General features: G+C 57.1%; 52 protein-coding genes, 2 tRNA genes and 1 pseudogene (2 of these 55 only partly in view). 30 read left to right on the top strand and 25 right to left on the bottom strand.

The genetic code is table 11. The annotated features are described in order from the left end of the window. On the bottom strand, nt 1-324 hold the 5' portion of the coding sequence (locus ATK06_RS09695) for a hypothetical protein (protein WP_143341415.1). 720 nt of this gene lie to the left of the window's left edge; only the first 324 of its 1,044 coding nucleotides appear in the window; it begins with the start codon at nt 322-324; its stop codon lies off the left edge, out of view. A 162-nt stretch (nt 325-486) separates the two neighbouring features. On the opposite strand from ATK06_RS09695, the gene ATK06_RS09690 reads away from it, so the two are divergent. Further along, a tRNA-Glu gene (locus ATK06_RS09690) sits at nt 487-559 on the top strand. Between the two features lie 318 nt (nt 560-877). Here ATK06_RS09690 and ATK06_RS09685 read toward each other — a convergent pair. Both ATK06_RS09685 and ATK06_RS09680 read right to left on the bottom strand, forming a co-directional pair. After that, a complete protein-coding gene (locus ATK06_RS09685) occupies nt 878-2,773 on the bottom strand; it encodes a DNA/RNA helicase domain-containing protein (RefSeq protein ID WP_048379084.1) in 1,896 nt (631 codons plus the stop codon). A gap of 12 nt (nt 2,774-2,785) precedes the next feature. Then, nucleotides 2,786-3,106 carry a nucleotide pyrophosphohydrolase gene (locus tag ATK06_RS09680; RefSeq protein WP_098389261.1) on the bottom strand — a complete coding sequence of 107 codons (321 nt, stop codon included), beginning with the start codon at nt 3,104-3,106 and terminating at the stop codon, nt 2,786-2,788. A gap of 263 nt (nt 3,107-3,369) precedes the next feature. Here ATK06_RS09680 and ATK06_RS09670 point away from each other — a divergent pair, with 263 nt between their 5' ends. After that, nucleotides 3,370-3,819, top strand: a complete 450-nt coding sequence (locus ATK06_RS09670) for a hypothetical protein (RefSeq protein WP_098389259.1) — start codon at nt 3,370-3,372, stop codon at nt 3,817-3,819. A gap of 187 nt (nt 3,820-4,006) precedes the next feature. Here ATK06_RS09670 and ATK06_RS09665 read toward each other — a convergent pair whose 3' ends face one another. Continuing rightward, nucleotides 4,007-6,103: a LamG-like jellyroll fold domain-containing protein gene (locus tag ATK06_RS09665; RefSeq protein ID WP_231913498.1), complete on the bottom strand. Its 2,097-nt coding sequence runs from the start codon at nt 6,101-6,103 to the stop codon at nt 4,007-4,009. A 287-nt stretch (nt 6,104-6,390) separates the two neighbouring features. Between ATK06_RS09665 and relB the strand changes: the two genes are divergently transcribed. Next, a complete protein-coding gene (gene relB, locus ATK06_RS09660; RefSeq protein ID WP_048379088.1) occupies nt 6,391-6,615 on the top strand; it encodes a type II toxin-antitoxin system RelB family antitoxin in 225 nt (74 codons plus the stop codon). 500 nt (nt 6,616-7,115) lie between these two features. Beyond that, entirely contained in the window at nt 7,116-8,099 is a 984-nt protein-coding gene (locus ATK06_RS09655) for an Abi family protein (protein WP_048379089.1), read from the top strand. Between the two features lie 38 nt (nt 8,100-8,137). On the opposite strand, the gene ATK06_RS09650 is transcribed toward ATK06_RS09655, so the two are convergent. From ATK06_RS09650 to ATK06_RS09640, 3 genes are read right to left on the bottom strand one after another with little or no spacing between them, the layout of a single operon-like run. Continuing rightward, nucleotides 8,138-8,854 (bottom strand): aminotransferase class IV, encoded by a 717-nt coding sequence (locus tag ATK06_RS09650; RefSeq protein WP_053072596.1) that lies wholly within the window; start codon nt 8,852-8,854, stop codon nt 8,138-8,140. Nucleotides 8,855-8,856: 2 nt separating this feature from the next. Next, nucleotides 8,857-10,710, bottom strand: a complete 1,854-nt coding sequence (gene pabB / locus ATK06_RS09645) for an aminodeoxychorismate synthase component I (RefSeq protein WP_048379605.1) — start codon at nt 10,708-10,710, stop codon at nt 8,857-8,859. A 53-nt stretch (nt 10,711-10,763) separates the two neighbouring features. Continuing rightward, on the bottom strand, nt 10,764-11,117 hold the full coding sequence (locus ATK06_RS09640) for a winged helix-turn-helix transcriptional regulator (RefSeq protein WP_083985882.1): 354 nt from the start codon (nt 11,115-11,117) through the stop codon (nt 10,764-10,766). A gap of 118 nt (nt 11,118-11,235) precedes the next feature. Here ATK06_RS09640 and ATK06_RS09635 point away from each other — a divergent pair, with 118 nt between their 5' ends. The 7 genes from ATK06_RS09635 to ATK06_RS09605 all read left to right on the top strand — a co-directional run bounded on the left by ATK06_RS09635 (nt 11,236) and on the right by ATK06_RS09605 (nt 18,629). Next, nucleotides 11,236-12,081 (top strand): SDR family oxidoreductase, encoded by an 846-nt coding sequence (locus tag ATK06_RS09635; protein ID WP_098389258.1) that lies wholly within the window; start codon nt 11,236-11,238, stop codon nt 12,079-12,081. A 205-nt stretch (nt 12,082-12,286) separates the two neighbouring features. Continuing rightward, complete coding sequence (locus ATK06_RS09630) at nt 12,287-12,997, top strand: NUDIX hydrolase (RefSeq protein WP_231913499.1); 711 nt, start codon at nt 12,287-12,289, stop codon at nt 12,995-12,997. Next, nucleotides 12,994-14,259 carry a quinolinate synthase NadA gene (gene nadA, locus ATK06_RS09625; protein WP_098389257.1) on the top strand — a complete coding sequence of 422 codons (1,266 nt, stop codon included), beginning with the start codon at nt 12,994-12,996 and terminating at the stop codon, nt 14,257-14,259. The genes ATK06_RS09630 and nadA overlap by 4 nt, the downstream gene beginning before the upstream one ends. Then, nucleotides 14,256-15,752, top strand: coding sequence for an L-aspartate oxidase (locus ATK06_RS09620; RefSeq protein WP_098389256.1), 1,497 nt, complete (start codon nt 14,256-14,258; stop codon nt 15,750-15,752). The genes nadA and ATK06_RS09620 overlap by 4 nt, the downstream gene beginning before the upstream one ends. Further along, nucleotides 15,742-16,587 (top strand): carboxylating nicotinate-nucleotide diphosphorylase, encoded by an 846-nt coding sequence (nadC, locus tag ATK06_RS09615; RefSeq protein ID WP_098389255.1) that lies wholly within the window; start codon nt 15,742-15,744, stop codon nt 16,585-16,587. The genes ATK06_RS09620 and nadC overlap by 11 nt, the downstream gene beginning before the upstream one ends. Next, entirely contained in the window at nt 16,584-17,738 is a 1,155-nt protein-coding gene (locus tag ATK06_RS09610) for a cysteine desulfurase family protein (RefSeq protein WP_048379095.1), read from the top strand. Before nadC ends, ATK06_RS09610 begins: the two co-directional genes overlap by 4 nt. 72 nt (nt 17,739-17,810) lie before the next feature. Next, nucleotides 17,811-18,629, top strand: a complete 819-nt coding sequence (locus ATK06_RS09605) for a carbonic anhydrase (protein WP_048379097.1) — start codon at nt 17,811-17,813, stop codon at nt 18,627-18,629. A gap of 22 nt (nt 18,630-18,651) precedes the next feature. Here ATK06_RS09605 and ATK06_RS09600 read toward each other — a convergent pair whose 3' ends face one another. The 4 genes from ATK06_RS09600 to ATK06_RS09585 form a co-directional block, all read right to left on the bottom strand. Next, nucleotides 18,652-19,827: a type II toxin-antitoxin system HipA family toxin gene (locus ATK06_RS09600; protein WP_048379099.1), complete on the bottom strand. Its 1,176-nt coding sequence runs from the start codon at nt 19,825-19,827 to the stop codon at nt 18,652-18,654. A gap of 2 nt (nt 19,828-19,829) precedes the next feature. Next, the gene (locus ATK06_RS09595; RefSeq protein ID WP_048379608.1) at nt 19,830-20,048 is read right to left on the bottom strand and encodes a helix-turn-helix domain-containing protein; all 219 of its coding nucleotides are present in this window, start codon (nt 20,046-20,048) and stop codon (nt 19,830-19,832) included. Nucleotides 20,049-20,199: 151 nt separating this feature from the next. Beyond that, nucleotides 20,200-21,363, bottom strand: coding sequence for an amidase family protein (locus tag ATK06_RS09590; RefSeq protein WP_098389254.1), 1,164 nt, complete (start codon nt 21,361-21,363; stop codon nt 20,200-20,202). An 85-nt stretch (nt 21,364-21,448) separates the two neighbouring features. Beyond that, complete coding sequence (locus ATK06_RS09585; RefSeq protein WP_098389253.1) at nt 21,449-22,132, bottom strand: IclR family transcriptional regulator; 684 nt, start codon at nt 22,130-22,132, stop codon at nt 21,449-21,451. 74 nt (nt 22,133-22,206) lie between these two features. Between ATK06_RS09585 and leuC the strand changes: the two genes are divergently transcribed. Continuing rightward, complete coding sequence (gene leuC, locus ATK06_RS09580) at nt 22,207-23,625, top strand: 3-isopropylmalate dehydratase large subunit (RefSeq protein ID WP_098389252.1); 1,419 nt, start codon at nt 22,207-22,209, stop codon at nt 23,623-23,625. 37 nt (nt 23,626-23,662) lie between these two features. Next, nucleotides 23,663-24,250, top strand: coding sequence for a 3-isopropylmalate dehydratase small subunit (gene leuD, locus ATK06_RS09575; RefSeq protein ID WP_098389251.1), 588 nt, complete (start codon nt 23,663-23,665; stop codon nt 24,248-24,250). A gap of 78 nt (nt 24,251-24,328) precedes the next feature. Here leuD and ATK06_RS09570 read toward each other — a convergent pair whose 3' ends face one another. After that, entirely contained in the window at nt 24,329-25,312 is a 984-nt protein-coding gene (locus tag ATK06_RS09570; RefSeq protein ID WP_231913500.1) for an NUDIX hydrolase, read from the bottom strand. A gap of 150 nt (nt 25,313-25,462) precedes the next feature. On the opposite strand from ATK06_RS09570, the gene ATK06_RS11330 reads away from it, so the two are divergent. Beyond that, nucleotides 25,463-26,461 (top strand): NAD(P)H-dependent glycerol-3-phosphate dehydrogenase, encoded by a 999-nt coding sequence (locus ATK06_RS11330; RefSeq protein WP_048379104.1) that lies wholly within the window; start codon nt 25,463-25,465, stop codon nt 26,459-26,461. Beyond that, nucleotides 26,462-27,535, top strand: coding sequence for a D-alanine--D-alanine ligase family protein (locus ATK06_RS11325; RefSeq protein WP_098389250.1), 1,074 nt, complete (start codon nt 26,462-26,464; stop codon nt 27,533-27,535). It begins immediately after the preceding gene. Here ATK06_RS11325 and ATK06_RS09555 read toward each other — a convergent pair. Beyond that, nucleotides 27,495-28,361, bottom strand: coding sequence for a DUF3515 family protein (locus ATK06_RS09555; RefSeq protein WP_048379108.1), 867 nt, complete (start codon nt 28,359-28,361; stop codon nt 27,495-27,497). The genes ATK06_RS11325 and ATK06_RS09555 overlap by 41 nt on opposite strands. A gap of 32 nt (nt 28,362-28,393) precedes the next feature. Between ATK06_RS09555 and ATK06_RS09550 the strand changes: the two genes are divergently transcribed. Genes ATK06_RS09550 through ATK06_RS09520 form a run of 7 tightly spaced genes read left to right on the top strand, consistent with a single transcriptional unit; the run spans nt 28,394 to nt 35,467 of the window. Then, on the top strand, nt 28,394-29,329 hold the full coding sequence (locus ATK06_RS09550) for a thiamine-phosphate kinase (protein ID WP_098389249.1): 936 nt from the start codon (nt 28,394-28,396) through the stop codon (nt 29,327-29,329). After that, entirely contained in the window at nt 29,329-30,000 is a 672-nt protein-coding gene (locus ATK06_RS09545; RefSeq protein WP_408608286.1) for a uracil-DNA glycosylase, read from the top strand. The genes ATK06_RS09550 and ATK06_RS09545 overlap by 1 nt, the downstream gene beginning before the upstream one ends. A gap of 11 nt (nt 30,001-30,011) precedes the next feature. Further along, complete coding sequence (locus ATK06_RS09540) at nt 30,012-31,556, top strand: DAK2 domain-containing protein (RefSeq protein ID WP_098389248.1); 1,545 nt, start codon at nt 30,012-30,014, stop codon at nt 31,554-31,556. Between the two features lie 4 nt (nt 31,557-31,560). After that, nucleotides 31,561-33,645 carry an ATP-dependent DNA helicase RecG gene (locus ATK06_RS09535; RefSeq protein ID WP_098389247.1) on the top strand — a complete coding sequence of 695 codons (2,085 nt, stop codon included), beginning with the start codon at nt 31,561-31,563 and terminating at the stop codon, nt 33,643-33,645. A 14-nt stretch (nt 33,646-33,659) separates the two neighbouring features. Continuing rightward, nucleotides 33,660-34,229: a 16S rRNA (guanine(966)-N(2))-methyltransferase RsmD gene (gene rsmD, locus ATK06_RS09530; RefSeq protein ID WP_048379111.1), complete on the top strand. Its 570-nt coding sequence runs from the start codon at nt 33,660-33,662 to the stop codon at nt 34,227-34,229. 2 nt (nt 34,230-34,231) lie between these two features. Next, entirely contained in the window at nt 34,232-34,711 is a 480-nt protein-coding gene (coaD, locus tag ATK06_RS09525) for a pantetheine-phosphate adenylyltransferase (protein ID WP_048379113.1), read from the top strand. Nucleotides 34,712-34,717: 6 nt separating this feature from the next. Next, nucleotides 34,718-35,467, top strand: a complete 750-nt coding sequence (locus ATK06_RS09520; RefSeq protein WP_048379115.1) for a sulfite exporter TauE/SafE family protein — start codon at nt 34,718-34,720, stop codon at nt 35,465-35,467. An 81-nt stretch (nt 35,468-35,548) separates the two neighbouring features. On the opposite strand, the gene ATK06_RS09515 is transcribed toward ATK06_RS09520, so the two are convergent. The 8 genes and pseudogenes from ATK06_RS09515 to rpsA form a co-directional block, all read right to left on the bottom strand. Continuing rightward, nucleotides 35,549-36,316, bottom strand: a complete 768-nt coding sequence (locus ATK06_RS09515) for an amino acid ABC transporter ATP-binding protein (RefSeq protein WP_098389246.1) — start codon at nt 36,314-36,316, stop codon at nt 35,549-35,551. Beyond that, nucleotides 36,316-37,326 carry an amino acid ABC transporter permease gene (locus ATK06_RS09510; protein WP_083985885.1) on the bottom strand — a complete coding sequence of 337 codons (1,011 nt, stop codon included), beginning with the start codon at nt 37,324-37,326 and terminating at the stop codon, nt 36,316-36,318. The genes ATK06_RS09515 and ATK06_RS09510 overlap by 1 nt, the downstream gene beginning before the upstream one ends. A gap of 3 nt (nt 37,327-37,329) precedes the next feature. Then, nucleotides 37,330-38,250, bottom strand: coding sequence for an ABC transporter substrate-binding protein (locus ATK06_RS09505; RefSeq protein ID WP_098389245.1), 921 nt, complete (start codon nt 38,248-38,250; stop codon nt 37,330-37,332). Then, a complete protein-coding gene (locus ATK06_RS09500) occupies nt 38,247-39,170 on the bottom strand; it encodes a DUF368 domain-containing protein (protein ID WP_098389244.1) in 924 nt (307 codons plus the stop codon). Before ATK06_RS09500 ends, ATK06_RS09505 begins: the two co-directional genes overlap by 4 nt. Before the next feature lie 92 nt (nt 39,171-39,262). After that, a complete protein-coding gene (locus ATK06_RS09495; RefSeq protein ID WP_053072681.1) occupies nt 39,263-40,273 on the bottom strand; it encodes an SLAC1 family transporter in 1,011 nt (336 codons plus the stop codon). 140 nt (nt 40,274-40,413) lie between these two features. Further along, nucleotides 40,414-40,752: a hypothetical protein gene (locus ATK06_RS09490; RefSeq protein ID WP_048379120.1), complete on the bottom strand. Its 339-nt coding sequence runs from the start codon at nt 40,750-40,752 to the stop codon at nt 40,414-40,416. Nucleotides 40,753-40,862: 110 nt separating this feature from the next. After that, nucleotides 40,863-42,502 (bottom strand): annotated as a pseudogene (locus ATK06_RS09485) (IS30 family transposase). Nucleotides 42,503-42,618: 116 nt separating this feature from the next. After that, nucleotides 42,619-44,076, bottom strand: coding sequence for a 30S ribosomal protein S1 (gene rpsA, locus ATK06_RS09480; RefSeq protein WP_098389243.1), 1,458 nt, complete (start codon nt 44,074-44,076; stop codon nt 42,619-42,621). A 256-nt stretch (nt 44,077-44,332) separates the two neighbouring features. Here rpsA and ATK06_RS09475 point away from each other — a divergent pair, with 256 nt between their 5' ends. Beyond that, nucleotides 44,333-45,064, top strand: coding sequence for a class I SAM-dependent methyltransferase (locus ATK06_RS09475; RefSeq protein WP_048379844.1), 732 nt, complete (start codon nt 44,333-44,335; stop codon nt 45,062-45,064). A 4-nt stretch (nt 45,065-45,068) separates the two neighbouring features. On the opposite strand, the gene polA is transcribed toward ATK06_RS09475, so the two are convergent. After that, nucleotides 45,069-47,606: a DNA polymerase I gene (gene polA / locus ATK06_RS09470; protein ID WP_098389438.1), complete on the bottom strand. Its 2,538-nt coding sequence runs from the start codon at nt 47,604-47,606 to the stop codon at nt 45,069-45,071. A 127-nt stretch (nt 47,607-47,733) separates the two neighbouring features. On the opposite strand from polA, the gene ATK06_RS09465 reads away from it, so the two are divergent. The 4 genes from ATK06_RS09465 (at nt 47,734) to ATK06_RS09450 (ending at nt 50,610) form a co-directional block, all read left to right on the top strand. Then, nucleotides 47,734-47,810 (top strand) — tRNA-Leu (locus ATK06_RS09465). Between the two features lie 102 nt (nt 47,811-47,912). Continuing rightward, nucleotides 47,913-49,553 carry an IS30 family transposase gene (locus ATK06_RS09460; RefSeq protein ID WP_048379854.1) on the top strand — a complete coding sequence of 547 codons (1,641 nt, stop codon included), beginning with the start codon at nt 47,913-47,915 and terminating at the stop codon, nt 49,551-49,553. Nucleotides 49,554-49,627: 74 nt separating this feature from the next. Beyond that, nucleotides 49,628-50,221: a dephospho-CoA kinase gene (coaE, locus tag ATK06_RS09455; protein WP_048381325.1), complete on the top strand. Its 594-nt coding sequence runs from the start codon at nt 49,628-49,630 to the stop codon at nt 50,219-50,221. A gap of 17 nt (nt 50,222-50,238) precedes the next feature. Then, nucleotides 50,239-50,610, top strand: coding sequence for a DUF4259 domain-containing protein (locus tag ATK06_RS09450; protein WP_098389242.1), 372 nt, complete (start codon nt 50,239-50,241; stop codon nt 50,608-50,610). Here ATK06_RS09450 and ATK06_RS09445 read toward each other — a convergent pair. Then, nucleotides 50,607-51,329 carry a hypothetical protein gene (locus ATK06_RS09445; protein ID WP_098389241.1) on the bottom strand — a complete coding sequence of 241 codons (723 nt, stop codon included), beginning with the start codon at nt 51,327-51,329 and terminating at the stop codon, nt 50,607-50,609. The two genes, ATK06_RS09450 and ATK06_RS09445, sit on opposite strands and share 4 nt — an antisense overlap. Before the next feature lie 273 nt (nt 51,330-51,602). Here ATK06_RS09445 and uvrB point away from each other — a divergent pair, with 273 nt between their 5' ends. The 3 genes from uvrB (at nt 51,603) to ATK06_RS09430 (ending at nt 54,697) form a co-directional block, all read left to right on the top strand. Then, nucleotides 51,603-53,696, top strand: a complete 2,094-nt coding sequence (gene uvrB, locus ATK06_RS09440; RefSeq protein ID WP_048381327.1) for an excinuclease ABC subunit UvrB — start codon at nt 51,603-51,605, stop codon at nt 53,694-53,696. A 17-nt stretch (nt 53,697-53,713) separates the two neighbouring features. Beyond that, the gene (locus tag ATK06_RS09435) at nt 53,714-54,166 is read left to right on the top strand and encodes a universal stress protein (RefSeq protein ID WP_048381293.1); all 453 of its coding nucleotides are present in this window, start codon (nt 53,714-53,716) and stop codon (nt 54,164-54,166) included. Nucleotides 54,167-54,256: 90 nt separating this feature from the next. Beyond that, complete coding sequence (locus tag ATK06_RS09430; RefSeq protein ID WP_048381296.1) at nt 54,257-54,697, top strand: universal stress protein; 441 nt, start codon at nt 54,257-54,259, stop codon at nt 54,695-54,697. Here the strand turns inward: ATK06_RS09430 and ATK06_RS09425 are convergent. Together ATK06_RS09425 and ATK06_RS09420 are read right to left on the bottom strand one after the other, a co-directional pair. Further along, nucleotides 54,694-56,955, bottom strand: a complete 2,262-nt coding sequence (locus ATK06_RS09425) for a HelD family protein (RefSeq protein WP_408608287.1) — start codon at nt 56,953-56,955, stop codon at nt 54,694-54,696. The two genes, ATK06_RS09430 and ATK06_RS09425, sit on opposite strands and share 4 nt — an antisense overlap. Before the next feature lie 102 nt (nt 56,956-57,057). Next, nucleotides 57,058-57,671, bottom strand: partial view of a DoxX family protein gene (locus ATK06_RS09420; protein WP_098389240.1) — the 3' portion only. 301 nt of this gene lie beyond the right edge of the window; only the last 614 of its 915 coding nucleotides appear in the window; its start codon lies beyond the right edge, outside the window; it ends in the stop codon at nt 57,058-57,060.

Here is a 57,671-nt window from a genome sequence, read left to right as displayed (position 1 = left end):
CCCATTCGCCCGAAAGAAAAGCTCCGGCAGGCCGTCGCCGGTGGCATCGTGCAGGGCGTACGAGTACGTGCCGTCAGGGCGTAGCCCCATGTTGTTCTCATCGAGGTAGGGGAATGGGTCGTCCAGAATCTTGCCGTACGTTTCGGCCAAGATCTCCACATCACTTACTTCAGAAGAGGCTGCGGAAGTTGTCTCTTCCACGGTGACGGTCGAGGTCACAGTGCTACTCGACGACTCTGAAGACGCACCAGATTCATCACCCGAATTTGAGCATGCGGTAAGCCCTAGACAGAGGGCAAGGACTGCAGGAGCTAGTTTTTTCATACCAAAAGGCTAGCAGTTTTGTGGAAAACATCTGCAAGTTTGCGGCAGTAGTATGCGTGGTCGACTCTGAGGTAACGAGCCGGAAATGCCGGGTGAACTGCTGAGTTGCGCAATAAATATGGAACCGTTTATTGTTAACGAGTCGCATACAAACGCGAACGCGCCCCGTTCGTCTAGCGGCCTAGGACGCCGCCCTCTCACGGCGGTAACACGGGTTCAAATCCCGTACGGGGTACAAAATAGCCGGAAGCCACTCTGATGGAGTGGCTCCCAGTTTTGTTCTGGGATTATTCACCGTGCGTCGATGTTAGTAGTTTTGCCGCTGGGGTTCGAAGTTGTCGGGCCGATTCGAGTAACACTGCTACAGTGTGGAAACCGTTTGTTTCTTCGGCTTTCGTCATTGCATAGGTCATTCAAATTGGCATGCTGAAAACTATCGTCCCCAGATTGCCTGTTTTGATTGATGGATACCTATAGTAGGAGGCTACTTATAAAACTCTCGATAGATAGTTTTATAAGTGACGGCTGCTTTAGTCTTGCCCAGAGTGCGATTCTATTTGGCCGTCTGGGCTTCGAGTAGAGCTTCTCTGAGAGCATCATCGACCGCATAAATGCCGAGACCACGAACACCACGAGTCAAAAGCACGTTGAGCTGATTCTTAAGTAGTTGCTTACTTACGTCAATTTTTTCTTCTTTGCCATTGACGATGATTGTTCTTTTATTGATGACGTTCGGATTTGCGCTCTCTGAAGAGTCGAAAACTACTTTACCGTCACGGTATTTCACTGAGGGGCCGATGATGACGCCAGAATAGTTAAGGTCAAAACCCTGGATTGTGAAAATTGAGCCCACTTCATCAACGGTCTGATCTCGTTCTGCCCAAGCCTTATGTTTGTCCCTGCGATTGTATTTGCCCTGGTTATTCCAGGGTAGCCGGAAATCTGGACCAATCACCACGTCCCAAGTTTCACTGTCCTCAGGCCGTGTTTTGCCAGAAGAGAATTTCCAATCATATGTGGCAATTAACCGGGATAGTCCTTTCTCGACCTCGGATTCTTCATCATATCGGGACTTGTGGCGAATTACTTCGTGGAGTGCATGAGGCGAGTCGAAGATTTCGATCTTATAACGGTCATCTGTTGGAATCTGGAAAATTTCTCCTTCGTTAACAAATGCGGATATCCAGGCTTCTGCGGGACCGTCAGAGTGAATTCGCATCTGCTTATCCAACTGAATGATATTGCCTTCACCGGCTTGAGATTGTAGAACGTGAAGGTCTTCTTCAGACCAGAATTGGTTACCTGCCAGAATCTGCATAGGGTCGAATACTGCAACAACGATGCGGGCGCGCTTCATAATGTCTTTAAGCTGGTTCTTGCCCCTATAGGACTGTTTACCCTGAGTCCACAGCAGATGAGCCTCGTCGATGAGGACAATATCAGCTTTTTCACGATCCTCGGGGCGATCGTTGATAAACTTCGTAGGCTTCATGACCCGAGGATCTTTCTTATTGCCTAACCCCAGCTTTTCAGCGATTTGTTGATATACAATCACCTGCTCATCGTGATTCACCAGTAGGAACGCATTGAAGTCTGTCGGAGCGCCAGTTTGCTCATCGGTTCCATAGGTTTGAAAAAGATCAAAGAAAATACTGCTGAGAAGCACAGTTTTCCCAGTTCCAGCTCCTCCCTGGACAAGAATTAGCTGATTTGTGGGCGTATCGCGTGTGTCTTCCTGCGGCGTATTTGCCGCATCTACAGCATTTAGGATTTGAAGCTTTGCACCCACTTGTTGTTCATTAAGTTGGTGGAAGGGCGAGGCCTTGAACAACGCCGAATCGCGAATCAATCGCTCAAGAGGGAAGAGCTGCTGATCGTGCTTGCGTAAGCGACGCCAAATCTGTTGGAAAGTCTTGTTTACGTATTCGCGAGTAAAGTAGTCTGTCTGAATATTGCGTCGTCCATTATTTAAGTCAATTCCATTTCGCTCGGCTGAATCGACGTCTGTAGCGCTGGACAGATAGAGCATTAACCGATCTTCAATATCTAGAGTCATTGACTTATTAAAGAGCGAATGTCCGATGACTATAATGGTAGAGTTTTTGTCTCGGAACGCCCGCCATCGAGCAGATTGGCGTTGTGATGCTGTGAACTCGTTCTCCGACTTTAGTACGTTTTCTAAATCGATTTTAGACAGCTGCTTTTCTGCGATCCTTGGATCGTCCAGTAAGTGAGTTTTAGTGCGTTGTTCTATGCTATTCGTTTCGCCAACATATACGCGGTAGCTCCCGTTTTCCTGGTAATAAATCACATATACGGTTGGGTACTTGAGCAGGAGCTGACGAGTCTCCTCATCGGAAGCGCTAATCTCATCAACAAAGCGAGCCAGATCTTCGGTCGAATATGGAAAGGGCTTTACGATTGCTTTGGTTCTGCCTGTTAGTTTCATTTTCTATCCAATCTAAAGTTGGTCATACTTAGTTGAGATTCCGAAGGCCTTGTCTACTGGGTACTTTTTTGCTGTTATTTTGAGTTTTTCTCGGATTAGCGCGTTCGGAGATTCGTTCAATTTATTAGCTAAAAGGAAGCAGTAAGTAAGTACATCGGCGAGTTCTAGACGTACGTTCTGTGTCTGTCCGTTGTCACTCCACTGGAAACATTCGAGTAGCTCAGCAGCTTCGATGGAGATACTCTTGGCGAGGTTCTCGGGTGTATGAAATTTTCCCCAGTCCCGCTCCTTGCTGTGTTGTTGAAGTAGCTCCATTGTTGATCTTTCATCCATGCTTAGAAGGCTAACGTAAAATTTATCCAGGGGTGCTGGTCAGAGCGGACGAACAGGTTGTGCAGCCGGACATGATTAAATGCGTCTTGAGGAGTTTTCATTAGTGTGGCTGCCTTACAGCGGGCGCACTTTGCTGCTACGAACACGTGGCTTGGGTTCCGTAATAGGAGCAAGGTGATTGGCTGGTTTATGCTGAGCATAGAATTTCCAGGCAGGTATCTGTAACTAGGCTTGGTTTTGAAACTAGGAGCTGACCGGCCAAAATGTCTGAGGTACGTAATGCGCAGGGTTTAACGTTTGAAGAATATGTTAACGCTGGGGTAGGTGGTTTTGAATGTCTCACCGACGGATTTATCGACTATCTGGCTGCACCGTGGGCCGGTGAAGCAACGATTATTACTAACGACCATGGCCTATCGGCTGTTATTTTTACAGACCGGGATAAAGTTGGTGGGGCAATTCGCCTAGCCGGAGATGATGGGGCATTTGCTAGCCCTCTTGCTGGCTATTGGCAGGAATCGTTTGACGCTGGAAAGTCCACCGGGGATATTTTCGACCAGCTGTGTGTCCAGTATGGTGTGACCGAGGTCTGGGAAATTGACAACTTAACCACTCTCGTGGCATTAGACGATAATGCTCGAATCTTAGGGTATGGCCCTTACGAAAATAACACGGTAGAAGAACGGCCACGCCAGGAGTGTGCTAGAGAGTAGCCTACGGCGCTGCGAGCAGGGGCAAAGCGACGATCGGCAGTCGGGTGGAGATCCTTAGAGCTGGCCAAAAAAATGGTGGCAAGAGTGCGCCGCACCGCTATCAGAAGCGAATAGTTCCGAGGACGATGCGGCTTGCACCACGCTTTGGTGGTGCTTAAACAGTGCTACGTTTTACCGTCGTTCGCTCTTAAAATCCCAGATGCGACTTGATTCGGTCGAAGATCTCCTTCATCGGAGGCGCAGCCAAAGTCAGCGCGGTTAAAAGCCCGCCAATAATCATGCCTAAAATGCCCGAGGCGATAGCTGAACCTGCAGTTGCGCTGGAACCCTGATCGCTGCTATTTCCTGGTTGAGGATTTTGGGTTTCGGCACGTGCCGTCAGCCATTGATTGGAACTGATTGGGTGGTCTACGATGCGTACCTCGCCAATCGAGCCAAACCATGGGTCGGTAGGTGTGCCGTCAGTTGCAGACGTCCCCATGATCCACTTTCCGCCGTCGGCAAGCCCGACCGGGCCAGATCCGTCACGAAGGATAGGGGCGCCGTCGATGAACATTTCCACCATGTTCTTCTTTGGGTCATTGACTACTGCAACATGCAACCACTGACCTTTAGGGACCTCATGGGACCAGTTGGAATGGCCTTTGAAGTTTTCTCCATAGGACCACCAGCGAAGCTCACGTAGCGAGGAAACACCGAGCATCTGCGCAGGATCGCCATCAGAGTTGGTGGGGTCAGCATCTTTTACACGCTTTTCGCGGATTAGTGCATCTGCCCATCCATGTTCATCGCCGTCAAAGCGTTCATCAATCTTGACGAAGGCCTCCAACGTGTATCCATTAGGGAAATTCTGCTCATTGATGGGGGCGCCGGTGGCGGTTTCGAAGAAGTTGACATCGAAACGGTCAATTGGTTTGCTCCACACCAGGGCACCTTTATCAGACGACAACGGGTGCACGTCCGTAGTGTACGTGACATCCTCCATGACAGCAGCACCGCTTAAGCCTGCGCGGGTCATTGGAGATAGCCCGGTCGCGTCTGGGATGATGGCTCCCACGGGGACCACATCGCCGTCGTTAAGCGACTTACCGTTAGCTGTAGTAGAGCCTGGGCGCCAGTGCACAGCAGTGCCCTCCACAGCAGGGAAGTCTTGCATTGATTGTGGGCGGTCTGCCTCCGTGATTACATACGGGGAGTAATTGTCCTTCACCATGTCACGAGCTTTAGCTGCGTAATCAATATCGTCGGCAGTACCCGGCTCCCATGTCTCATTGAAACCAGCGAAACGTTCATCAAAGTTTAAGTCAATCCGGTAAGAATCACCCGTCCCCTCCGGTATGAGGTGATCGAACTGAGTGAGCTTGCCGTGCTCTTTCTGCGACACCCACGGGGAGAAGGCAGACATTTCCAGAACATTATTAGTGAGGTCGAACTGCAGCACGCCGAGTAAACCATTGCCACCCTGGTAGGCCATTTGGTAATCCTGCAGGATGTGGATTACGCGGTTGCCGGCATCGTTGGTGGTTTCTGTGTATCCGGCGCCGTGGTGGTGGCCAGCCATAGTTAGGAAGATTTGGTCATTCTTCTTAATAAACGTGTCCCATAGACGCTTGCCATAATCATCAGAAAGGTACACGGTGCCCGCGCCGTCGATGTTGGTGATCTCGTGGCTAGTCAGGATAACCGGCAAGGTGGGGTTGGCGTCCAAAACCGACTGCGCCCAGTCAAGAGTTTCCTGCGGTGCGCGCCAACCAAGTGCTAGGACCAGGTACTTCTGGCCTTCAGCTTCGAAGATATGGTACTCGGAATCAATGGGGTAGCCATTGTAGTTGTGGGTCACGCGCTCGCCGAAAGTGCTGTTCTGGGCTGCGCGCTCTACGGTGAAGGTTTCGCCGAATGGGTTTGCCCCCTGCAGCAGATCGTGGTTGCCCGGCAGGATGGAGTAGTTCAGGTCGTCGTTATCTAGGATCTGCATGGCAGAGTCCGCGACCTGCCACTCGTCTGCGTAGGAAGCGCGGTCCACGACGTCGCCAAGGTGCATAGCAAACGGCATGTTCAGATCTTGGTTGTGCTGCGCCAGCCACTGCGCCTGCACGTTGTACGGGTTCGACCCATAGCGTTCCACGTACAGGTTGCCGGTGGCCTCCGTGCCATAACGGGAGTAGAACTGGGTGTCTGGCATTACGCCGAGGGTGAAGCGGGAGGCGAGCTCCTGAGCTTGAGCATATGGAGTGAGGGAAAAGAGAAGAGAAGTGGCAACGCATGCCACGATAGGTTTACGCACGGAACTGGCATCCTTACTTATATCAGAAGAAACGAATATGTCCCTTGTGAATGTAAGGGGCGCATTTAAATTTCAGGTGAGTTCCAGGTGAACTTTCGGGGTAGTGGTGTTCAGGGGAGTGTCGTGTGGCTGTAGAGTGGAGCTGAACTCCGCGTGGGGAAAAGTCTTTGACTGGCGTCAACGGTTCTCATACAGACCTTTTGACGTGGGCAAACTGCATTACAACTAGGTCTTCTTTCCTGTACCGAAATGCACTACATTGCGTTACAAGGAAAGGGGCTTGAGCGATGAACTCGTCCACACTGTCTATTCGAATTATTGACGAAGATAAGAAACTGATCGCGGATTATGCCACCACGATGAACGTTTCGGTGGCCGAATTTGTTCGCCAAGCGACTCTAGAAACGATTGAGGACGAGCTCGACATTAAATCCTGGGATGACGCAAAACGCGAATACTATGCTGACCCAGAGACCTTCAGCCTGGAAGAAATCGAAGCTAAGTATCTATGAGTCTGTATAGTCTGCGCTTCACTAGGCGTGCTGATAAGCAGCTTTCCAAAATGGATCCTGGCGTGTGCATGGAGTGAGCTGGGTTTGTCGGGCCAGTTGACTTGAGTGTCTTTCATAGCAACCCCGCTATGGGGAGAAAGATGATGATGCCACACTGAGATTTACCAGTTCCTGCGCGATATGCAGATCATAAAGAAGGTCCGTAGTAGCTGTCGTGGAATATGTGGGTAAGCTTTGAAAGGTTCGGACAGGTCTCTGCCTTGCCGCTCATCCGGAAGGGGGGGGCAAGTCCTTGACGACCTGGAGTATTGAGCGGGTACAAACAATTTGGCACCTCACTGTGGTTGGATTTTGCACGGTTTCGTAATGAGTGGGAGGGAGATCACTAGAGGCGCTTGAATCGTGCAGTGTCTGACGATGTGCCTGAGTAACTTGAAGCCACACTAATCATGCTCTAATATCAGCGGTAATAGTTCAGCCCGCCCTAACGATAGTTAGGAGTGGGCTGGATCTCTATAAAAACCAATGGGGAGGGGACTGTGGTTGGGGCTCTTAAACCGGCTTTAACCCGAAGTCAGCATATTGACTTGCTGCGTTCGCGGGGTATGGATGTAGATGATGAAACTGCATGCCAATGGCTCAGTTATGTAAGCTATTACCGTTTGTCAGCCTACTGGTACCCCGCTCGAGAGTTCGACGCAAACGGACGGCGAAGTGACATATTTTTACCAGGCACGCGGTTTCGAGATGTAGTCGAGCTGTATGAGGCAGATCGAAAATTGCGCACATTAGTTCATGACGCAATGGAACGGATCGAAGTTGCTCTGCGAACACAGGTTGGAAGTATTTTGGCTGAAGAAGATCCTCTTCGATACACCGACCCAAGCCGTTTTCGTTCTTCGTTCCAGCACGCGGCCTGGATGGAGACTGCACAAAAGCGCATCCATCGCGCTGGCAAAAACAACGAAGCTATTAAGCATTACCGTCGGAAATATAAATCCCGGTATCCATTTTGGGTTTTAGCTGAAGTGCTCGATTTTGCGGATATCTCGCGCCTCTACGAGGGGCTGCCTTCTCGTGACCAACATCAAATTGCTAAAAATCTCGGTATTTCGATCAAACTAGATATGCTGAGCAAGAATCAGCAGCGAAAAACTAAAGCGCAATCGCCTTTGGTTCGGTGGATGGAACAAATGACCATTGTTCGTAATTTCTGTGCGCATCATGTTCGCCTCTGGAATAAATCTTTCATGCCGGTGTCGACGTCAGCGTTACGAACCCTCCCACAATTCGCGTCGCTGCCAGAAGGACAAAGCGAGCGTATCTTTGGCGTCATAGTCGTGATGGATAGGCTTCTCAGGGAGATTTCACCGGGAACTACGTGGTCAGAGAAAATATCTACTTTAATTTTCGAAGACTTTATGACTAACCCACTGGTAACTCCGGGCAGCATGGGCTTTCCAGAGAACTGGAGTATGCTCTAACGGATGTAGCTAAACCGCTAGTTCTCTAAATCCTCCAGCTATCCCCACCACGCCCGCCACTCGCTGGCGCCAGGGTAGACCGGCACGGGTATCACAGCCCCATCACTCTGGTTAACAGCACTGACCGGGCTAATCCCTTGCACCGCGTTGAGGAACCACAACGGCTGATTGGGGCGCAGCTTTCCTTCAATCACGCGGATTCCCAAGCTCTCAGCCCGGCGCGCCACCAGTTGTTGTGTCGTCGAAGGCAGGTGGCCGGCCTTCGGTAGGACAAGCATGTCGCCTTCCCAACCGACCAGCGCTCCCGTGGTGGTCTCGGCGAAGTCGCCGATAATCACGTCGTCGGTACCAGGAACAAGGTGGTGGGCGCGGAACTCGGCCAGCGCCGCCAGATCGGGTCCCTTCACCAAGGGTTGCGTGCGGGGATCCGGGACATCGCTGGTGTCTAACCACGTCAGCACAGTGTGCTCGCGCAGGAGTGGGGCGGGACGGATGTGCAGGTAAAAGTCGTTACCGAATTGGGCGATTCGCGGGAAGTTCGGGGTGCCTTCGTAGATGTGCGTGAGTAGCTCAATAGCCGCCGGCCACATCCCGTCCGGCACCTCACCAAAACGGGCCACGTGCAGCGGGTAAGCGCGTGGGGGCGCACCACGGTTCAGCCAACTTTCGGCGCGCTGAAGCGGGCCGTCAGTTTCTTGCCCTGGGGGTAGGGGGTTCCAGGTGGACGTCGAGAAGCTCCAGTAAAAAGCGTCCATGGTTAGTCCTGCAGGCCTTTCAGCACGGCCTCGGCCTTGAGCTGCTTCTCCTGGTACTCAGCCTCTGGGGCAGAGGCCCACACGATCGCACCACCTGCGCCGATGTGAACCGCGTCGCCGGACTTGGTTGCGGTGCGGATCACGATGTTCAGGTCAGCGTTGCCGCCGAAGCCCAGGTAACCGATCGTGCCGGAGTACACTCCGCGCGGGCCGGCCTCCAGGTGGTCGATGATATCCAGCGTCCTTCCCTTCGGTGCGCCCGTCATGGAGCCGCCCGGGAATGTCGCGGCAATCAGGTCCACCAGGGTGGCGTCCGGGCGCAGGGTTCCGCGGATAGTGGTCACCAGTTGGTGCACGCTGGCGTACGTTTCCACCGCCATGAGGTGCGGTACCGTCACGGTCCCGGGGGTGCATACGCGCGCAAGATCGTTGCGCAGCAAGTCTACAATCATCAGGTTCTCTGAGCGGGTCTTCGGATCCTCCTGGAGCGCGCGTGGATCAGTATCCCGCGGGGCGGTGCCCTTAATCGGCTTCGTTTCAACCACACGGTCGCGGACTTTCAGAAAACGCTCCGGGGAGGAGCACAAAATTTCCGGCTCATCAGGGCTTAGATGAAGGTAAGCCGCATACGGCGCGGGGTTGGCTGCGCGCAGCCTTCGGTACAGGTCAAAGCCGGTTCCTTGACACGTGCCCTCCCACGTGTCGGTGAGGCAGACTTCGTAGGAATCGCCAGCGGCCAGGTAGTCCTTCGCGGCGGCGATGGCACGGAGATACGTATCCCGGGACATGCGCCACTGGCCGTTGACCACGCGGGCCGGACCTGACTCGGACCGCGGGGCGCGGAGGGCTTGCTCCAGGGCGCTCATGAGGGAGTGCGTTTCGTCGTCGATAAGCTCCTTGTACAGCACCATGCAGTGCGCGGTGTTCGTGGAGTGGTCGATGGCGATGAATGCCTGCGGCATCAGCCAGAAACCACCCGGAACTGGGCGCGGGTACTGAAGATAACCCACGAATCCACCGGCGAACGGGACCTCTGCAGGAACAGTCGTGCGGTCAACGCTCTGGTTGAGGCCCTGAGCGAGGCGTTCAAGTACCTGCTCGCCGCTGATCGTGCGCGTCAGGTGGCCTGCGCCCGTGCCCATGATGGACCACGAATCGCCGGTGGCGCAGTCCAACCAAAAATGCTGCGGATGCTGGGCGCGCAGGGCTGCGAAGACGGATTCCGCGTCCGTGGTCAGCGGGTGCTGGGAGTGCAGGACCTGGAACTGGGGTGCTGGGGTCAGGCGCAGGAAGTTCGCCATGAGCGTATCCCCGTGCTGGGTGAGGATAGATTCTGGGTGGAACTGGACGCCCCAATGCGGTTGCCCGGCGACCTTGAGAGCCTGGATAGTGCCGTCTTCGCTGCAGGCATGAACCTCAAGCCCGTCGGGGAGAGGCTCGGCCACGTGTAAGGAGTGGTAGCGCACCACTTCCATGTTGTGGGGGAGGTTTTCGAAGATGCCCTCCCCGGAATGCGTAACGGTGCTGAGTACGCCGTGGTGGGGCTCTGTACAGGAGACCTCAGCGCCGGCGAGGAGTGCTAGGCCCTGGTGTCCCAGGCAGACTCCCAGAAGAGGTATGCCTTGCGATGCTTCGATGACTGCGCGGGAAGCCGCAAAATCTGCGTCTGTTTCCGGGTGCCCAGGACCAGGGGAGATAACCACGTGGCTGAACTCGCCGGCACGAATGCGCTCGGGGATGCGGTGGGTGAATACGTCGTCGGCACTGACCACCAGAGGTTCTTCACCCGATTGAGCGGCGATGAGGTGAGCCAGGTTAAACGTGTACGAATCCCGATTATCAACGAGCAGAATCACGGGGTAGAGCGTAGCAGGGCAGTGGGCCCAGCCCATAGGGTGCGTAGGCCCGCCTAATGATTACGGTCGTACGCTTCGTTGCGTTGCAGGATATCGCCCATGTTGTTTTCCACCGTCGAAATGAGCTGAAGAAGGGGTTGCGCCACGTCGTTCCCAAGGGGGCTTAAACCGTAGGTCACATGGTCTTCCTCATTGCGCACCAGGATGCCGTCGCGTTCGAGGAGCCCAAGGGTGTGGGACAACATGCGGTCACTAATGCCGTCGATACTGGCGCGGAGGTCCTTGAAGCGCAGGGGATGGGGCGCACTATCGAGGGCCGCGATGATGAGCGCACCCCATTTGCCGGAAAGGTGTACAAGTACGTCCCGTGAGGGGCATTTACTGGAGAACACATTGGCGTGCGGCATGTACGTGAGTGTATGCCCCAGTGCGGTTGAAACGGGAATTCTCCGGCACGCCTTGCACTTACTAAAAGTAAGTAATATGCTCGAGGTCGTACTTATTTGAAATTTAAAAGGAGGATCCATGAAGATCGCAGTAACCGGCGCTACAGGGAATCTTGGCGGGCACGTCATTCAAGCATTGCAGGACAAGGGAATTGCTGCTGACGAAATCGTGGCCATCGTTCGCAACCAAGAGAAAGCTGCGCCGCTGGCAGAGCAGGGCATTGACGTCCGCGTGGCGGACTATTCGGACCAGCCGGCTTTGACTCAGGCGCTGCAGAGTGTGGAACGCCTCGTGCTGGTCTCCGGTAGCGAAGTAGGGCAGCGCACGGCTCAGCACACGAACATTATTCGTGCTGCTCAAGAAGCTGGTGTTTCGCTCATTGCCTACACCAGCCTCCTCAACGCTGACATCTCGAAGTTGGGCTTGGCACCTGAGCATCGTGAGACCGAAGCCCTGTTGCGTGATAGTGGAATCGACTATGTTCTGCTGCGTAACGGCTGGTACTGGGAAAACTATGCTGCAAACCTGGACGCCGCCAAGGAAACAGGGAAATTCTTCGGGGCTGCTGGAGATGCTCGGGTCTCTGGTGCGGCGCGGAAGGATTATGCCGAAGCCGCTGCGCGCGTCGTTGCAGAAGACGGCCACGCCGGCAAGGTCTACGAGCTTGCAGGATCGCCAGCGCTGAGCTATCCGCAGATTGCTGAAGGTCTGGGCGAAATCGCAGGCCGTGACGTGGAGTACGTGTACCTCCCAGAGGCTGAATTCGCGCAGGTGCTCGAGGGTGCAGGACTGCCCGCGGAGGTGGCGCAGATGATTGCTTCCTGGGACCCCATTATTGAAGCAGGCGCCCTCTACTCGGAGAGCACTGACCTGCAGGACCTCATTGGGCGTGAAAGCACGCCTTTTGTAGAAGCCGTGCGTTAACTTGTCCGCGACCTCGCATCACTTGCGCCGCTAGAAGCATACGTTTCTAGCGGCGCAACGCATTGCGGGGCAGCGAATAGCCCCAGCTACCCCCGGCGCGCATAAATAGTTTGGTCCAGAACCTAAGCCGGGTCTATCCTTACTTAAAGTCAAACTGACCATAAGTAAGAAAGTGGCAACAATGCGCAGGTGGCACAGTCTGAACGTGAGTGAACGTCGGCAGCTTAGCCCCACCGTGGCGGTCTCCACGGTGGGCTTTGCTCTAGCGCAACCGTGGGCCCGCCACGCAGAGTCCCCGGCAGGCAGCCCCATAGATCCCGCCGACCGTGGCCTGTGGGTACCGCTGGTCCGCCGCGTCCGCCCACCGTTCAAAGGGGCGTGGGCGCTTCCCGGCGGCCCCACCCAATGGGATCAAACCCTGGGCGAATCCGCGCATGAATACTTAGTCGCAGCAACCGCAGCCGAACCGAACTACCTGGAACAGCTCTACGCCTTCGGCTCCGTTGAGCGTTCCGCCGAAGCAGAACGCACCGTCACCATCGCATACTGGGCCCAATTCCGCGACCGCGACTTCCGCGGCGCACACCCGCCCGATGATCCCAACCTTGCCTGGTTCAACACCACGAACCTGCCAGAACTTGCCTTCGACCATGCGGACATCATCGACAAAGGGCTCGAGCGGCTGAGAAAACGCGCCGAACAAACCCTGGTTGCGCACCGATTCTTAGGCGAATCCTTCACATTTGCACAACTGAGGGAAGTCCACGAAGTGATCGTCGGCAAGCACCTTGACCCCGCCAACTTCCGCAGACAGATCCTCGCCAGCGGAGAGATCGAAGAAACCGGCACCACCCAAGCCGGAGCCAAGCACCGCCCAGCCAAGTACTACCGCTTTATCCAGAAAGACCACTCATGAGCTCCGTAACTAACCTCATCCTGCGCGCCGCCCAACGCGAACGCACCTGCGACGCCGGCCTTCCTGCCGAGCCGTGGGAAGTAGACCAGAACAACTCCTACGGGCCCGGCGCCTCCCACGGCGATACTTTCGCCCCACTACCAGCCCCGCAAGGCCCACTTCCGGACCGCTACACGCAGGCCACTACAGAAGAACTCGAAGCAATGATCACCCAAGCGAAGGCCACGTTGGGCGACCGGGTAAAGATCCTGGGGCACTTCTACCAGCGCGATGAAATAGTCCAATTCGCGGACTTCATCGGGGATTCCTTCAACCTGGCCCAAGCCGCCAAAGCCCACCCGGAAGCCGAGGCCTTCGTCTTCTGCGGCGTGCACTTCATGGCAGAAACTGCAGACATCCTCTCCGGGGAGAACCAAGCCGTCATCCTGCCGAATCTTGCCGCCGGCTGCTCGATGGCAGACATGGCCACGATTACTCAGGTGGAATCGTGCTGGCAGCAGATCACCGAAGTGTTGCCCTTAGACGCGCGCGCCGGGGCGAAGGCACCCATCGTGCCGGTGACGTACATGAACTCCTCTGCGGACATCAAAGCATTCTGCGGGCGGAGCGGCGGGATCGTGTGCACCTCTTCTAATGCGCGCACCGTCCTGGAGTGGGTATTTGAGCGCGGCGAGCGCGTGGTTTTCCTGCCGGACCAGCATCTGGGCCGCAACACCGCGCGAGCCATGGGGATCGCGGACGAAGAAATTATCATGTGGCACCCCAACCAGCCGCTTGGCGGCAACACCCCGGAAGAAATCCGCGCGGCGAAGGTGATCCTGTGGAATGGGTTCTGCTCCGTGCACAAGCGTTTTACTGTGGCCCAGATCGAACAGGCCCGCGCCGAATTTCCGGGCGTGAAAGTTGTGGTCCACCCCGAATGCCCTGCGCCGGTGGTTGATGCTGCCGACGAATCCGGTTCCACCGAAGTCATCCGGCGCGTCGTGGAAGAATCCCAGCCCGGTGACGTAATTGCCATCGGCACCGAAATTAACATGGTCAACCGCCTGGCCCAGCAGTACCCTGACCGGGTAATTTTCTGTCTGGATCCTGTGGTGTGCCCGTGCTCGACGATGTACCGCATCCACCCGGCATACCTGGCCTGGACCCTGGAAGCCCTGGTGGAAGGCCGCACACCTAACCGGATCACCGTGCCCGACAATACTGCTGCCGACGCCCGTGTTGCCCTCGAGCGCATGCTTGCAGCAAAACCACGCCTATGAACAAGCACCACATTCTTGTTGTAGGAAGCGGCGTTGCAGGCTTATCTGCTGCTCTTGCGGGGGCAGCGGAAGGGGCCCAGGTCACCTTGCTGTATCCCGGGCCATCGATTGCAGATAGCCCCGGCTCTACCCAATTGGCACAAGGCGGGATAGCTGCGGCTATCGACGTCGGCGACACCAACGAGGACCACGTCCGCGACACCCTCAGCGCCGGTGCGGGCATCGTGGATCCGCGTGCCGCGCAGGCGTTGGTTGCAGGCGGCGCGCGTGCAGTACGGACGCTCATTGAACAGGGCTTTCCCGTCGACCGCCACCCCGACGGGACCATCGATTATGCACTCGAAGCCGCGCACAGCAGACCACGCGTCCTGCACGCAGGCGGGGACCGCTCGGGGTTGCGGCTCCACGAATTCCTCACCGCTGCAGTGCTGGCGGAGCCGCGCATCCACCACGAAGCCGGCCACAACCTGGAATCCATCATGGTGCGCGACGGCCATGCCACCGGTATCCGAACACCAGCCGGACAAGAGTTCACCGCTGATGCCACCGTCCTGGCCACCGGCGGATACGGCTCGGTTTACTCGCGAGCCACCGGCGCACCCGAAGCCATCGGCACCGGACTCATTGCCGCAGCCCGCGCCGGGGCACTGCTCGCGGACCTCGAGTTCGTCCAATTCCACCCCACGGTCCTCGCCGGCACCCGGCACCTCATCTCCGAGGCGGTGCGCGGGGCAGGTGCAGTGCTTCTCGACGACGCCGGCCACCGCTTCATGCGCGAGGTCGACCCGCGCGCGGAACTTGCACCCCGCGACGTTGTCTCCGCCGGGATCGCGGGAGTACTCGACCGCGGCGCTGACAACGTGTGGCTGGACGCCCGCCACCTGGAAGGCCTCGATGAAGAATTCCCAGGCATCAGCGCCTGCCTGCGCGCGGAGGGCTTTGATTGGCACACCGACCTGATTCCCGTCGCCCCCGCGACCCACTACTGCATGGGTGGAATCGCAACCGACGTTAAGGGACGCACCAGCGTTCCGGGCCTCTACGCAGCAGGCGAGGTCGCCCGCACTGGCGTGCACGGGGCCAACCGGTTGGCCTCCAACTCCTTGCTTGAGGGCCTTGTCTTTGGTGCGGCTGCGGGGCGGGCTGCAGCAACTGGCGGTGACTCTGCGCCCGCGTGGGAAGGCCGCGGGTGGTCGTCGCGAAGCACTACCGTCGACGTCACCCTCCCTGACGGGCCATGCGATACAGACCGTGCGCGCCGGGCCATCGACGCCGGCCTAGGACTCCTGCGCACCGGCGCCGGCATCGAGCAGGCACGCAGCGAACTGTCTGAGTGCGGCGGCGACATCGCTAACACTGGCCTGCTTATCGCCACGGCCGCAGCACTGCGTACCGAATCTCGTGGCGCGCACCGGCGCCGCGACTATCCCACAACGGACCCCGCGCAAGCTCACTCCATATGGCTTGCCGTGAAAGGACACCATGCTTACTGATGCACACGTTCGTGAACTAGTAGCCCGGGCACTTGCTGAAGACGCCCCCTGGGGCGACGTCACCGTCAACGCCACCATTCCTGAAGACGCGCGGTTGCGCGCCGCACTCGTAGCGCGCGAACCCGGCGTGTTCGCCGGCGGGGCACTCTTCGCCGAGGCCTTCCGTCAAGCGAGCCCGGAGGTGACCGTCACCGGACTCGTCGCCGAAGGCACCCGCTTCGCCGCTGGGGATCAGCTAGGCGCCGTCGAGGGCCCGGCGCGCGCGGTGCTCACAGCCGAGCGCGTGGCGTTGAACTTCTGCCAGCGCATGTGCGGCATCGCCACATTAACCGCACGCTACGTCGCGGCGGTAGACGGCTATGACGTGCGGATTGTAGACACCCGTAAAACAACTCCCGGCCTGCGCGCCTGCGAAAAGCACGCCGTCCGCGCCGGCGGGGGACACAACCACCGGTTCAGCCTCTCGGATGCGGTGATGCTCAAGGACAACCACCTGGCAGCATTAGGGGCCAGTGACCTGACCGAAGCGCTTGCTGTGGTGCGTTCACGTGTGGGGCACACAACCCACATTGAAGTCGAGGTCGATCGTTTCGACCAGATCGACGCCGTACTCGCAGCCGGGGTAGACAGCATCATGCTGGACAACTTCACGGTGCCTGAACTACGGGACGCAGTGGCCTACATTGATGGCCGCTTAACGACGGAAGCTTCTGGGAACGTCTCACTGGAAACCGTGCGCGACATCGCCGCAGCGGGGGTGGACGTAATCTCGGTAGGAAAACTGACCCACTCCGCCAGAGTCCTCGACTTAGGCTTGGACGCTTGCACCCCATGAGTACCTACCTCGACGCAGCGGCTACCGCGCCACTCCTCCCGCAGGCCCGCGCCGCGATGGAGCGCATCCTTGACGCAGGAAACGCGAACCCCTCGAGCGTGCACAGCCCCGGCCAGTGGGCCGCCCGCGAAGTAGCCGCCGCCCGCGCCACCATTGCCAGAGTTTTCGGGGTTCCCGATACCGGAGTGATCTTTACCTCCGGGGGAACCGAAGCCAACAACCTAGGCATCATCGGGCGTGCGCTCGCAGACCCACGCGGCCGGCACATCCTGACCACCCGGACCCAACACTCCAGCGTGCTTGCCAGCTGCGACTACCTGCACCGCCTCCACGGCTTCACCGTTGAGTACGTACCCGTAGACAACAACGGGCAGGTCCAACGCGACGACCTCATCGAGCGCCTGCGCCCCGACACCACACTCATCGCCCTGGACCTGGCCAATGGGGAAGTAGGTACCGTCACCGACCTTGACGGCATACCCGCGCACCTACTGCACCTGGACGCAGTCCAGGCCGCCGCCAGCCTGCCCGTCAGCCTTGCACCAGACGGCTGGCCCGGACCACACGCAGCCACCATGGCCGTAGCCTCCCACAAATTCGGCGGACCCCAAGGCGTCGGGGCGCTCGTACTCCCACAGGACATCCCCCTCGAACCACTCATCCACGGCGGGAACCAGGAACACGGCCGGCGCGCCGGGACGCACAACGTGGCCGGAATCTGCGGTTTTGCTGCAGCCGTAGGTGAACACGCCGCCACCGTGGGCACCCGGGCGCTGGCTCTGATGGACTCGCGTGACCGGCTGATACGTGCCGTCGAGAAGCATATTCCGGGAGCGCGCTTGACCGGGCATCGCACCGAGCGCCTACCCGGTCATGCCTCCTTCGTGTTTCCCGGGGTGAGTGGGGAGTCTTTGCTCGTGGCTTTAGATGCGGCAGGGTACGCGGTCAGCTCGGGCTCAGCGTGTCGGGCAGGATCCCAGGACCCTTCCCCGGTGCTCATCGCACTGGGGTACAGCCCAGAGGAGGCGCATTCGGCGCTGCGTTTTTCTTTGGCACAGCCCCTCGACGATGCGACGATTGCGCAGATAGTACGAGTTCTTGCTGGTGAAGTGACGCAATGGGATAAAAACAACAATCAATCAATGGGTTAAGGTAGTTGGATAATTGAGCTGAACCTACGTAAGGTGGCGGGAACCCATTTCTTCTAAGAAAGGACTTTGCCCATGTCGCTTAACCAACGTCGCACTGCTTTCTTCGCAGCGCCAGTTGCAGCAGCCCTGCTCCTAGCAGGCTGCACCGCCGAAGACACGGCAACCGAGACCACCACGACGCAGACCTCCACCTCCGTAGCCAAAGCCACCGATGTCCACTGGGGCTACACCGCAGAAGGCGCCCCCGAGCACTGGGGAGAACTCTCCGAAGAATACGCAACCTGTGGCACCGGCACAGAGCAAAGCCCCATCGACCTGACCGGCGCCACGCCAGAAGACTTGGACGACCTCACCTTCGCCTACACACCAAGTGGCGGGGAAGTGCTCAACAACGGGCACACCCTCCAGTTCACCCCGGCAACTTCCCAAAAGGTCACGCTTGCTGGCGAAGAACTCGAACTCGTGCAACTGCACATGCACACCCCCTCCGAGCACCACATCGACGGTAAGCAACTACCGGGCGAAATCCACCTCGTGCACAAGAACGCTGACGGTGATCTGACCGTCTTAGGCATCATGCTTGCCGACGGCGCCGCCAACGACCTCGTCCAGTACCTCCTCGACAATGCCCCCGCGCAGGCAGACGCCACCACTGACGTGACGGAAGAACTCGACATCGCAGCGCTCCTGCCAGCTAAGCAGGAATATATCACCTACGCCGGATCGCTGACCACCCCGCCATGCACGGAAAACGTGCGCTGGATCGTCATGACCCAGCCCGTTGAAGCCTCCGCAGAGCAGCTAGCAGCCTTTGAAAAGCTCATCGGCGCCAACGCACGCCCGGTCCAAGAACACGGCGACCGCGAACTCACCCTCGACGCCACCAGCTAACCCGCTGTGCCGGGAGGATGTGTTAAGCAATCTCGTAGCGGCGCAAACGCAGTTCTCGTTCCGCGGCATACAATGGCGAGCCGTGGAACGGCAGCTGCGCAATATTAATGCTTTGAGCAGCTTTGAGAGCCAGCGCATTAGCGCTGCGCGCGGCCACAACCGGCAGTCCTATCGACTCTGCGAATTCGTCCCAGTGCCTTAACCGAATCTTTTTCGTGCGACCAGCAATCGGCAAAGCCATCGTCATGTCTCCATACATGGCGGTGCACGGAATATCGTAGATGGGCGAAATCTCCCAGCGGCCCCGTTCATTCTGAAGAATTGACATATTTTTCGCATGCAGGTCACCATTGCCCGTTAACCACGCGAACATGAACTGCACATACAAGCTTCGTGCGGCAATGATGGGTGCCTCGGTGTGTTCCGCCAAAGCAAGAACCACGTCAGTTGCTTCAACGGAATACTTCTTTGCAGGCGGGATACCTAGGACTTGGGCGCCATCCTCCAGGGCGCGAGCCTTACCATCATCTGTGCGATCAAACCTGCTCACCAGCAGCCCTGGTGTTCCTTCAGAATCGTGCACCACCTCGAACTCGGCGACGGGCATCTTTAAAGCCGCGGCATGGCGTAAATGTAACGCCTCGTTGACTACCAAGTAGGGGTGCTCTGGTGGATCAATTTTTAATATGGCGTGTCTGCCATGCGCGGTGACGGGACGGTTCGCCATGGAAGCAGAAGCTTTCGCTTGAACTCCCGGAATCCCGACTGCATCGGCAAGGTCAACAACATCCTGAAAGCGAACATCTGTCTGCGCTATATCGATGGCTGCTTCGACAGGCTGAGGCGTATAGCCATCAGGCACCACCAGAACGTCACCGGGTACATCCCTTCCCACGGCAAGCAGGAGCGAAAGCTCATCGTCGAAAGATGTTTTCACTGCGCGACGTAATACCGAAAGCCGATGACCTTCCGGGAGCAAGCCACTGAAAAAAGGAGGAAGCGCGCCATTCATGGTGGAAAGCGGTTCAGTTGAAACCGGCAAGGTTGTGGCAATCGAAGGGCCCGAATAGCTTTCAGCGTAAAAAAATGTAGTGGCGCCCACATCATTACGGTAGATATGGCCTGCCAAGACGCCTGCCTTATATACGTCTGCTTTGTTGATAAAACGGAGTTGCTCTACACCCGGAAAGGTGGCCATGGCTAGCAAACCTCCAAGCGCAATCCAACGACATTCAAGACTGCAATCACTGCGGCCAAGCTTGCGGTCCCGGTCCCATGTTCGATATCGCGCACGGTTTTATCTGAAAGCCCGGAAAGTTCCGCGAGCTGCACTTGCGTAATCCGATAGTGCTTCCGCGTCGCACGCACACGCGCACCAATTTCTTCAGCGGTCGTCAGGTCGGGTTCGAGGTTAAGCATTGCCACCCTGTTTCGGAAAGATAGTTCGGATTTAGTGATTATCTGCAAGTGTATACCGCGAAAGCGCTTAATTCCGAAACATACTTCCGAAAAGAGGGTGAAAAGTGCTCACGCTGAGTAGCGAAGGCGGAAAACCGCAGAATACTTCGGATTACCTCCTTCGGTGCCCCAACCCATTATGAGCCTCCAACTCCTTCGCCACACCAATAACCTCCGCATCCGTAGCATCTAAAGCGCCCAAATGCACCGCAACCGGAGGCAAGCCAGGCGCGCCGGGCCGTGCCCATGGGACTGAAATAGCGGCCGTACCGGACAGATTGAAAAGGCTGCACCACGGCGACCACAAAGTCTGGGCGTCGAAATTCTGCGCGGGTTCCAGGCTGCTAAACGTCCCCGTCGCTGGCGGGTCATACGCCAGGGTGGGGGTCAACAGCATGTCCGCGCGGTAATGGTCAGCCACGTGTGCTGCCAACTGAGAAGAATGCCGCTGCGCTGCCGTGAGTTGGCGCCGCGACACTGCCCGACCCTGCTGGCTTAACCAGCCGGCCAGCCCCTCATGTTCGTCCAGGCCCGCGACCTTCTGGGAGATAAGACGCCGAAAATGCATGAAGGTGTCGGTGACATCGGGGTAGGGCCATACTCGCTCAACCGTATGGCCCAATCGCGCCAAAGTGGCAGCTGCCTCTGTTGCTGCCCGCGCCCACCGCGGGTCCACCGAACTTGGAGCGAAGAGGGGGTCGGTAAGAAGCGCGATCCGCATGGGCCGACGATGCGGGCGAATCTCGTGCAAGAAAGCCTGGTCGGACACGGTCGTCGTGATGAAGCCCTGGGCTGCCAATTCAGGAGAAGAAGGCTTGAAACCTACGGTGCCCGTCGCAGCGGCAGGTACGCGGATCGAACCACCAGCATCCGACGCGTGCGCCGCGCGCACCAAACCCCGGGCGACCATCACTGCAGCGCCGCCCGACGAGCCACCGGGAGTGCACCCCGGGTAGAGCGGATTATCGACGGCCGGGAGACCTCGCGGTTCAGCGTCGATGGACATCCCCAGTTCTGAGACCGCTGATTTGCCTGGAACTAGCGCACCCTGATCAAGCAGCTGTTGGACAAAGCGTGAGGTAGTCGTTGCCATCACGGTGCGTTGCGCGGCACCAAACGTCGTGGGCATGCCAGCCACGTGGTCCAAATCTTTAGCAGGGATAATCCATCCGCTTAACCGGCCTCGCCCCGAGGGGGTGGCGGTCGGGTCGTAGTAGGCGAAGCCGTGTTCGCTAGGGCTCAGGGATGCGATCGCTCTGGTGAGGTGCTCGAGCATGTAAGAAGCATAGCCCTTTTCGGCCCCGGGATGAATGGGAAGTTGTTTCTCCTAGTTACGCGGAGGTCTGCCGCTGGGTTAACTGCTAATGCAGCCGCGAGCTCAGTTTCGCTGCAGCCGTAGTAATAGTGTCGGCCCATAAGGCGCCAGGGCTGGGGGTGAAACGGTCGGCCAAGCCGCTGATGGAAAGCACCGCAACCAATTCCTGCTCCGGAGAATAAATAGGCGCCGAAATACTTGCCAAACCTACCTGGCGTTCCGATATTGATTCCGCCCACCCCTGCTTGCGGGTGGTGTCAATATCCGCCTGGCTAAACGCGGCATCCCGCGGGATGGGCAGGGGAGCAAACGCGACGAATGCGCGCGCTGCTGACCCGGCGTTTAAAGGCATGTGCATCCCCGTGGGCACAATGTTCTGTAAACCGGCAGCCGCCGCCTCGGAGGCGAGGCAGACTCGGGAGTTGCCGGAGATCTCATATAACTGAGCAGACTCGCCGGTTTCTTGAACAAGGCTGGTGAGGATGGGGGTGGCGGCGTCGATAAGCGAAGACGGAGTGTGCAGGCACCTGCCTAGTGCCCAACGACCGTGCTCGTCGCGGGAGAGTAATTTGTGTACTTCTAAAGCTGAAGCGATGCGGTGTGCCGTCGCCCGGGGGAGGCCCGTGGTCTGGCTGAGGTCCGCCAATGACAGTGGGGTATGCGCCACGGCGTTCAAGATCGAGGCTGCCCGATCAAGTACTTTGATGCCAGATGTTGTATGATATTCCATACCCTGATATTAACATTCCATTATATGAGATGGAAGACCCGTTGTCTTATTCAGTAACCTGTTAGGAGCAAAGAATGGCTGAAAAGCTCACTCTGGCCGAGAAAGTCTGGCGCGACCACGTCGTTGTCAAAGGAGAAGGCGAAGAGCCCGATCTGATTTACATCGACCTCCAGCTCCTCCACGAGGTTACCTCACCACAGGCATTCGACGGCATGCGCATGTCCGGCCGTAAAATCCGCCGCCCAGACCTGCACCTGGCCACCGAGGACCACAACGTTCCCACCGAAGGCGTCATCGGCGGTAACCTGCTCGACATCGCAGACATGACCTCGCGTACCCAGGTGGCAACCCTGCGCAAGAACTGCGAAGAATTTGGCATCCGTCTGCACCCGATGGGTGATGTGCAGCAGGGCATCGTCCACACAGTCGGCCCGCAGACCGGCGCCACCCAGCCGGGCATGACCATCGTGTGCGGGGACTCGCATACCTCCACCCACGGCGCATTCGGATCCATCGGCATGGGCATCGGCACCTCCGAAGTCGAGCACGTCATGGCAACCCAGACCCTGAGCCTCAAGCCCTTCAAGACGATGGCTATCGAGGTCTCCGGCGAACTGCAGCCAGGGGTGACCGCAAAGGACCTTATTCTGGCAATCATCGCGAAGATCGGTACCGGTGGCGGCCAGGGCCACATCATCGAATACCGCGGCGAAGCCATCCGCAAGCTTTCGATGGAAGCCCGCATGACCATCTGCAACATGTCCATCGAAGCAGGTGCCCGCGCCGGCATGATCGCCCCCGATGAGACCACCTTCGAATACCTCAAGGGCCGCGAACTCGCGCCGAAGGGCCAGGACTGGGACGACGCCGTCGCATACTGGAAGACTTTGCCTACCGACGAAGGCGCAACCTTTGACACCGTCGTCCATATTGATGGTTCCGCGCTGACCCCATTCGTGACCTGGGGAACCAACCCCGGCCAAGGCTTGCCACTGTCCGCGAACGTCCCCGATCCCGAGGACTTCACCAACGACACCGACAAGGCAGCCGCTACAAAGGCGCTGGAATACATGGACTTAAAGCCTGGCACCCCACTCAAAGACATCAAGATTGACACCGTCTTCCTAGGCTCGTGCACCAACGCCCGCATCGAGGACCTGCGCGCCGCCGCCGACATCCTCAAGGGCAATAAGATTCACCAGGACATCCGTATGATGGTCGTTCCGTCCTCGACTCTGGTGAAGCAGCAGGCGGAAGAAGAAGGCCTGGACAAGATTTTTATCGACGCCGGCGCGGACTGGCGCACCGCCGGTTGCTCCATGTGCCTGGGCATGAACCCCGACCAGCTCAAGCCAGGGGAGCGCTCCGCATCTACCTCGAACCGTAACTTCGAAGGCCGCCAAGGCCCAGGAGGCCGCACCCACCTGGTCTCCCCACCGGTAGCCGCAGCCACCGCACTCCTGGGGCACCTGGCCAGCCCAGCAGACCTCTAACACCGACGTAACCAAAGACTTCAAAGGAGCACTCACGATGGAGAAGTTCACAACCCACACTGGTGTCGGCGTACCCCTGAAGGCGTCCAACGTAGACACCGACCAGATCATCCCTGCGGTCTACCTCAAGCGCGTGACCCGCACCGGCTTCGAAGACGGCCTGTTTGCCAACTGGCGCAAGGATGACAGCTTCATCCTCAACCAGGAGCCGTACAAGAACGGTTCCGTCCTGATTACCGGACCAGACTTCGGCACCGGGTCCTCCCGTGAACACGCAGTGTGGGCACTCATGGACTACGGCTTCCGCGCCGTATTTTCCCCACGGTTCGCCGACATTTTCCGGGGAAACTCCGGAAAAGCAGGTCTTCTTGCAGGCATCGTTGCGCAAGATGACATCGAACTCCTGTGGAAGGTCCTCGAACAGGACCCAGGCATGGACGTGACCGTCGACCTCGAAGCACAAACCATCACCGCCGGATCCACCGTGGTGAGCTTTGACATCGACGACTACACCAAGTGGCGCCTGCTCGAAGGCCTCGACGACATCGGACTGACCCTGCGCCAAGAAGATGCCATCGCAGATTACGAGTCCAAGCGCCCGGCATTCAAGCCACACGTGTTCTAAACACACGAGGGCACGCTTCGCCAGAAAAATGAGCGAAAGCGTGCCCCAGCCGTAGGCTGAGTATAGGGGGATTAACTGCTACTTCACCGGTAACGCCGAACGCAAGTAGTCAGCGCCAGAAAGCACGCCGTCACGGAAGCTCAAAACCCACGCTGCGCCCTTCTTCGTATGAGTGTGCGGCAGCGTGAAGTCAGCCTCCGCAGCTAGAGCTTCAAGGATGCCGGGAATAACCGCACCCTGCGCGCACACGACAGGAGTGCCTCCGGCTGCGATGAGTTGGCGGTAGCGCTCTTCAGTGGCCGCGGGCGAGGAGGCGAAGGCGTCGTCGCCAAGCAAAGGATCAATGGTCAGACGCACGCCGAGTGCTTTCGAAGCCGGCAAGACCGTCTGCACACAGCGGTCCGGCGCCGCGGTATACAGCGCCGTCGGCTGGTACGCCTCCAGCACGGAAACCAGACCCTGGGCTTGATCGCGACCCTTCGGATCGAGAGGGCGTGCGTCGTCCGGGCCTTCCCATTCGGAACGCTCGCCGGCGCGGCCGTGGCGGACCAGAATCATCCGAGTATCGGTCGGGTTATCAAAGCGACGCTGCGCTTGGGCCAGGATCATGTGGTCAAGTTCGTAAGACAACAGCTCCTGGGCTTCGTCGACAGGCAGCCAGCGCAGTTCATCAGCTTCATCGTCGGTGGCTACCTGTTCGCCAGTAACTTTGGCTGTCCAGTAATACACCACCTTGGTGTTGTTCTTCACCGGATAGGTCACGTGGCCCAGCAGCTTACCAAGGCGAACCGGGTAGCCGGTTTCCTCCAAAATTTCGCGGACTGCGGTTGCCGGCAAGTTTTCGCCCTTGTCTACCTTGCCCTTTGGTAAAGACCAGTCGTTGTAGCGCGGCCGGTGAATAAGCGCTACCTCGGCGCGCCCATTGTGATGGCGCCACATGACAGCACCGGCTGCGAGAATCGGCCTCGTGTACGCGGCGCCAGGATTGCGGGGCACCTTTTGGTAGCGGCCGGTCATCACGATGGACGCTGCAGCATCCTTGGTTGTTTCTCGCATCTGCATGGCTTCTATCATTGCGGATAAAAGATTTCGTCACCACATCGGGTACTTGTAACCTAGTATCGATAGGAAAAGCCCTCGGTTTAGGTGGCTGCCCCGACGTGGGGTATGAGCTGCGACGATGTGCAAAAATCACGTAGAGGAGATGGTGCAGTGGTCAACATTGCCGTCATGGGAGCAGGCTCCTGGGGAACTACCTTGGCAAAAGTCTTCGCCGACGCCGGAAACACCGTCCGGTTGTGGGCACGGCGCGAATCCTTGGCGCGCACCATCGACGAAGACCACGTCAACCCCGACTACCTGGATGGCATCACCTTGCCTGGCGCCATCTCCGCGGCCTCCGACCCCGCTGCAGTACTGCACGACGCCGCCATTGTCGTCCTTGCTGTACCGTCCCAGAGTCTGCGTGAAAATCTCGCAGTCTGGGCGGAGCACATCCCCGCTGACGCCACCGTAGTGTCCATCTCTAAAGGCGTGGAACAAGGCACCTACATGCTTATGAGCCAGGTCATTGCTGACGCCACCGCCATTGAGCGCGAGCGCATCGCCGTGCTTTCCGGGCCCAACCTGGCCCGCGAAATTGCTGAGGAACAACCCGCAGCAACCGTCATCGCCTGCGTCGACGAAAACCGCGCGAAATTTGTCCAAGCCGCGGTATCCACCAGTTACCTGCGTCCTTACACCAACACCGACGTCACCGGCTGCGAAGTCGGCGGCGCCTGCAAAAACGTCATCGCGCTAGCTTGCGGTATGGCGTCCGGACGCGGGCTCGGCGAAAACACTCTAGCTACCCTGATCACTCGCGGTCTCGCAGAAATTTCCCGCCTCGGGGTGGCCCTCGGTGCCGACGCGCGTACCTTCAGCGGCCTCGCAGGCCTAGGAGATTTGGTAGCAACCTGCTCTTCGCCGCTCTCGCGTAACCGCAGTTTCGGCTACCGCCTCGGCCAAGGCGCCGGTCTAGATGAAGCGAAGAAAGCCACCCACGGTCAAGTCGCCGAAGGCGTGATTTCCTCCCGCTCTATCTTTGAACTTGCCGATAAACACTCGGTAGACATGCCACTGACCCAGGCCGTCTACGCAGTGTGCCACAAGGGTTTAAGCGTCGAGGACATGGTCATTGCCCTCATGGGCCGATCAAAGAAAGCAGAGTAAGTGAACGCACCAATCCGGGTGGGTGTGGTCTACGGAGGCCATTCCCCTGAACATTCCATTTCATGCATCTCAGCGACGTCAATCATGGCAGCGCTGGAAGAAGACCCTGAACACAATTACCAGGTCATCCCTATCGGCATTACTCCAGACGGCGTATGGGTAGAAGGCACCGCTGACCCACAGGGCGACGCGCAGTTGCCAACTGTGCCCATAACCCGCGAAGTATCCCTATCCGTCAACCCTCAGCGGGCAGGACACATTACATTCGAAGATGGTTCCCTCTACGCAACAGTGGACGTGATTTTCCCCGTCCTCCACGGCCCATTCGGCGAGGACGGTACGATCCAGGGCCTGTGCGAGCTTTCTGGTGTCCCGTACGTGGGCCCCGGCGTCCTGGCTTCTGCATGCGGGATGGATAAGCAGTTCACTAAAAAGTTGGCCGCTGCTGCAGGTATTCCGATTACCCGCGAGGTAGTCCTTGAGCCCGGCATGCTTCTCGACGCCGAAGCGCAGGACTACCTGGGCCTGCCGGTTTTTGTGAAACCGGCCCGCGGAGGTTCCTCTATCGGTATTTCGCGCGTGACGTCCTGGGAAGAATTCCCGGCCGCGCTTGAATTGGCGCGCGAACATGACCCGAAGGTCGTCGTCGAAGCCGAGATCGTTGGCCACGAGGTCGAGGTCGGCGTCCTGCAGTACCCGGATGGCTCCGTGGTGGCTTCCGTACCAGCGCAGTTGGATGGCACGGGGGATTCTGAAGGCGGCTTCTACGATTTTGATACCAAGTACGTGGATAACGTTGTCACCGCGGCGATACCCGCACCAGTGGGAGAGGAGATGACCCAGCAACTTCAGGAGCTGGCCATCACAACGTTCCATGCCCTCGGATGCGAAGGGCTATCACGAGTGGACTTCTTCGTAACGGAAACCGGGCCGGTGTTCAACGAAATTAACACCATGCCCGGCTTTACGCGTATTTCTATGTACCCCCAGATGTTTGCAGCTAGTGGGGTGGATTACCCCACGCTGGTTTCCACTATGGTGCAGACTGCACTGGCGGAATCGTCTTCTCAATAAGGTTCGTGATCTCCAGGAGTTCGTCGGTTGCTTCCGGTGGCATGGAGACTGCGACCAGAGCCTGGCGGCCCAGTGCAAAGTACCCGTCTTGGCCCACGAACCACGGGACATTGTTGACCTGGGTCAGGCGGGCTCCGGCCGCATAATCTGCCGGTTGTTCCACACCACAAGCCACAACAATCGGCGCGTGGTCTTCGGCTGCCCACACAGCGCGCGTGCCTTCAGACCTCACCAACGGGTTGTCCCCCAAATTCTTGGGGAGCGCACCCATAAAACCAGTACAGCGCTGAGCTTCAGGAGTGGCAAGGTCAGAGAGGGGGAGCGCGAAGGGTTTCCACTGCTTTTCTGGAAGCTGCGCAATCGCCGGAGACACATCACCGGTAGGATCCTGGCCTTCTGCTGTAACAGCGACGACCGGCTCCCGGTCTACCGTGTACCAGGTGGCCAGGTCCGTGCCGGGGTCGGCCACCTTCACCCATTCCACGCCCGCTACATCTGCCGTGCGCGAAAGTTCCGTGTATTGCTCTGGAAGGGACACCCCGCAGCGCAGTGTGACCCGATTATCACCCAGTGACCACGCCGCTGCTCCCGGCGGGACGGGGTCTACCAGCGTTGCTCTCCGCAGGCCTGCGACGGTGGTGGGGAGGTCGTCGAGAAGCGCACTACATTCCTGCGACTCAGCCTGTGGTGCCGGCACTGCAGAAAGCTGCACCTGCCTGGACCGGTCAGACACGAGACGTGCACCGACCAGCACACCCACAACCAACACGATGGCAAGGCCAAGCGCAATGTAGACCGGGGTACGGTTAAATTGATTCTCACGCATGCACTAAATCATGCCAGAAAGGAAAACCACCGGTGAAGACACTCGGCGATATTGGCGAACACGGGGCCATAGATATCATCACTAGGCTTGCGCCCTCAGCACTCAACGGCGACGACGCCGCAGTGCTCTACAATTCTCCGCCAAATTCGCGCACCGTGGTGACTACGGATTCCTTAGTTCTCGGTAGGCACTTTCGCCTCGACTGGTCCTCACCGGAGGATATTGGGCATAAAGCGATTGTGCAGAACTTCGCTGATATTGAAGCGATGGGAGCCCGGCCGGTGGCAGCCGTCATGGCGCTCAACGCACCGCCATCCACCCCCGTCAGTTTTATTGAAGGGCTAGCCCGCGGCATCCACGATGAAATCAAAGAGTTTGCAGCGGAACTAGTCGGTGGAGATATCACAGCAAGTGATGAAATCATCGTGACCATCACCGCCATCGGATCCCTCGGCGGAAGCGCAGCACCACTGAACTTAAACGCGGCGAAACCGGGCCAAAAACTCGTTGCCAGCGGGGTGATTGGGCACTCGGCTGCGGGACTCGCCCTTCTCCAACACTTCGAAGGAAACGTCCCAGAAGAATTCGCACCTCTTGTGCACGCGCACTTGCGTCCGCGTCTGCAACCCTCACGCGGCATGATCGCGCGTGCCACTGGAGCTACCTGCGCCACGGATAATTCCGACGGCCTCCTCGTGGACCTCGAAACGATTGCCACGCGCAGTGGCGTCTCCATCAACCTCAACGCCGATGCAATCGCACCCACCGACCTCATGCATGCCGCTGGTGAAGCCACCGGCATCGACCCCTGGCAGTGGGTGTACAGCGGGGGAGAAGACCACACCCTCATGGCCACCACGCACCATGACGTCCCCTCCGGGTTCCGCCACATCGGCGACGTTGGTCGCGGTAACACAGTGACTGTCGGAGGCAAGACCCCCGCGCACACCGGGTGGGTGAGCTTCTAATGCCGACTATGAACAGCCCACTTCCCGTACACCCGACGTGGCAAGAACCTTTAAGCGAGGTGGCGGCGCAGATTCATGCCATGGGTGACTTCCTCCGCCAAGAAAACGCAGCCGGCCGTGGATACTTGCCCGCTGGTGAAAACGTGTTGCGGGCCTTTACCTATCCCTTCGACACCGCCAAAGTGCTGATCATCGGCCAGGATCCGTATCCCACGCCAGGGCACGCCATGGGGCTTTCGTTTTCTACGGAACCAGGGGTTCGGCCGTTGCCACGGTCGGTGGCCAACATCTTTAAAGAACTTCACGACGACCTAGGCATCACAGCTGTTGACGCCGACCTCACCCCTTGGGCCGAGCAGGGCGTGATCATGCTCAACAGAGTCCTCACCGTGCAACCCGGCAAAGCGGGCTCCCACCGGGGCAAAGGGTGGGAAGCAATCACCGAGCATGCTATCCGGGCACTTGCCGCCAGGGACACGCCCTTGGTCGCCATCTTGTGGGGCAACGATGCCCGGTCTTGCGCGCGGTTTATGCCCGGAGTTCCCACTATCGAAAGCGTGCACCCTTCCCCGCTGTCGGCCCGCCGCGGGTTCTTCGGCTCCCGCCCATTTTCCCGAGCCAACCAGATCTTGAACGACGTCGGGGCGACACCAGTCAACTGGGAACTGTAGAATAAGGCTTTATGTCCAAAACCACAGTCCTTGACGGCCCGCGCCTGCACTCGTGGGCGCGTCGAGCTGTGGCGGAGTTGTCTGCTCGGCGCGCGGAAATAAACCACATCAACGTGTTCCCAGTCCCTGATGCGGATACGGGTTCAAACATGGCTTTCACCATGAATTCGGCCCTGGCAGCAGCTGAGGAACTAGATGAAGACGCCTCCACCGTCGAGGTAGCAACGGCCCTAGCCCGCGGGGCTGTACGCGGAGCTCGGGGCAATTCCGGCCTGGCGCTTTCCCAGGTGTTGCGTGGCGTCGCAGAAGCCTCAGGCGATGGCATCGACGGCGAGGCTATCCGCCAAGCGCTGGCGAAGGCAACCGTATTCGTCGAATCAGCGATTGCAGATCCCGTCGAGGGAACCGTCATTTCGGTGCTGCGGGCAGCCCACGACGCCGCCCAGGGAGAGACCATCGAAGACGTGGTCTCCAACGCGGCAGCGGCCGCGCGCAAGGCGCTTGCAAACACTCCGTCCCAGCTCCCGGTGCTGCGCGAAGCTGGCGTCGTTGATGCAGGTGGCCAGGGCTTAGTAGTGCTTCTCGACGCCCTCGAATCCGAAATACTGGGCCGGGAAGCAAGCACCCCGCCTGTGGCCCCACTTCAGTCTGTTCCCCGCACTATTGGCACCCCAACGTGTGATCACGGGACACCTGCTGGTTCAGATGCTCACCTCGAGGTCATGTTCACCTTCGTCGGCGACGCCGCCCAGCTGACCGATGCGCTGAAAGATTTAGGCGATAGCCTCTTCGCCGCGCCACTGGATGACGCCACTGCCAAGGTCCACATTCACTCCCATGACGCTGGACGGGTCGTGGAAAAAGCTTTCTCCCTCGGTCAGGTGAGCGAACTTCGCTTCGAAGTACTTCCCGGTCCTGCTCCGACGGCGTACGTGAACACGGAGGCCCCGACGCGTCGTCAAGTGATTGCCATCGCCGGCCCTGGGCAAGTCGCCGACCTCTTCACCGCGGCGGGCGCCACCGTCATTGCTCCTGATGATCAGATGGAAGCGCGCCTTGCAGCCGCCCGCGACGCGTTCCCAGAAACGATTGTCATTGCCAATGGGTACGTGCCACCCCTGCGCACCACTCATCACGTAGTCCTCGACGTGCCGCGCACAGTTGCCGGTTTCGCTGCGATCGCAGTCTACGAGGATAACGCCCCGCTAGATAAGGCGGTAGAGTCCATGGAGGAAGCGGCGTCAGAAATGCGCAGCGCCGTCATCGATCAGACCGCGCATGCCTTCCTCACCCCGGCAGGCGCATGCGGTAAAGGGGACTACCTCACGGAAACGACTCCGGGCAACGTCATTCGCGTCTCGGATACCCTCGATGAAGCCATCGAAAATACCATCCGCGACCTGCTTGCCGAAGGCGGGGAACAGGTCACACTACTTGCCCGAACCGGGGTGGATATCAGCACCGACAACCTCGCCGCGCGTTTTCGCGGTAATGTCGACATCATGTCGTACGTTGCAGACAACGTAGAAGGGCTCGTTCAAGTAGGGGTGGAATAAAAATATGCTGGGGTGGCACGATCGGCGAACGTTAGACACACTTTTTGAAAAGAAAACTGCCACCGAAATCCGCAAAGAGCTGGGGCTTAGTACTGTCGATGAGCTGCTGGCGTACCGGCCACGAACCTATTCCCGCAACGGTGCGCACGTAGGCGTTGGCAACGCGGAAGAAGGGGAGCAAGTCACCATCGTCGGGGAAGTCTTGGACGTTCGCCAGTCCACGACTCGCAACGGCATGCGGATCACCACGGTGACGATCTTCGATGGCACCGTCAACCTGACTGCAAGTTTCTTCCGCGTCACGTTCATCGCCAAAGTCCTGTTACCGGGGACCAAAGCAATGTTTACCGGCAAAGTCCGCTACTACCGGGGACAACCGCAACTGCAACACCCCCAATACGTCATCTTGCGGCGTGCTTCCAAAGAAACGTTGGCCAGCTTCGGGGAGGAAACCGACGAGCAACCTACCGAACTGGAACTGCGCCTAGCCAAGCGCGATTACGTGCCTATCTACCCGGCTACCAAAAAAGCCACCTCCTGGAAGATTATGGACTGGGTTGATCACGTACTGGCCAACGTTCCGCCCATCCCCGAACCGTTGGATGAGCCACCCGCATTCTTGCCGAGCTTCGACCAGGCGATTCGGGGCGTGCACGTCCCAGGACCTGAAGGCCCGGAGCCGCACATCGAGCGTCTCAAGTACAACGAGGCCCTTGAACTAGCAACTGTCATGGCTTTGCGACGTGCCGACAACCACGACCGCGTCGCAGCCGCGAATCCACCGCGACACGGTGGAATGCGCGAGGGCCTGCTGGGCAGCCTGCCGTATGAACTCACGGCGGGGCAGCAGGAAGTCGTGGAAACTATCTCGCACGACCTGTCCCAAGAGCACCCGATGTCTCGTCTCTTGCAGGGGGAAGTCGGTTCGGGTAAGACGGTCGTGGCGCTGCTGTCCATGCTCCAAGTCATTGATAATGGGCGCCAGTGCGCATTTATGGCACCGACCGAAGTCCTTGCCACTCAACATTGGGCGAGCCTGCAGTCCCTGTGCATGGACTTGCCACTTACTGTCGTATTGCTCACGGGCTCTTTGAGCACTCAGGACCGTCAGGACGCACTGCTGAAGATTGTCAGCGGGCAGGCTGACATCGTGGTCGGTACGCACGCGCTCTTCCAAGATAGCGTAGATTTCTTCGACCTTGGCTTGGTCGTCGTCGACGAGCAGCACCGCTTTGGTGTAGAACAGCGTGACGACCTGCGTGCCAAGGGCGGACACCCGCATCTGCTGGTGATGACTGCGACCCCGATTCCGCGCACCATCGCCATGACAGTCTTCGGTGACCTCGCGATTTCCAGCCTCCGCGAACTACCGGGCGGGCGTAAGCCGATCCAGTCATTCGTGGTGCATAAGGGTAGACCCGCGTGGTGGGAACGTACCTGGTCCCGGCTCTACGAAGAGGTCGAAGACGGGCACCAAGGCTACGTGGTGTGCCCGTCGATTGAAGGCGAAGGCGGCGTCCTGGAACTGGCGAACGTCCTGCGCGCACGGTGGCCGAACCTCCGGATTGAGGAATTGCATGGCAAGTTGCATCCGGAGGATAAAGACTACGTGATGGCAGAATTCGCGGCCGGGCGCATCGATGTCCTCGTAGCTACTACGGTTATCGAGGTCGGCGTGGACGTGGCCAATGCCACCGTCATGGTCATTACGCAGGCCGAACGGTTTGGCATTTCCCAGTTGCATCAGTTGCGCGGGCGCGTCGGGCGTGGCGGGCACGCGTCGATATGCTTCCTCATGACGGCAACTCCTGATCAAGCGGCGTTGGAGCGTCTCGAGGCAGTGGCTGCGACGACCAGCGGCTTCGACCTAGCGGACATCGACCTACGGCACCGACAGGAAGGCGACATTCTGGGTGCTGCGCAGTCCGGGAAGTCGCGCCTGAAGATCCTAAACCTGCTCGCGGACCAAGATATTATTGCGATGGGCCAAGACGACGCCGCCGACCTGGTTGCCCGCCACCCAGATTTAGCCCGCACCCTGGTATCTGATATAGAAGAAGAGTCGCAAGACTTCCTGGAAAAGAACTAGTACTGGAGGAAACTATGGCCCGCATCGTGTCCGGCAATGCCCGAGGACGCACCCTCAAAGTGCCACCGGAGGGGACCCGGCCAACCTCTGACCGGGCTAAGGAAGGCCTCTTTTCCTCCCTGCAGGTCCGCTTCGGTTTCAATGGCCGTACCGTCGCTGATCTCTTCGCCGGTTCCGGGGCGTTGGGGCTGGAAGCCCTGTCCCGGGGCGCCGATTCGGTGGTGCTCGTGGAAAACCACAAGCCAGCGGTCAAAATTATCGAACACAACATTGCCAAAGTGAATATGCCCGGCGCCCGCGTCGATGAGATGAAAGTCTCCACGTGGGTGAAATCCGCCCCCCGCGAGCACTTCGACATGATCCTCGCTGACCCACCCTATGACCTCCCAGATGAGGACGTCACTGAGATGGTAAACGCGCTGCGCCCATTGCTTATCGACGGCGCCGTGGTCGTCGTCGAACGCCACCGCGAATCCCCCGAGACCGCTTGGCCCGCCGACTTCCACCCAACCACCCAAAAGCTGAAGAAGCGCACCTACGGCATTGCCCGCATGGACATGGCCGTGTACGAGAAAGCCGAATAATTATGCGTAAGGCCGTAGTCCCCGGGTCCTTCGACCCAATCACGTTCGGGCACCTGGACATCGTGGAGCGCGCGAGCCGACAGTTCGACGAACTCATTGTGCTCGTGACCGCAAACCCCAACAAAGCCTCCGGTCTGTTTACAGTGGAAGAACGAATGGGCCTAATCCGCGAGGCCACGCGCCATATCCCGAATGTGACGGTGGACACCTGGGGAGGCCTTCTCGTTGATTACACCACGGAGCACGGAGTCGGAGCACTAGTCAAGGGATTGCGATCCTCCTTGGACTACGACTACGAAGTCCCCATGGCGCAGATGAACCGTCGCCTATCCGGGGTAGACACCTTCTTCCTGATGACTGACGAAAAGTACGGGTACGTGTCCTCCTCGCTGTGCAAAGAGGTAGCCAAGTATGGCGGAAGTATCGAAGGCCTGGTTCCCGATAACGTAGTCGCTGCCGTGAATTCGAAATACCACGAGTAACCCGCCATGGTTGCGTTGTTCGTCGTTTTCCTGACCGTATTCGTCGGATCGTGCATGCAACGCGTCTCCGGCATGGGGTTGGGGCTCATCGGCGGCCCGGTGCTGGCACTCTTGTTGGGGCCGGTTGAAGGCATCCTTGTTGTGAATGTGCTCGCGTGCGTGAATGCTGCGTTGATCAGCGTGAACGTGCGGAAGAACATCGACTGGAAAATTCTGAAATTCCTAGCGCCAGCTCTTGTGTTAGGTGCGATTCCAGGGGCACTCGTGGTGCGCGAAGCGCCCGCGGATGTTCTCCAGATTGCGGTGGGTGGGCTGTTGTTGGTCGCGCTCGCGATAGTCACCTGGTTTAAGTCCGCCTTCCCGCCAGCGCACGGCGGAGGCCCCGCCGTTGGCGCGGGAATAGCAGCTGGATTCATGAACGCGTTAGCCGGAATCGCCGGGCCGGCACTGACTGTATACGCCCAGGCGTCGAGATGGGAACAGCGCAAATACGCAGCAACCCTGCAACCGTGTTTCTTCGTTTCTGGGTTATTTTCTTTCGTACTCAAAGTAGGGCTCGGCGCGGCATCGCTGGAGCACACCAACCCGTGGATTTGGGTTGCCGGCGGTCTTGCGATGTGTGCCGGTATTGCCACAGGCATCCAGATTTCCAAGCACGTGGAACGCGGTAAAGCCTACAAGCTAGCGCTTGGGTTAGCTGCGACAGGTGGCATCGTCACAATGACGCGCGGCGTGATTTCTGTAGTGGGGGAGTAAGCCCGCTTTCCGGGGCCGAATACACGTCAACCCTCGACCAGTTCCCTGACAGAAACCAGGCCGAGAGTTGAATCCCGCAGCTTACTTGTTAAACGAATGTAAGAAGCTCTGCGTGCGCTCGTGCTGTGGGTTATCTAGAACCTGTTCAGGCGTGCCGGATTCTACGACTACGCCACCGTCCATAAACACGATTTGGTCGGCAACCTCGTGCGCAAAACCCATCTCGTGGGTAACAACCAGCATGGTCATTCCCTGGTTCGCCAGTTCCTTCATCACCCGGAGGACTTCTCCCACAAGCTCGGGGTCGAGGGCGGACGTGGGTTCATCGAAAAGCATGAGCTTCGGCTCCATCGCGACCGCACGTGCGATTGCGACGCGCTGCTGTTGTCCACCGGAAAGCTGGGCAGGGTAGGCGTCAGCCTTGTGCGCTAATCCCACCATGTCCAACAGTTCCAGGGCCTTAGTGCGGGCTTGATCGGCAGGCACATTCTTCACGTGGACCGGCGCTTCCATGATGTTCTCTACCGCAGTGCGGTGTGGGAACAGGTTGAACTGTTGGAAGACCATGCCGATTCCGGCGCGTTGGTTGGCAGCTTCCTTCTCCGAGATTTCGTAGAGGGTGCCATCCTTTTCCTTGTAGCCAATCAGCTGGCCATCCACGTAGAGGCGGCCCGCGGTGACCTTCTCCAAGTGGTTCACGCAGCGCAGCAGAGTGGACTTACCGGAACCGGACGGCCCGATAAGACAGGTGACAGTACCTTTCGGCACTACCAGATCGATGCCCTTGAGCACTTCAAGTTGGCCGAAGGATTTGCAGACCTGCTTCATTTCAATCATCGGCGTGCTCATTAACGGGACCTCTTTTCAGGCTCAGGGATGACGGTGACGTTGCCGGGGAGGGCTCCTTCGGCGTCGGCAAGCGCTGCCAACTGGCGGGCGGTGAGTTCGCGGGTGGCACCACGCTCGTAGTACTTTTCCAGGTAATGCTGGCCGACCATGAGCAACGACGTAATGGCAAGGTACCAGGTCGCGGCGACCAAAAGCATCGGTACTGGGTCGAAGAGAGCGTTCGCGATATCCATCGAGCGGCCGTACAGCTCATGGGTGTACGGAATAGCAACGACCAGGGAAGTGGTCTTGAGCAGCGAGATGAATTCGTTACCGGTCGGCGGGATGATGATGCGCATCGCCTGCGGCAGGACAGTACGGCGCATGGTCAGGCCCCAGCTCATGCCGAGCGCCTTGGACGCTTCCAACTGGCCCTCAGGAACTGCTTGGATGCCAGACCGGACAATCTCAGCCATGTACGCGCCCTCGTTCAGGCCAAGCCCCAACACTGCGAGAACGAACATATTAGAAAGCACGCCCTCCAAACTGATGGAGAAAGAGCCGATCGTAATCGCTTGGTACAGCGAACCAAGTAGACCCCAGAACACCAGCTGCACGTAGATTGGTGTGCCCCGGAAAATCCAGAGGAAGACCCAGCTCACGCCACGGAATACAGGGTTGGGGCTCATGCGCATGACTGCTGCAAGAACGCCCAGGATGACACCCAAGATCATGGCTAGCACCGTAATCGTGATGGTGTGTACAGCTGCCTTCGCAATCCGGGTATCAAAGAGGTACTGCCGGTACGTGTCCCAGCCGTAGGCCTCGTTGCCTAGCGCGTCGATAACGAACCAGACGGCAATAGCTAGCACGATAATTGCCGCGACCCAGCGGCCCGGATGCTTCAGCGGAACAGCCTTAATAGGCTTCGGCCCTGCTGGCCGGGTTCCGTCGTTGACATAGTGGCCGTGTGCGCTGCTGCTGTGCGACGTCACCTGCGCCCCCTTTTCCTTCTCTGACGAGTTATCCATCTTTTACCTTCTTCCGGCCAAAAATTCTTTATAGGGGACTTCGTTAATCAACGATTCTTCAACGAGCCCGCTCTGAATATTCCACTGATCCATAATCCGCTGATAATCGCCGGAATCAATCAGCTTCTGGAACGCTGCAGCCAGTGCTTCGGTCAGCTGCGAACCTTTTGGCGAGGCGTAGCCATACGGCGCGGCATCGTACATGTCGCCGGTGTTCTTGAGCTGGCCGTCGGCACGCTCGATCGTCCACGCGGTGACGGGGGAGTCGGCAACGAAGGCATCCGCCCGCCCCACGACCAGAGCGGTGGCTGCCTGGTCAGCGGTTTCGTAGGAGAGGATTTCGATTTCGTCCTTGCCCTCTTCGATGCACTTTTCGTTCTTCGGACGAAGGTCATCGGTCTCGGGGACAGTGTTGCGCTGTACCGCAACAGTCAAGCCACAGGCGTTGTCAGGATCGACGGTGGGCTCGTCGACGCGCTGCGCCCACTGAATGCCCGCGAAGAACGTGTCGATGAAGTCGTAGCGTTCGCGACGTTCTTCAGTATCAGTGAAACCGGAGGCGCCAAAGTCCAGGGTTCCCGCGTCCACAGCCGGGAGAATCATGGCAAATTCTTGCTGCACAATCTCCAAGTCCAGCCCCATGATGGAGGCAGTCGCTGCGGCGAGGTCCATCTCCACGCCGATGATGTTGCCGGCGGAGTCTTTAAACTGGAACGGCGCAAACGGAGGGTTCGTGCCAATAGAGATGGTGCCGCGAGCAGCAATATCCTCAGGAACCAAAGCCATCACATCGGCATCGGCCTCCGGAAGTATAGGCTCCCAGCCTTCGGGAGTCCCGGTTTCAGAGTTGGTGACGCAACCAGATAGCAGTGCAACGCTTGCCAGCACGGCTGGCACCGTCATCAACGGTGTGCGTTTTTTCATTGTGGATCGCTCTCTTCCTTTACCTCCGAGTGGCCAGGCGTAGATCCAGAGCGGCCCTGGCGGTAGTCGTAGAACAACAGACCGGCCACGGCAAGAGCGCCAACCGCAACGGCAAACCAGACGGGAAGTTGGTTACCATACGGTGCCAACAAGTCGGCGTGGTCAGTCTGCCATGGCCACAGGGCACGCAAAGAACCGAGCATGAGGCCGGCCATGAAGATCAGTGTGACGGTCCGGTGCGTGCTTAGCAGCCAGTCCAGGAACTTAACAAAGCAGGTCACGCCCACAACTGCACCGAGAACGAAAACGAGGATGACATCCCATTCGCGATTGCTCAACGATTCCATAACCGGGCTGTACAAGCCCATTGCCAGCAAGAGGAATGAACCGGAAAGTCCGGGGAGGATCAGGGCACACACGGCAACCATCGCCGCGAAGAAAATCATGATCAGCGAGGGATTTTCGTGGGGAGTGGAAGTAAAACCGGTGCCGAAGAACGCAGCCAGTGCGCCAAGAGCGAAGAGTATGACCAGTTTGAGCCGCTTTGCTTTAGCTTCGCGGGGGTCAACCATGCCAAGTGGCACGAGAATCGACACCGCGACCATTCCAAGGAAAAGGCCCTTGGATATTTCGGGGTAATTCTCCACGAAGCTGTGCATGACGGTGGACATCCCGAAGACGGCTCCCACCATGCCGAGTGCGATAGCGATAAGGAAAGGCCAGTCGACCTCTTTGAATTTTTGAGCTGAGCGGTCCTTGACGGCGTCGATAAGGAGATTGCCGTTGTGGAGCGCGCGCTCGTAAATGCCCACAATCAGGGCGACGGTGCCACCTGAGATTCCGGGCACGAGCTCGGCCATGCCGATGAGTGCACCCTTAACCAGGTTTCCGACCGCAGTGAGCGGACTGGTAGAAGACATATACACCTACAGTAGTAATTGGGTAAATACCCATTACACACTAGTAGGTATAGGTTCCATCACTGAAACGAACTCACCCTTTTTCCGGAAAATTATGCAGTCGGGTGCATATCCTTGCGCTTTAGGCCTGACGCGCACCAACTTACGAAGCGTGCCACGCACAAGCACCAGTGGAAAAGCAGCAAAACTGGGACGATGTAAGAAATCACTTCCAGCCATGACTGGCCCGACGCCATCGACAGGTGGTAGCTCCCCAGGCTGATCGTTCCGGTGGGGAATGTCGATGCCCACCATGCGGGCGCATAGTCGACCCACCGCAGTACCGCGCTGTAAAAACGGCTCATGGCAAAGAGTGCCAGCGGCACGCCGATGCTGAGCATGATGGAACCGTAGACAACTTCCACGGCGTCTGGCAGCAAGACATTTACCGCAGAGGTTGACTGGCCCACCACCCCCAGAGGAATCCAAGTTGTCGCTGCAAGTGGCCCACTGATATCCACTTTGCCGCGCCACAGGGACACGTAGACGTAGGTAAAGACGGGGATCGCAGTGACAAAAGACATGAGAAAAAGCACGCGCCCGAACAGCTGGTACACCTCGCCGTAGAACGGCACCAAGTTGCCTGCGGTCGTAGCTGCAATCATGGGGCCGACAAGGGGCAACCCCCACGTAAACGCCGGATTCCCGGTGAAACTACCGAGCTGAATCACATACACGATGATGCACAGGGGAGTACCTATCCAAAATCCGAGGAAACTCCACTCTGGATTCTCAGTAATCGTGGTCCACGCGGAACCGAGCGCGATGATCCCGATAAAGAACATTGCCCACGATGGCATTTCGGCGCGCAGCAGTTGTGGCCGGTGATACACCAGGCCAGCGCAAATAACACCGAGGATGCCCGTGGCGAGAACCGCGAAGAACACCGCAGCTTGTGGGAAACCGTCGTGGTGGACAAGTGTGGCCACGATCGAGGTGCCCATGAGGCTGCCACCCCACGCAGGACCCGCGGGTGGGAGGGAATGCTTCGACTTGGGTGACTTGCTTGTCGACGCCCTCTCGGCGGGTTTCGGGTGTGGGGAATTATGCTGCGCAGTTGTCACATGCATAGTCTAAGCCGGGTCAATGTCCGATACCACATTAGGACAACCAATCAGATGTGGTTCCGTGTGGGAATTAACGTCAATTCACATATGTGGCGTGGGTCGCGGAGGTTAGTCCAGATTCAATTGGTCCAAGCGCTTTAGGCGTTCTTGCTTTGCCCGCCACCACGCACGTACGGCGGTCTGTGCCACGCCGTCAACCACCGCCGGTGGAAGCCCGGTTGGATTTTGCCCGCAAGAATTGCCTGGGCAATAGGTGCTAGTGCCGGGTCTGTGTTCTCGGATGCCCACGTGTGCGCGTGGCGCATGATCGCTTTTTCGTCCACGAAGGCCGTAGTTCCTTCATAGGGGCCTTCTAGCGCTTCAATGCTTGCGCTGGTTGCTTCATGCACCTTACGGGTGGGGTATCCGACTTTTGCCCACCACGATGTGGGCAGCGGCATTTTACGGATGATTTCGAGTCCTGTGCTGTGTTCCATGGGAACCTCCTTGGTTAGTGATGTAGTTCCGTACGTTAAACCGAGGGGCAGACATCTCAGCTGAGGTTGTTCGAACACTTGAATTCTAGGGGTCGTTGCAACAACGACGATTAATCCCGTCTAATGCTACCGGTTTGTGCCAGAGCCTCTGCCATAACTTCCGCCGGAGTCTTCCATTGCAATGCTTTACGTGGTGTGTGGTTGTGGATATTGGCAATCATTTCAAGATCATGTGCGCTGTAGACTGACAAATCACTACTTTTCGGAAGATTCCGCCGGAGTCGCCCGTTAGTATTCTCGTTACTTCCACGTTCCCATGGTGAACCAGGATGACAGAAATAAATGGGTATATCTGTAGCCATCGTAAAAGCCTTATGACCAGCCATCTCGCTTCCCTGATCCCAGGTAATCGATGACCACATCGCTTCGTCGATCGTGCCAACTGTTTTCTTTAACGCTGCAAGTACCTCATCACTGCTATGGCGCCCAGGCAGGTGACCTAACACGACGAACCTGCTGACACGTTCCACCAAAGTGATCACTGCTGATTTGTTATTTTGCCTAAAATGAGGTCCCCTTCCCAGTGTCCAGGCAAAATACGCTCAGCGACTTCTTCAGGTCGTTCATCGATCATGATCATGTCATCAACGAATCGTTGCTGAGTAGGAGTGTCAACCCGGGGGAGTCGTTTCTTGCGTTTCTTCCTACCCCGAGGCAGTGTCAAACCTAGCTCACTGAGCTTACCTTTCGACTGCAGGTAGAAAGCATCGTAGATAGTTTCGTGGCTAATACGCATGTCCTTGTCATCGGGAAAATCAACAGGGAGTCGATGAGCAATCTGTTCAGGCGACCATTGTGCCCGCAACCCATTACACACGTACTCCCATAATCGTTTATCTGCTAATAACTTGGGTAGTTTAGGACGCAGCCGACGTGCGCACGCTTTCAACTGAGCAGTTTCTGCACGATACGGGCCTTCCGCACTGCGATTGCGTCTAATTTCTCGAGCAATTGATGAAGCACTTCGCCCAAGTCGGCGACTGATTTCACGAACCGAGGTATGCTCACGCAGCAAATCAGCAATAAGTACTCGTTCTTCGAAGCAGATATAGCGAGCGCTAATAGGTTTGTATGGATCAACCCCATGTGGCAATGCCGGTGGACGCAATCGTCCAGAGTCAACGAGATCATGGCGTTGGCGCAGCGTGATCATAAGTCTTTTATACGTGATGGCATCGATACCAACACCGACGAACTCTTTGCGTGAGCCGTTTGTTTTAAACAGACCGCGTTCGAAATCTTGCCTCATCGATCTCTCAATACCGAGTGCACGCCCAGCATCACCAGAAGGCACACTTGCTAAACGTAGCCGGAGGTATTCCACACGAAGTTGAGTCTGCCGAACCCTGCGCTGGTACCTGCTTAAGCGGATATGACAGCCGGCATCCATTGCAATCGCATACGCAGCAGTGTCATTGATTCCGCATTGAACTGCCGCGGCGTGGACTGATTGTCCATGTCGAACACGTGTCAGGAACTCTTTGATAACCGGGGTGTTGTGATTAAGTGGTCGTTGTCTCTTGCGTGGTTCGATGAGTTTGTGGGCGTGGCAAAAATTTAACGCATGTCCGTAGTTACAGCCGATTTCATAGGCGGAGGAACGCACGCTGCGACCGCGTGTCACTAACGCGATTAGTCGTACACGATCAGACTCGGATAACGAATGATAAGGCCCATAACTGGTAGTCATTGCCACACTCCTTAGGGAAAGTGTTGCAACGACCCTCTGAACTTAAGCTGCGCATGTAAACAAATAATCCGTCCCCCGCACGTGTGGGGGACGGATTACGTTGAACTAATCAGAGATTAGTTACCAGCGAGCTTCTCGCGCAGTGCTGCCAGCTGCTCGTCGGAAGCCAGGGAGCCACCGGTGGTCTCCTCAGCCTGAGGTGCCGGAGCTGCATCCTCGGACTTGGAAGAGTAGTTGGTTGCTTCCTGCTGCTCTGCCTCAGCGGCAGCCGCGCGGTTCTTTTCAACCTGAGCGGTGTGAGCCTGGAAACGACGCTCGGACTCTGCGTAGCGTGCTTCCCAAGCCTGGCGCTGCTCGTCGAAGCCTTCCATCCATTCGTTGGTCTCTGGATCGAAGCCCTCTGGGAAGATGTAGTTGCCCTGCTCATCGTAGGAGTCAGCCATACCGTACTTGGATGGGTCGAACTCTTCGCTGTAGTCCTCGTCAGCCTGCTTCAGAGACAGGGAGATGCGACGACGATCGAGGTCGATGTCGATGACCTTGACCATGATTTCCTCGCCAACGGAGACAACCTGGTCTGGGACCTCGACGTGGCGCTGTGCCAGCTCGGAGATGTGAACAAGACCCTCGATGCCCTCTTCGACACGTACGAACGCACCGAATGGGACAAGCTTGGTGACCTTGCCAGGAACGATCTGGCCGACAGCATGGGTGCGTGCGAAGACGCGCCATGGGTCTTCCTGGGTTGCCTTCAGGGACAGGGAGACGCGCTCGCGGTCCAGGTCAACGTCGAGAACCTCAACGGTAACTTCGTCGCCAACGGAGACAACCTCGGATGGGTGGTCGATGTGCTTCCAGGACAGTTCGGAAACGTGAACCAGTCCGTCTACGCCGCCAAGATCGACGAATGCACCGAAGTTGACGATGGAGGAAACAACGCCCTTGCGGACCTGACCCTTCTGCAGCTGGTGCAGGAACTCGGAGCGGACCTCAGACTGGGTCTGCTCGAGGTAAGCACGACGGGACAGCACGACGTTGTTGCGGTGCTTATCCAGCTCGATGATCTTAGCTTCGAGCTCCTGGCCAATGTATGGCTCCAGGTCACGAACGCGACGCATCTCAACGAGGGATGCTGGCAGGAAGCCACGCAGTCCGATGTCGAGGATGAGACCACCCTTGACGACCTCGATGACGGTACCGGTAACTGGCTCGTCGTTTTCCTTGAGCTGCTCGATGGTGCCCCAAGCGCGCTCGTACTGTGCACGCTTCTTGGACAGGATCAGGCGGCCTTCCTTGTCTTCCTTGGTGAGGACAAGTGCGTCAATCTGATCGCCGATCTCTACGACCTCATCTGGGTCGATGTCGTGCTTGATGGACAGCTCGCGGGTCGGAATGACACCTTCGGTCTTGTATCCGATGTCGAGCAGGACCTCATCGTGGTCAACCTTGACCACGGTGCCCTCGACGATGTCACCATCGTTGAAGTACTTGATGGTGGCGTCGACTGCTGCGAGGAAATCCTCAGCGGAGCCGATATCGTTGATGGCTACCTGAGGTACGTTGTTGTTGGGCATATTTTATTGCTCCGAAATTGAGATAGGAACTAGAAAACGGACAGTTACACATCGTCTCACCAGCCAGATACGGCTTGAGCGATCCCGCTTCCTTAGGCGTAATGGACTCCTATCAGGACCACCACTCCCCGAAAGCCTAGATGTGCTCGCCTCATCTTATACCCTGACCTGTAATGATGCAAGTATATCCACTGAACAAAAGGGGCTTCCTACCAATGATGTAACCGGTGTTACTGAAGTGACTTACGATGAATTCATGTCAAAGTCACCTGCAGAAATCCAGCGCACATTTTGGAACAGTGACGCGAGCCGCTACCACGAAGCACATCCGGAATACTTGTCTTCTTTTTATTGGTGCCCGGAAATGCTCCACGAAAAGGATGCCCAGCTGTTGGGCGATCTCACTGGGATGAACGTCCTTGAGATGGGCTGCGGCAGTGCCCCGTGCAGCCGCTGGGTGGCTGATCACGCAGAACTTGCGGTAGGTTTCGACGTTTCCGATGCCATGCTGCGCGCGCACCCGGATAATAGGAAGCTCCCGCTGGTGCAAGCGGACGCGCTCCGATTTCCCTTCCGCGACGCATCCTTCGACGTCATTTTCTCCGCCTTTGGAGCAATCCCTTTCATCAAGGACATTCCCGCGGTGTTTAGGGAGGTCCGCCGGGTCCTCCGTGGCGATAAGTTTGTCTTCTCCGTCGCGCATCCGATGCGATGGATTTTCCAGGATGATCCCTCGTCTTTCGAGGTAGCGCACAGTTATTTTGAGGACGGCTACGAAGAATTCGACGACGCCGGCGAAATAACCTACGCCGAATACCACCATTCATTGTCTGATTATGTGAACGCCCTGACGCAGGCCGGTTTCGCGGTTAACCGCCTCATCGAGCCCGAGTGGCCGCGCGGCCTGACCACGACGTGGGGCCAATGGTCACCGGCGCGTGGCCACTACTTCCCGGGTTCTCTTATCGTGAGTGCACGTCCCCGATAGGAAGTTAGTGCGCGGCCTCGTCCCAGTTCTGACCCACACCGACAGACACTTCAAGCGGCACGGACAAGGTGATTGCCTCGTCCATCTGCTTTTCGACGATCCCACGCACCTGCTCCAATTCGCCCGGTGCAATCTCCACGACGAGTTCGTCATGCACCTGGAGCAAGACTCGGGACTTCACTCCCGCGTCACGCAGCGCGTGGTCAACCTTGACCATCGCGATCTTAATAATGTCCGCCGCAGTACCCTGAATAGGCGCGTTGAGTGCCGCACGTTCAGCATTCTCGCGGGCCAAGCGGTTGGTAGACGCTAATTCTGGCAGGTAGCGGCGACGCCCGAAGAGCGTTTCCGTGTACCCGTCCTGCCGAGCTTTTTCCACCACGGTATCCAGGTAGCGCTTCACCCCACCAAAGCGATCGAAGTACGCCTCCATGATGGACTTAGCCTCACCAGGAGAGATGCCTAGCTGTTGGCTCAAACCGAACGCCGACAGCCCGTAGACCAGACCATAGGACATCGCTTTGACCCGGCGGCGTAATTCGGGGGTCACGCCGTCGATAGGCACATCAAAGACCTTGGAGCCCACGTAGTTGTGCAGGTCCTCCCCTTCCTTGTATGCCTCTATCAGGCCCGGATCCTCGGAGAGGTGCGCCATGACGCGCATCTCAATCTGCGAATAATCGGCGGTCAGGAGGGTTTCGTAGCCGTCACCGACGGTGAAGGCGGAGCGAATCTTCCGTCCTGCACCGGTGCGGACCGGGATATTCTGCAGGTTCGGGTCCGAAGAAGAGAGGCGACCGGTAGAAGTAACTGTTTGATGGAAGGTCGTGTGGATGCGACCATCGGGCTGGATCGTTTTGATCAAGCCCTCAAGCGTGGACTTCAGTTTCTGGTACTCGCGGTGGGCCAGCAAATGGTCCAGGAAAGGGTGCGGATGCTTGACTGCGAGCCCCTCGATTTCCTTCGCGGCCGTCGAATAGCCGGTCTTCGTCTTCTTGGTCTTTGGCATGCCGAAGGTCTCGAACAGCACCACCTGGAGCTGCTTCGGGCTCGACAGATTCAATTCCGGATCACCAGCAAGTTCGCGCGCGGCTTCCTCTTCTTCCTCTACTTGCTGAGTGAACTGCTCGAGCTGGTCTTCAAGTACTTGCTTATCGACGGCAATACCGACCCCTTCCATCTCCGCCAAGATGGTCACTAGCGGAAGCTCAAGATCGCGGTAAAGTTCGTAAGACTGAATATCTTGAAGGTCACGAGTCAACTGCTGCGCCAACTCGAGGACTGCCGCCGTCTTCTCGATGACAGTGTCCCCCAGTGTTCGCTGCAGATGACGCTGGTACACGTCATCCAAGTCATACGTACGCTGACCCGGCCTCAGGAGATAGGCAGCAACAACTGTGTCGTGTTCTAAACCTGCGACGGTATAGCCACGGTCACGCATCGCGTGAATGAACTGCTTTCCGCCGTGGACATATTTCTTCGACTCTGTGGCAGCCAACCATCCTGCAAACGTTGCGTCCTCGTCCGCGGGCAGTTCGGCCAGGTTGATCAGCGCACCGACGCGATCTTCATTGACCGCACCAAAAGTGTCCTCGCCGTCATAGAAGACCGCCACCTGCTGCTGATCGGCCAGCCATTGCACCCCGTGGTCGTCGTCAAGCTGTACTGCAGGGAGTTGTTCCTCTTCGGGGGCCTCCCCTTCGGTTGGAACGACGGCCAGCACACGCTCGCGCAAGTTCACGCCGAATTCAAGCTCATCGAACTCCTTGGCCACCTCTGCCACATCCGCGGTTCGGAAATCGAGTTGATCAACCGAGACCGGCAGCGGCAGATCCGTGACCATTTGTGTGAGCTTGCGGTTCATCCGGACCTGATCGAGCCGTTCGCGCAGACTATTACCAACCTTGCCCTTGATCTCATCGGCGTGTTCGAGGAGATTATTCAAGTCTCCATACTGGACAATCCACTTTGTAGCGGTCTTTTCACCGACTCCCGGAATGTTCGGGAGGTTATCTGAAGGGTCACCACGAAGCGCAGCGAAATCCGGGTACTGCTGGGGAGTCATCCCGTACTTTTCTTCTACAGCTTCAGGGGTGAAACGATGCAGATTGGAAACGCCCTTCATGGGATAAAGCACCGTGGTGTGTTCGTTGACCAGCTGAAGGTAATCACGGTCGCCCGTGACAATGAGCGTATGAATGTCCTGAGGCGCGGCCGTCGCCAAGGTCGCAATAATATCGTCAGCCTCATAATTATCCACGGTCAACGTGGTAATCCCCAGGGTCTCCAGCATATTCTGAAGGATGCTCACCTGGCCTTTAAAAGGCTCCGGAGTGGCGTCACGTTGCGCCTTATACTCAGGAAACATTTCGGTGCGGAAGGTTTTGCGGCCGACGTCGAAAGCCACGGCAATCTTGTCCGGCTGCTCGTCACGCAAGAGGCCCGAAAGCATAGAAAGGAAGCCATAAATAGCATTCGTATGCTGGCCTCCGGAGGTAGAAAACTTCTCTACGGGAAGGGCATAAAAAGCCCGAAAGGCCATGGAGTGGCCGTCAATTAGCAGGAGTTTTTCTGGGCTGTTCGAATTATTCTGGTCGCTCACGCTGTCCCAGTGTAGACACCGGTTTGCACTATTGGGGGTTGGGTGGGCTAATATAACTCTCCAGTGCGCCCCTGTAGCCCAATTGGCAGAGGCAACGGATTCAAAACCCGTCCAGTGTGAGTTCGAGTCTCACCAGGGGCACCAATACACCGGCTCAAAGGTTATTTCTTTGGGCCGGTTTTCTGATTTCACCCCGTGTCTTAAGTTCAGAGGGTCGTTGCAACACTTTCCCTAAGGAGTGTGGCAATGACTACCAGTTATGGGCCTTATCATTCGTTATCCGAGTCTGATCGTGTACGACTAATCGCGTTAGTGACACGCGGTCGCAGCGTGCGTTCCTCCGCCTATGAAATCGGCTGTAACTACGGACATGCGTTAAATTTTTGCCACGCCCACAAACTCATCGAACCACGCAAGAGACAACGACCACTTAATCACAACACCCCGGTTATCAAAGAGTTCCTGACACGTGTTCGACATGGACAATCAGTCCACGCCGCGGCAGTTCAATGCGGAATCAATGACACTGCTGCGTATGCGATTGCAATGGATGCCGGCTGTCATATCCGCTTAAGCAGGTACCAGCGCAGGGTTCGGCAGACTCAACTTCGTGTGGAATACCTCCGGCTACGTTTAGCAAGTGTGCCTTCTGGTGATGCTGGGCGTGCACTCGGTATTGAGAGATCGATGAGGCAAGATTTCGAACGCGGTCTGTTTAAAACAAACGGCTCACGCAAAGAGTTCGTCGGTGTTGGTATCGATGCCATCACGTATAAAAGACTTATGATCACGCTGCGCCAACGCCATGATCTCGTTGACTCTGGACGATTGCGTCCACCGGCATTGCCACATGGGGTTGATCCATACAAACCTATTAGCGCTCGCTATATCTGCTTCGAAGAACGAGTACTTATTGCTGATTTGCTGCGTGAGCATACCTCGGTTCGTGAAATCAGTCGCCGACTTGGGCGAAGTGCTTCATCAATTGCTCGAGAAATTAGACGCAATCGCAGTGCGGAAGGCCCGTATCGTGCAGAAACTGCTCAGTTGAAAGCGTGCGCACGTCGGCTGCGTCCTAAACTACCCAAGTTATTAGCAGATAAACGATTATGGGAGTACGTGTGTAATGGGTTGCGGGCACAATGGTCGCCTGAACAGATTGCTCATCGACTCCCTGTTGATTTTCCCGATGACAAGGACATGCGTATTAGCCACGAAACTATCTACGATGCTTTCTACCTGCAGTCGAAAGGTAAGCTCAGTGAGCTAGGTTTGACACTGCCTCGGGGTAGGAAGAAACGCAAGAAACGACTCCCCCGGGTTGACACTCCTACTCAGCAACGATTCGTTGATGACATGATCATGATCGATGAACGACCTGAAGAAGTCGCTGAGCGTATTTTGCCTGGACACTGGGAAGGGGACCTCATTTTAGGCAAAAATAACAAATCAGCAGTGATCACTTTGGTGGAACGTGTCAGCAGGTTCGTCGTGTTAGGTCACCTGCCTGGGCGCCATAGCAGTGATGAGGTACTTGCAGCGTTAAAGAAAACAGTTGGCACGATCGACGAAGCGATGTGGTCATCGATTACCTGGGATCAGGGAAGCGAGATGGCTGGTCATAAGGCTTTTACGATGGCTACAGATATACCCATTTATTTCTGTCATCCTGGTTCACCATGGGAACGTGGAAGTAACGAGAATACTAACGGGCGACTCCGGCGGAATCTTCCGAAAAGTAGTGATTTGTCAGTCTACAGCGCACATGATCTTGAAATGATTGCCAATATCCACAACCACACACCACGTAAAGCATTGCAATGGAAGACTCCGGCGGAAGTTATGGCAGAGGCTCTGGCACAAACCGGTAGCATTAGACGGGATTAATCGTCGTTGTTGCAACGACCCCTAGAATTCAAGCAGTGCGCCTTGCATCGCACTTGGTTGCTACGCTAAAACCCATGAAAATACTAGGGCTTACAGGGGGCATCGGCTCCGGGAAATCTACCGTATCCCGAATGCTGGCCGAGGCCGGATTCACCATAGTAGATGCAGATAAAATCGCACGGCTCGTAGTAGAATTCGGCCAGCCTGCCTTAACTGAATTGGCGGAAGCCTTCGGGCCAGACATCCTCTCCGATGATGGCACACTCAATCGTGGATTACTTGCCCGTCGAGCTTTTGCGAGCCCAGAAGCAACAGCACAGCTTAATTCGATTACTCACCCAAGAATCGAGCAGGAACGCCGCCGGCAATTCGCACAGGCTGAGAAAGCTGGCGCCAATTGGGTCGTGTACGATATGCCCCTTTTGATAGAACAGGGAGCGCACAAGGATGTTGACTACGTCGTGGTTGTAGATGTCCCCGTAGACATTCGGGTTGAACGCCTCATCCGGAGCCGCGGGATGGACGAAAGCGATGCGCGTAAGCGCATAGCCGCGCAAGTTGGCGACGATGAACGTCGCAAAGTGGCAGACACTATCCTGGACAATTCTGGAAGCCTTGAAGAGCTAGAGGCCCAAGTGACGCAACTTATTGCAACGTTGCGGGGGTAGACCAGTATCATCGTGGCATGGCGACATGGAATACTGGCCCTTTCGATAACGATGAGGCACAGGAACTGCTTGAAGACCTAAGAAGCGGCTTGCTCGATCCTGTAGAACTCATCCCCAATACTGGCTACCGACGCATCGACGCCGACGAAGGGCAGATCGTTGTCGCTCTAGCAGCATTAGCCACCAGTGAAGAAGACGACCTGCCTGACGGTATCAGCCCCGATATTGTGGCTCCGCTGCGTGAGCCCACGGTCAAAGAACGCCTACGTCAAAACCTTGAAGCAATCGTGGCGGATGCACAAGTCTCTGATCTGTTCGCGTGGTGGCAGACCCATCATCCAGACAAGGTTCTGGAATGGAAGGCTGCTTCCTGGGTATCGCTGGGCTAAGCAGATTCATCCTCATCCCAGTCCCACCATGGCTCTTGCCACGGTAGTTTGAGCTCTTCGTCGAAGAGTATGGAGTCGACACCGTGCTCTGGGGTCCACTCGAAAGCATCCTGGATGCCGGTGATACCGGGGTAGTCGTCGAAATCGTTGATCAAGTCGGCAAGGTCAGCGTAATCCGAGCCATCGTCTGGTACCCAAATCATCAGGTTGTGTTCGTTGATGAAGAAGGCGTAGAGGCGGTCAAAATCCGCACCGATGCCAGCCTTATAGGAAACAAGCTCCTTAAGATAGGGAAGTAGGGCCTCCGTAGCCCCGTAGGGTGCACGCACGTGCAGGAGTGCGCTCATCTTCCCGTTTATAATCTGGGAATCCGCGGAGATGGCAATTTCTTGGGCCAAGTCATTATCCCTGGCAATGTCCCACAACTCGTCCCGGAATTTTTGTCCCTTGGGAAGAGCAGCGTCGGGCAAAATCACTTGGTAGGTGTCTGCCTGCAAAGCCAAATACCGGCCATAGGCGCCCACGTGCCGGGCGTAGGTGTATGTGGCGCCCGAAGCCTGGGGCCTGCCCTCTTTGACTACCGTGCGCAGTTGATTGCGCAGAAGTGGATCATTGAAGTTGATGCGTTTCGTCGTTTCTGCGATGGACAGCATATCTTTTACTGCGTGTTCGCACGCAGCCTTTTGGTGTGTTCCACAGAGTTTTGGGGATTCGGTCATGAGATCTCCCAACCATAGGTGTCCTACGGATGTCGAAACGAACACACAGCCACATGGTATGGCTTCGACATAACTGCTTTGCCCATGGTTTTTGAAAATGCGCTGTACTCGAGTGACAACGCTGCGAGCAGAGGGGTCTATACGGTTCAGGTCAAGCATGCGATACTCCTGTGAGGTCGAAGGTTGAAGTATTGGACTTAAGAGTTTGACGGTGCGCATCCCCGGATTGGTTCCCACCTCGATAGCGTGTAAAAAACGGCTACAGTGGACCCCATGGCTTTTGCTGCTGAACATCCCGTATTGTCACATTCTGAGTTCCGTCCCGTCGGTGAGGTGGAGCGTACTGACGCCCAATTTGAAGTCATCTCTGAATACCAACCTGCCGGTGACCAGCCGCAGGCTATTAAAGAATTAGACGAGCGCTTGAATCGGGGTGAATCAGACGTAGTTCTGCTCGGTGCCACCGGTACAGGTAAGTCGGCGACCGCCGCATGGTTGATTGAAAAACAGCAGCGACCGACCTTAGTCATGGCGCCGAATAAGACGTTGGCTGCACAGTTGGCAAACGAGCTCAAGCAGCTTCTGCCGAATAACGCAGTGGAATACTTCGTCAGCTATTACGACTACTACCAGCCCGAAGCGTACATCGCGCAGACGGATACTTACATTGAAAAGGATTCTTCAATCAACGAGGACGTGGAGCGTTTGCGGCACGCTGCGACCTCGGCGTTGCTCTCGCGTCGCGACGTCGTCGTCGTAAGCTCTGTCTCCTGCATCTATGGCTTGGGTACGCCGCAGTCTTACCTGGACCGTTCTATCGTGTTGCGCGTCGGTGAGGAAGTGGAGCGGGACCGTTTCCTTCGCCTGCTTGTCGACGTCCAGTACGACCGCAACGACTACTCGCTAGAACGCGGGGCCTTCCGCGTTAAGGGCGACGTTGTAGACATCATCCCCGCCTATGAAGAAGTTGCCGTGCGTGTAGAGTTCTTCGGCGACGAGATTGACTCGCTCTACTACATACACCCGCTGACAGGCGACGTAATCCGACAAGTTGATGAAATCCGTATCTTCCCTGCCACGCACTACGTCGCAGGGCCAGAGCGCATGGAAAAGGCGATCGCGGATATCAAGGCTGAGCTTGAAGACCGGTTGGCAGACTTGGAGAACCGCGGCAAGCTCCTCGAAGCGCAGCGTTTGCGCATGCGCACTGAATACGACCTGGAGATGATCCAGCAGGTCGGTTTCTGCTCCGGGATTGAGAACTACTCACGCCACATCGATGGTCGTGAAGCGGGAAGTGCTCCAGCCTGCTTAATCGATTATTTTCCGGAAGACTTTCTGACCATCATTGACGAGTCCCACGTGACCGTCCCACAGATTGGTGGCATGTACGAAGGCGACATGTCGCGCAAGCGCAACTTGGTGGAATTCGGCTTCCGTTTGCCATCGGCACTGGACAACCGGCCACTAACCTTCGATGAATTCGAAGATCGGGTAGGCCAGACCGTATATCTTTCGGCAACGCCGGGCGACTATGAGATGGCTGCAGCTGGTGGAGAGTTCGTAGAGCAGGTAATCCGCCCAACCGGCCTAGTTGATCCGAAAATTACCGTCAAACCTACTAAGGGTCAGATTGACGACCTCATCGGCGAGATCCGCGAGCGCACCGAAAAGAACGAGCGTGTTCTCGTCACCACCTTGACCAAGAAAATGGCAGAGGATCTCACTGACTACCTGCTAGAACACGGGGTGAAAGTCAGGTACCTGCACTCGGACATCGACACTTTGCAGCGTGTTGAGTTGCTCCGGCAACTGCGCCTCGGTGAATACGACGTCCTTGTGGGCATCAACCTCCTGCGCGAGGGCTTAGACCTTCCGGAGGTCTCCCTAGTCGCAATTCTGGATGCGGACAAAGAGGGCTTCCTGCGTTCCGAGCGTTCCCTCATCCAGACGATTGGTCGCGCCGCACGTAACGTCTCTGGCGAGGTCATCATGTATGCCGACAAGATTACGGATTCCATGCAATACGCAATAGACGAGACGGAACGACGCCGCGAAAAACAGATTGCGTACAACGAAGAACACGGCATCGATCCGCAGCCTTTGCGCAAGAAAATCGCGGACATCTTGGATGAAGTATACGAGCGTGACGATACTGCTACTACGGCAGCAGCTGATGCGGCGCTCGTCGATAAGCCTGATACCGCTTCTATGAACCAGGATGAAGTCCAAAAACTCATCGACGACATGACCGCCCAGATGGTCGCTGCAGCAAAGGACCTCAAGTTCGAGCTTGCTGGACGTCTCCGCGATGAGATATCCGACCTGAAAAAGGAACTCCGTGGTATGAAAGAAGCAGGCATTTAAGCAACAAGGAGAAAAACGTGAAGTACACATCCATCGCCGTAGGCGCTGACGGGTCCGAGACCGCCCTTTACGCCGTGCGACGCGCTGCAAGTTTGGCTGCTGCATACGAGGCAAAACTGGTCATTATTTGCGCTTATAACCGCAACAGTCATTCCGTCTTGTCGAGTCCTACAATCGAAGGCACGTCGGCTCCGGTCGTCGGCGACCAGACGGCTGACGAATACTTGAAGGAAGCCGAAGCAGTAGCCCTCGACGAAGGCGCAAAGAACGTGGTCCTGCGCAAGGTTGCGGGTTCACCAGTCAACGTACTGACCGAGACGTGCTTGGAAGAAGGCGCAGAAGTTCTTGTCCTAGGTAACCAAGGCATCCGCAGTTTTTCGGGCCGAATTTTCGGAAACATCCCTACCGGTGTCGCGCGCCGGTCGCCAGTTGACGTGATGATTGTCAACACGCAGAGCGCTGTAAGCTAAATCTCGTTTTCCGCTGTACGTATCTTCGCTACCTCGAGGTAGTGCTTGGTATGATGAGCACTGATTCGAATCGTCTTAAAGGGAGGCTCAATGAGCGACTACTATAGCAATATCGTTGTTGGTACTGATGGAACGAAGTCTTCGCTCCTCGCAGTTGAACGCGCAGCCAAGATGGCAGCAGCTTTCGATGCCACACTGATTATTGGCAGCGCTTACTACGAGTCTGAAGAAGAAGCATCTAAGACTTTGCGCCAGGATTCCGTCACCGTTTTGGGTGATGATACCGCGCAGAAGAACCTCGACGCGGCTAAGGAATTCGCAGAACAGTGGGCGAAAACCGTCGAAACCAAGATTCGCCGTGGGACTCCAGTTCAGGCGCTTATGGAGATTGTCAAGGAAGTTGACGCCGAACTACTCGTCGTCGGTAACCGTGGCATCAACTCCCTGACCGGCCGCCTTTTGGGCTCCGTACCTGCTGATGTTGCCCGTCAGTCCGATTGCGACGTCATGATTGTGCACACCGTCGGCTAATTCTCGCCCTCGACCTCGGGTAACGTGCCTACGATTGTCAGCGTCTGCGTTGCCCGAGTCAACGCAACATACAGGTCATTAAGACCTTGCGGTGACTGCGCCACAATCTGATCAGCGTCTACGATAATGACGTGATCGAATTCCAGACCCTTAACGCCATGAACATTGTCAGGACCAATGACAATTGTGCTGCGTTGAGGGTCTGCTGCGTTGAACTGTGCCACAATCTCCTCCGGAGAAGTATCGGGTGAGACCCAGCGCACCGCATCAGGGACCGCCCGGATACTGGTAGTGGGGCCGGCGTCCGGTGCAAGGAGGCTTCCGTACCGCTGCGCCACATCCATGATCTCTTGCGGGGTACGGTAATTTACCGTCAATTGGTGTACCCGGAACCGATCTGCCACGAACGGTTCCAAAGCCTCCGCCCAGGTATCCACACCTGCGGGTGCACCCGTCTGCGCCGTATCGCCTACAAGCGTCATCCACCTAGCAGGGGAGCGCCGGAATACCATACGCCACTCCATCGGGGTGAGCTCTTGAGCTTCATCCACAATCACGTGACCATAAGCCCAATTACGGTCTGCGGCCGCGCGCTGTGCCGTCGAGCGATAGTCAGTCCGCTCATGTCGTGCGGCAAGCGATTCGGCGTCGATCAAGTCATAGGCGCCTAAATATTCGGCCTCGAACGCATCGTCGTCGTTGTCAGTGTTGGCCGAGCCCTGCAAAATATCCAACGCGTCTTGCGCCTCTTCGACGAGCCTACGACGCTCCTTTTCGGCAGCCTTCCGCTTCTCTTCCTCATCCTCCACGCCAATCAGAACAGCGAGTTCGTCGAGAAGCGCAGCATCCGACGTAGACCAACCGGTGAATCCTTCACGGTAGAGCGCCTCTTGAGTTTCCGCATCATATCCCGCGGCAGCGCGAGCAATGCGGGCACGGTCAGTCAAGAGGTCTTCAAGAGCTTTCTCCGGAGTGAGTTCCGGCCACTGCTCGTCCATGAATTGCTTCACGACGGTCTCTTCCGCGAGATCGTCATGCAACTGATCCACATCAGCAACGCTGAGCAAGTTTTTCCCGCCGAGCGGATCTCTACCAATAACGTCCGCCATATGCTCGGCCAAACCGTCGAGGAACGAGTCCTGGAAAACGGCGCGGGCCTCATTGTGTGGCCGACGGCTTCTCCTAGCCCTAGTACGAGCTTTCGCAACCATCTGAGGGGATACTGTGAGCGCCAAAGAGTCAACACGCAGCGTCTCCGGAGTTTCTGGCACCAATTGGTAATCGCGGACGGCTTCTTTCAGAATTGTTACCATTTCAGCACTGCCCTTGATTTCCTGGGTCAGTAGGGAGTCCTCAATCGTCCCATCTACGCCGGGGTAGAGGCCACTGACGGTAGACAGGACCACACCAGTCTCACCCAACTCTGGAAGCACATGGGAAATGTAGTCCAAGAACGTGCTGTTAGGCCCTATAATCAGAACGCCCTGAGCCGACAATTGTTCCCGCCACGTGTAGAGCAAATAAGCCACGCGGTGGAGTGCAACAGCGGTCTTGCCCGTGCCCGGCCCACCTTCCACAACCATGACGCCACGATGCTGATCCCGAATAATAGTGTCCTGTTCACGCTGAATCGTTTCGACGATACTGTGCATTCGATCAGTACGGGCACGGTTCATGGCGAAGCGAAGTGCGGCTTCTGAGCCAACATTGGCCAAAGCGTCGTCATTGATGTGTTCAACGGCGGCTAAATGCTCGTCATTGATGGCGACGACGTCGCGGGACTTCATCCGGATGTTGCGCCTTAGATGAACGCCTTCAGGGTGCGCAGTGGTAGCCAGGTAGAACGGGCGTGCTTGGGGTGCTCGCCAATCCAGCAGGAGAGTGCGATAATTGTCGTCACGGTCATCAAGACCTAATCGACCCACGTAGCGCCGGTCTAGGCCCGGTTTTTCTGGTACTGGATTATCACCGTAACCGTGAGGATCTTCAACATCGATCCGTCCAAAAACGAGACCCATTTGGGCGACCGTGAGTTTATCTAGCTTTGCATTCAAGGCATGGTATTCAGTCTCACGTTGGACTAGCGCCTCCGCCTTAGGATTAGCGGGATCTATATTGAGCTCAACCTCGCTGAGTTTCCGCTGTGCTTCCGATACTTCGGCATCGAGCCGGCGGAAAAGCATATCCACATACCGCTGTTCAGCTCGGAGCTCCGACTCGTTGTCGTTGCGGGAGGATGGGGCGTTCGATTCGCTCACAACAAGACACCTTTCAAATACCTACAGCAGTGGGGAAGAAGAACCACCATACATAAAAAATGGTGGCACCCGTATCCGGGCACCACCACCTGAGGAAAAGGCTTACAAGGAGACGTTCTTCAACTTCTTCTGAGCCTTGCCGAGGGCCTTATCGGCCTGCTTCTGCAACTTGTTAGCCCTCTTATCAGCCTTCTTTGCAGCGCGACCAGAGGCGTCCTGTGCTTTCTCAAGCGCCTCATCGGCCTTGTCTTGTGCCTTACCAGCAGCCTTAACTACCTTCTTCTTCGCAGTCTTCGCGTTGGATTGAGCAGCTTTCAGCCAATCCTCAGAGTTGTCTTCGAAGAAGTCCTTGGCTTGCTGGGCGTAACCAGAGATTGTGGAGCCAACCTTCTGTGCGCCCTCCCGTGCAGCGTCGGCCCAGTCATCCTTGTTGTCTTCCACGTAATTCTTCGCGTCTTGGGCGAAGTCTTTCGCGTCTTGTGCGGTATCGCTAAACCAGGAAGAAACGTTGTCGGTGAACTTCTCTGTCTCAGACTTAGTAGGAAGAGCAGCTTGGACCTTCTTACCGGTTTGCTTAGCTGCATTCTCTGCGCGCCACTTCAGTCCAGGCTTGCCTTCGGTATCAGCTGCAGTGATTGCGACGCCACCGAGAAGCCCAAGGTGGGCGAGGAAGCCGGTGCGGCGTTCGGACTTCTTATCCTCATCCTGAGTCTCCC

The sequence above is a fragment of the Corynebacterium renale genome (assembly GCF_002563965.1).
Lineage (GTDB): Bacteria > Actinomycetota > Actinomycetes > Mycobacteriales > Mycobacteriaceae > Corynebacterium > Corynebacterium renale.
This window is presented reverse-complemented; position numbering and strand designations above follow the sequence as displayed.

Bases quoted from the DNA above. Each gene is read 5' to 3' on its own strand.
- ATK06_RS09685 (WP_048379084.1), bottom strand. From the start codon at position 2,773: ATGAAACTAACAGGCAGAACCAAAGCAATCGTAAAGCCCTTTCCATAT.
- ATK06_RS09680 (WP_098389261.1), bottom strand. From the start codon at position 3,106: ATGGATGAAAGATCAACAATGGAGCTACTTCAACAACACAGCAAGGAG.
- ATK06_RS09670 (WP_098389259.1), top strand. From the start codon at position 3,370: ATGTCTGAGGTACGTAATGCGCAGGGTTTAACGTTTGAAGAATATGTT.
- relB (WP_048379088.1), top strand. From the start codon at position 6,391: ATGAACTCGTCCACACTGTCTATTCGAATTATTGACGAAGATAAGAAA.
- ATK06_RS09650 (WP_053072596.1), bottom strand. From the start codon at position 8,854: ATGGACGCTTTTTACTGGAGCTTCTCGACGTCCACCTGGAACCCCCTA.
- ATK06_RS09640 (WP_083985882.1), bottom strand. From the start codon at position 11,117: ATGCCGCACGCCAATGTGTTCTCCAGTAAATGCCCCTCACGGGACGTA.
- ATK06_RS09635 (WP_098389258.1), top strand. From the start codon at position 11,236: ATGAAGATCGCAGTAACCGGCGCTACAGGGAATCTTGGCGGGCACGTC.
- nadA (WP_098389257.1), top strand. From the start codon at position 12,994: ATGAGCTCCGTAACTAACCTCATCCTGCGCGCCGCCCAACGCGAACGC.
- ATK06_RS09620 (WP_098389256.1), top strand. From the start codon at position 14,256: ATGAACAAGCACCACATTCTTGTTGTAGGAAGCGGCGTTGCAGGCTTA.
- nadC (WP_098389255.1), top strand. From the start codon at position 15,742: ATGCTTACTGATGCACACGTTCGTGAACTAGTAGCCCGGGCACTTGCT.
- ATK06_RS09610 (WP_048379095.1), top strand. From the start codon at position 16,584: ATGAGTACCTACCTCGACGCAGCGGCTACCGCGCCACTCCTCCCGCAG.
- ATK06_RS09605 (WP_048379097.1), top strand. From the start codon at position 17,811: ATGTCGCTTAACCAACGTCGCACTGCTTTCTTCGCAGCGCCAGTTGCA.
- ATK06_RS09600 (WP_048379099.1), bottom strand. From the start codon at position 19,827: ATGGCCACCTTTCCGGGTGTAGAGCAACTCCGTTTTATCAACAAAGCA.
- ATK06_RS09595 (WP_048379608.1), bottom strand. From the start codon at position 20,048: ATGCTTAACCTCGAACCCGACCTGACGACCGCTGAAGAAATTGGTGCG.
- ATK06_RS09590 (WP_098389254.1), bottom strand. From the start codon at position 21,363: ATGCTCGAGCACCTCACCAGAGCGATCGCATCCCTGAGCCCTAGCGAA.
- ATK06_RS09585 (WP_098389253.1), bottom strand. From the start codon at position 22,132: ATGGAATATCATACAACATCTGGCATCAAAGTACTTGATCGGGCAGCC.
- leuC (WP_098389252.1), top strand. From the start codon at position 22,207: ATGGCTGAAAAGCTCACTCTGGCCGAGAAAGTCTGGCGCGACCACGTC.
- leuD (WP_098389251.1), top strand. From the start codon at position 23,663: ATGGAGAAGTTCACAACCCACACTGGTGTCGGCGTACCCCTGAAGGCG.
- ATK06_RS09570 (WP_231913500.1), bottom strand. From the start codon at position 25,312: ATGCAGATGCGAGAAACAACCAAGGATGCTGCAGCGTCCATCGTGATG.
- ATK06_RS09555 (WP_048379108.1), bottom strand. From the start codon at position 28,361: ATGCGTGAGAATCAATTTAACCGTACCCCGGTCTACATTGCGCTTGGC.
- ATK06_RS09545 (WP_408608286.1), top strand. From the start codon at position 29,329: ATGCCGACTATGAACAGCCCACTTCCCGTACACCCGACGTGGCAAGAA.
- ATK06_RS09540 (WP_098389248.1), top strand. From the start codon at position 30,012: ATGTCCAAAACCACAGTCCTTGACGGCCCGCGCCTGCACTCGTGGGCG.
- ATK06_RS09535 (WP_098389247.1), top strand. From the start codon at position 31,561: ATGCTGGGGTGGCACGATCGGCGAACGTTAGACACACTTTTTGAAAAG.
- rsmD (WP_048379111.1), top strand. From the start codon at position 33,660: ATGGCCCGCATCGTGTCCGGCAATGCCCGAGGACGCACCCTCAAAGTG.
- coaD (WP_048379113.1), top strand. From the start codon at position 34,232: ATGCGTAAGGCCGTAGTCCCCGGGTCCTTCGACCCAATCACGTTCGGG.
- ATK06_RS09520 (WP_048379115.1), top strand. From the start codon at position 34,718: ATGGTTGCGTTGTTCGTCGTTTTCCTGACCGTATTCGTCGGATCGTGC.
- ATK06_RS09515 (WP_098389246.1), bottom strand. From the start codon at position 36,316: ATGAGCACGCCGATGATTGAAATGAAGCAGGTCTGCAAATCCTTCGGC.
- ATK06_RS09510 (WP_083985885.1), bottom strand. From the start codon at position 37,326: ATGGATAACTCGTCAGAGAAGGAAAAGGGGGCGCAGGTGACGTCGCAC.
- ATK06_RS09505 (WP_098389245.1), bottom strand. From the start codon at position 38,250: ATGAAAAAACGCACACCGTTGATGACGGTGCCAGCCGTGCTGGCAAGC.
- ATK06_RS09500 (WP_098389244.1), bottom strand. From the start codon at position 39,170: ATGTCTTCTACCAGTCCGCTCACTGCGGTCGGAAACCTGGTTAAGGGT.
- ATK06_RS09490 (WP_048379120.1), bottom strand. From the start codon at position 40,752: ATGGAACACAGCACAGGACTCGAAATCATCCGTAAAATGCCGCTGCCC.
- rpsA (WP_098389243.1), bottom strand. From the start codon at position 44,076: ATGCCCAACAACAACGTACCTCAGGTAGCCATCAACGATATCGGCTCC.
- ATK06_RS09475 (WP_048379844.1), top strand. From the start codon at position 44,333: ATGTCAAAGTCACCTGCAGAAATCCAGCGCACATTTTGGAACAGTGAC.
- polA (WP_098389438.1), bottom strand. From the start codon at position 47,606: ATGGCCTTTCGGGCTTTTTATGCCCTTCCCGTAGAGAAGTTTTCTACC.
- ATK06_RS09460 (WP_048379854.1), top strand. From the start codon at position 47,913: ATGACTACCAGTTATGGGCCTTATCATTCGTTATCCGAGTCTGATCGT.
- coaE (WP_048381325.1), top strand. From the start codon at position 49,628: ATGAAAATACTAGGGCTTACAGGGGGCATCGGCTCCGGGAAATCTACC.
- ATK06_RS09450 (WP_098389242.1), top strand. From the start codon at position 50,239: ATGGCGACATGGAATACTGGCCCTTTCGATAACGATGAGGCACAGGAA.
- ATK06_RS09445 (WP_098389241.1), bottom strand. From the start codon at position 51,329: ATGACCGAATCCCCAAAACTCTGTGGAACACACCAAAAGGCTGCGTGC.
- uvrB (WP_048381327.1), top strand. From the start codon at position 51,603: ATGGCTTTTGCTGCTGAACATCCCGTATTGTCACATTCTGAGTTCCGT.
- ATK06_RS09430 (WP_048381296.1), top strand. From the start codon at position 54,257: ATGAGCGACTACTATAGCAATATCGTTGTTGGTACTGATGGAACGAAG.